The organism is Spongiibacter marinus, assembly GCF_016906995.1.
GTDB lineage: Bacteria > Pseudomonadota > Gammaproteobacteria > Pseudomonadales > Spongiibacteraceae > Spongiibacter > Spongiibacter marinus.
On record NZ_JAFBBD010000009.1, the window covers coordinates 114,510 to 159,512 of the forward strand.

General features: G+C 53.3%; 40 protein-coding genes (1 of these 40 cut by a window edge). 26 read left to right on the forward strand and 14 right to left on the reverse strand.

Translation table 11 applies throughout. The annotated features are described in order from the left end of the window. On the forward strand, positions 1 to 610 hold the 3' portion of the coding sequence (gene mutM / locus HNR64_RS14600; RefSeq protein ID WP_204997170.1) for a bifunctional DNA-formamidopyrimidine glycosylase/DNA-(apurinic or apyrimidinic site) lyase. Its footprint begins 206 nt before the window's first position; the window shows 610 of its 816 coding nt (coding positions 207-816); its start codon lies off the left edge, out of view; the stop codon is at positions 608 to 610. A 307-nt stretch (positions 611 to 917) separates the two neighbouring features. Here mutM and ggt read toward each other — a convergent pair whose 3' ends face one another. Further along, the gene (gene ggt / locus HNR64_RS14605) at positions 918 to 2,657 is read right to left on the reverse strand and encodes a gamma-glutamyltransferase (RefSeq protein ID WP_239547885.1); all 1,740 of its coding nucleotides are present in this window, start codon (positions 2,655 to 2,657) and stop codon (positions 918 to 920) included. Positions 2,658 to 2,905: 248 nt separating this feature from the next. Between ggt and HNR64_RS14610 the strand changes: the two genes are divergently transcribed. The 4 genes from HNR64_RS14610 to HNR64_RS14625 all read left to right on the forward strand — a co-directional run bounded on the left by HNR64_RS14610 (position 2,906) and on the right by HNR64_RS14625 (position 5,025). Beyond that, positions 2,906 to 3,196 (forward strand): GIY-YIG nuclease family protein, encoded by a 291-nt coding sequence (locus tag HNR64_RS14610; RefSeq protein ID WP_204997172.1) that lies wholly within the window; start codon positions 2,906 to 2,908, stop codon positions 3,194 to 3,196. 67 nt (positions 3,197 to 3,263) lie between these two features. Then, positions 3,264 to 3,746, forward strand: a complete 483-nt coding sequence (gene coaD, locus HNR64_RS14615) for a pantetheine-phosphate adenylyltransferase (RefSeq protein ID WP_027875205.1) — start codon at positions 3,264 to 3,266, stop codon at positions 3,744 to 3,746. Positions 3,747 to 3,756: 10 nt separating this feature from the next. Next, a complete protein-coding gene (locus tag HNR64_RS14620) occupies positions 3,757 to 4,002 on the forward strand; it encodes a YfhL family 4Fe-4S dicluster ferredoxin (RefSeq protein ID WP_027875204.1) in 246 nt (81 codons plus the stop codon). 567 nt (positions 4,003 to 4,569) lie between these two features. Then, positions 4,570 to 5,025: an REP-associated tyrosine transposase gene (locus HNR64_RS14625; protein WP_204997173.1), complete on the forward strand. Its 456-nt coding sequence runs from the start codon at positions 4,570 to 4,572 to the stop codon at positions 5,023 to 5,025. Positions 5,026 to 5,379: 354 nt separating this feature from the next. Here the strand turns inward: HNR64_RS14625 and HNR64_RS14630 are convergent, their stop codons facing one another. The 5 genes from HNR64_RS14630 to HNR64_RS14650 form a co-directional block, all read right to left on the reverse strand. Next, on the reverse strand, positions 5,380 to 5,652 hold the full coding sequence (locus HNR64_RS14630; RefSeq protein WP_204997174.1) for a Txe/YoeB family addiction module toxin: 273 nt from the start codon (positions 5,650 to 5,652) through the stop codon (positions 5,380 to 5,382). Beyond that, positions 5,633 to 5,905 (reverse strand): type II toxin-antitoxin system Phd/YefM family antitoxin, encoded by a 273-nt coding sequence (locus HNR64_RS14635; protein ID WP_204997175.1) that lies wholly within the window; start codon positions 5,903 to 5,905, stop codon positions 5,633 to 5,635. The genes HNR64_RS14630 and HNR64_RS14635 overlap by 20 nt, the downstream gene beginning before the upstream one ends. Positions 5,906 to 6,216: 311 nt before the next feature. Then, the gene (locus HNR64_RS14640; RefSeq protein ID WP_204997176.1) at positions 6,217 to 8,460 is read right to left on the reverse strand and encodes a polysaccharide biosynthesis tyrosine autokinase; all 2,244 of its coding nucleotides are present in this window, start codon (positions 8,458 to 8,460) and stop codon (positions 6,217 to 6,219) included. A gap of 90 nt (positions 8,461 to 8,550) precedes the next feature. Further along, positions 8,551 to 9,687 (reverse strand): polysaccharide export protein, encoded by a 1,137-nt coding sequence (locus tag HNR64_RS14645; protein ID WP_204997177.1) that lies wholly within the window; start codon positions 9,685 to 9,687, stop codon positions 8,551 to 8,553. A 90-nt stretch (positions 9,688 to 9,777) separates the two neighbouring features. After that, positions 9,778 to 11,265: a capsule assembly Wzi family protein gene (locus HNR64_RS14650; protein ID WP_204997178.1), complete on the reverse strand. Its 1,488-nt coding sequence runs from the start codon at positions 11,263 to 11,265 to the stop codon at positions 9,778 to 9,780. Between the two features lie 892 nt (positions 11,266 to 12,157). On the opposite strand from HNR64_RS14650, the gene HNR64_RS14655 reads away from it, so the two are divergent. The 15 genes from HNR64_RS14655 (at position 12,158) to HNR64_RS17495 (ending at position 29,006) form a co-directional block, all read left to right on the forward strand. Continuing rightward, complete coding sequence (locus tag HNR64_RS14655) at positions 12,158 to 13,609, forward strand: undecaprenyl-phosphate glucose phosphotransferase (protein ID WP_338061862.1); 1,452 nt, start codon at positions 12,158 to 12,160, stop codon at positions 13,607 to 13,609. Between the two features lie 66 nt (positions 13,610 to 13,675). Continuing rightward, positions 13,676 to 14,362, forward strand: a complete 687-nt coding sequence (locus HNR64_RS14660) for an acylneuraminate cytidylyltransferase family protein (protein WP_204997179.1) — start codon at positions 13,676 to 13,678, stop codon at positions 14,360 to 14,362. 4 nt (positions 14,363 to 14,366) lie between these two features. After that, on the forward strand, positions 14,367 to 16,622 hold the full coding sequence (locus HNR64_RS14665; RefSeq protein WP_204997180.1) for an N-acetylneuraminate synthase family protein: 2,256 nt from the start codon (positions 14,367 to 14,369) through the stop codon (positions 16,620 to 16,622). Between the two features lie 2 nt (positions 16,623 to 16,624). Continuing rightward, positions 16,625 to 17,842 carry a hypothetical protein gene (locus tag HNR64_RS14670; protein ID WP_204997181.1) on the forward strand — a complete coding sequence of 406 codons (1,218 nt, stop codon included), beginning with the start codon at positions 16,625 to 16,627 and terminating at the stop codon, positions 17,840 to 17,842. After that, positions 17,839 to 19,137 (forward strand): hypothetical protein, encoded by a 1,299-nt coding sequence (locus HNR64_RS14675; protein WP_204997182.1) that lies wholly within the window; start codon positions 17,839 to 17,841, stop codon positions 19,135 to 19,137. Before HNR64_RS14670 ends, HNR64_RS14675 begins: the two co-directional genes overlap by 4 nt. Before the next feature lie 16 nt (positions 19,138 to 19,153). After that, positions 19,154 to 20,239 carry an acyltransferase family protein gene (locus tag HNR64_RS14680; RefSeq protein ID WP_204997183.1) on the forward strand — a complete coding sequence of 362 codons (1,086 nt, stop codon included), beginning with the start codon at positions 19,154 to 19,156 and terminating at the stop codon, positions 20,237 to 20,239. Further along, complete coding sequence (locus HNR64_RS14685) at positions 20,236 to 21,138, forward strand: hypothetical protein (RefSeq protein WP_204997184.1); 903 nt, start codon at positions 20,236 to 20,238, stop codon at positions 21,136 to 21,138. Before HNR64_RS14680 ends, HNR64_RS14685 begins: the two co-directional genes overlap by 4 nt. Positions 21,139 to 21,237: 99 nt before the next feature. Then, positions 21,238 to 21,771: an acyltransferase gene (locus HNR64_RS14690; RefSeq protein ID WP_204997185.1), complete on the forward strand. Its 534-nt coding sequence runs from the start codon at positions 21,238 to 21,240 to the stop codon at positions 21,769 to 21,771. Continuing rightward, positions 21,755 to 22,261 (forward strand): serine O-acetyltransferase, encoded by a 507-nt coding sequence (locus HNR64_RS14695; RefSeq protein ID WP_204997186.1) that lies wholly within the window; start codon positions 21,755 to 21,757, stop codon positions 22,259 to 22,261. Before HNR64_RS14690 ends, HNR64_RS14695 begins: the two co-directional genes overlap by 17 nt. Beyond that, positions 22,258 to 23,382: a glycosyltransferase gene (locus HNR64_RS14700; protein WP_204997187.1), complete on the forward strand. Its 1,125-nt coding sequence runs from the start codon at positions 22,258 to 22,260 to the stop codon at positions 23,380 to 23,382. The genes HNR64_RS14695 and HNR64_RS14700 overlap by 4 nt, the downstream gene beginning before the upstream one ends. A gap of 111 nt (positions 23,383 to 23,493) precedes the next feature. Further along, positions 23,494 to 24,840 carry a UDP-glucose dehydrogenase family protein gene (locus HNR64_RS14705; protein ID WP_204997188.1) on the forward strand — a complete coding sequence of 449 codons (1,347 nt, stop codon included), beginning with the start codon at positions 23,494 to 23,496 and terminating at the stop codon, positions 24,838 to 24,840. A 274-nt stretch (positions 24,841 to 25,114) separates the two neighbouring features. Beyond that, on the forward strand, positions 25,115 to 26,527 hold the full coding sequence (locus HNR64_RS14710; protein WP_239547887.1) for a mannose-1-phosphate guanylyltransferase/mannose-6-phosphate isomerase: 1,413 nt from the start codon (positions 25,115 to 25,117) through the stop codon (positions 26,525 to 26,527). Positions 26,528 to 27,014: 487 nt separating this feature from the next. Then, on the forward strand, positions 27,015 to 28,028 hold the full coding sequence (galE, locus tag HNR64_RS14715) for a UDP-glucose 4-epimerase GalE (protein ID WP_204997189.1): 1,014 nt from the start codon (positions 27,015 to 27,017) through the stop codon (positions 28,026 to 28,028). 455 nt (positions 28,029 to 28,483) lie between these two features. Beyond that, positions 28,484 to 28,741 (forward strand): acyl-CoA synthetase family protein, encoded by a 258-nt coding sequence (locus HNR64_RS14720; protein ID WP_204997190.1) that lies wholly within the window; start codon positions 28,484 to 28,486, stop codon positions 28,739 to 28,741. Next, entirely contained in the window at positions 28,731 to 29,006 is a 276-nt protein-coding gene (locus tag HNR64_RS17495) for a type II toxin-antitoxin system RelE/ParE family toxin (RefSeq protein WP_204997191.1), read from the forward strand. The genes HNR64_RS14720 and HNR64_RS17495 overlap by 11 nt, the downstream gene beginning before the upstream one ends. A gap of 308 nt (positions 29,007 to 29,314) precedes the next feature. On the opposite strand, the gene ftsX is transcribed toward HNR64_RS17495, so the two are convergent. Genes ftsX through ftsY form a run of 3 tightly spaced genes read right to left on the reverse strand, consistent with a single transcriptional unit; the run spans position 29,315 to position 32,146 of the window. Beyond that, a complete protein-coding gene (gene ftsX / locus HNR64_RS14730) occupies positions 29,315 to 30,367 on the reverse strand; it encodes a permease-like cell division protein FtsX (protein WP_204997192.1) in 1,053 nt (350 codons plus the stop codon). Continuing rightward, positions 30,360 to 31,031, reverse strand: a complete 672-nt coding sequence (gene ftsE, locus HNR64_RS14735; protein ID WP_027875171.1) for a cell division ATP-binding protein FtsE — start codon at positions 31,029 to 31,031, stop codon at positions 30,360 to 30,362. Before ftsE ends, ftsX begins: the two co-directional genes overlap by 8 nt. Next, a complete protein-coding gene (gene ftsY / locus HNR64_RS14740) occupies positions 31,028 to 32,146 on the reverse strand; it encodes a signal recognition particle-docking protein FtsY (RefSeq protein WP_204997193.1) in 1,119 nt (372 codons plus the stop codon). The genes ftsE and ftsY overlap by 4 nt, the downstream gene beginning before the upstream one ends. Before the next feature lie 112 nt (positions 32,147 to 32,258). Here ftsY and rsmD point away from each other — a divergent pair, with 112 nt between their 5' ends. Continuing rightward, positions 32,259 to 32,858 (forward strand): 16S rRNA (guanine(966)-N(2))-methyltransferase RsmD, encoded by a 600-nt coding sequence (rsmD, locus tag HNR64_RS14745; protein WP_204997194.1) that lies wholly within the window; start codon positions 32,259 to 32,261, stop codon positions 32,856 to 32,858. Between the two features lie 248 nt (positions 32,859 to 33,106). Here the strand turns inward: rsmD and hslU are convergent, their stop codons facing one another. The 5 genes from hslU to HNR64_RS14770 form a co-directional block, all read right to left on the reverse strand. After that, positions 33,107 to 34,423 carry an ATP-dependent protease ATPase subunit HslU gene (hslU, locus tag HNR64_RS14750; protein ID WP_204997195.1) on the reverse strand — a complete coding sequence of 439 codons (1,317 nt, stop codon included), beginning with the start codon at positions 34,421 to 34,423 and terminating at the stop codon, positions 33,107 to 33,109. A gap of 45 nt (positions 34,424 to 34,468) precedes the next feature. After that, complete coding sequence (gene hslV, locus HNR64_RS14755) at positions 34,469 to 35,008, reverse strand: ATP-dependent protease subunit HslV (RefSeq protein WP_027875167.1); 540 nt, start codon at positions 35,006 to 35,008, stop codon at positions 34,469 to 34,471. A gap of 110 nt (positions 35,009 to 35,118) precedes the next feature. Then, the gene (locus tag HNR64_RS14760) at positions 35,119 to 35,727 is read right to left on the reverse strand and encodes an SPOR domain-containing protein (protein WP_204997196.1); all 609 of its coding nucleotides are present in this window, start codon (positions 35,725 to 35,727) and stop codon (positions 35,119 to 35,121) included. Positions 35,728 to 35,729: 2 nt separating this feature from the next. Beyond that, positions 35,730 to 37,487, reverse strand: a complete 1,758-nt coding sequence (gene argS / locus HNR64_RS14765) for an arginine--tRNA ligase (RefSeq protein WP_204997197.1) — start codon at positions 37,485 to 37,487, stop codon at positions 35,730 to 35,732. A 77-nt stretch (positions 37,488 to 37,564) separates the two neighbouring features. After that, a complete protein-coding gene (locus HNR64_RS14770; protein WP_204997198.1) occupies positions 37,565 to 39,739 on the reverse strand; it encodes a primosomal protein N' in 2,175 nt (724 codons plus the stop codon). Positions 39,740 to 39,986: 247 nt separating this feature from the next. Between HNR64_RS14770 and rpmE the strand changes: the two genes are divergently transcribed. From rpmE to HNR64_RS14795, 5 genes are all read left to right on the forward strand, one after another. Continuing rightward, a complete protein-coding gene (gene rpmE, locus HNR64_RS14775; RefSeq protein WP_204997209.1) occupies positions 39,987 to 40,205 on the forward strand; it encodes a 50S ribosomal protein L31 in 219 nt (72 codons plus the stop codon). A gap of 262 nt (positions 40,206 to 40,467) precedes the next feature. After that, a complete protein-coding gene (locus HNR64_RS14780; RefSeq protein WP_204997199.1) occupies positions 40,468 to 41,715 on the forward strand; it encodes a malic enzyme-like NAD(P)-binding protein in 1,248 nt (415 codons plus the stop codon). Positions 41,716 to 41,790: 75 nt separating this feature from the next. Beyond that, positions 41,791 to 42,219 (forward strand): hypothetical protein, encoded by a 429-nt coding sequence (locus HNR64_RS14785; RefSeq protein WP_204997200.1) that lies wholly within the window; start codon positions 41,791 to 41,793, stop codon positions 42,217 to 42,219. A gap of 129 nt (positions 42,220 to 42,348) precedes the next feature. Next, complete coding sequence (locus HNR64_RS14790) at positions 42,349 to 44,481, forward strand: TonB-dependent receptor (protein ID WP_204997201.1); 2,133 nt, start codon at positions 42,349 to 42,351, stop codon at positions 44,479 to 44,481. Between the two features lie 157 nt (positions 44,482 to 44,638). Then, positions 44,639 to 44,890, forward strand: coding sequence for a hypothetical protein (locus HNR64_RS14795; RefSeq protein WP_204997202.1), 252 nt, complete (start codon positions 44,639 to 44,641; stop codon positions 44,888 to 44,890). The last annotated feature ends 113 nt before the right edge of the window (positions 44,891 to 45,003 follow it).

Here is a 45,003-nt window from a genome sequence, read left to right on the forward strand (position 1 = left end):
CATGGTGCATTTGGGTATGTCTGGGCGTTTGTATTTTGTGCCAGCCGGAACGCCTGCAGCCAAGCACGATCACGTGGATTTCGCCCTCGACAGCGGCCAACTGCTTCGCTACACCGATCCCCGCCGCTTTGGCGCGGTGTTGTGGCTTGGCGGCGAAGCCTCAGAACACCATTTACTTTCGCACCTGGGCCCCGAGCCGCTGTCCGAGGATTTTAATGCCGGCTACCTAATTAGCCGAGCAAAGGGGCGTAAGGTTCCGGTGAAAACCCTGTTGATGGACGGCAGGGTGGTTGTCGGCGTGGGTAACATCTACGCCAATGAAGCACTGTTCATGGCAGGTATACGCCCGGACCGCGAGGCAGGCAGCATCAGCAAAGCGCGTTACCAGCGCCTGGTCATGTGCGTAAAGCAAGTGTTGGAGAAAGCCATTGCCCAAGGTGGCACCACCCTGAAAGACTTTGTAGGAGGGGATGGTCGCCCCGGCTACTTTAAACAAGAACTGCTAGTGTACGGCCGCGCGGGCTTACCCTGCCCAACCTGCGCGGGGGCGCTAAAAGAAATCCGCCAGGCCCAGCGCAGTACCGTTTTTTGCTCACGCTGCCAGCGCTAGCGACGTAGGAGCCCGCCTGAGGGCGACCAGAACGAACGCTAGGGATTGGGATCAATCGCGGTCAGGCCCGCTCCTACGTGCCTGACTACGTAGCGTGTTTTCGTAGGAGCGACTTACCCAAAGCACTCCCTGCGGTCGCGGGGCACGCTGTTATACAGGGTATGAGGCACGGATCAGGCTGTGCTGGAACAGGGCGGTGTTTTTCGTAGGAGCCCGCCCGAGGGCGACCAGAACGAACGCTAGGGATTGGAATAAATCGCGGTCAGGCCCGCTCCTACAAAACCTTCGGCTGGTTTATCGTGGCGACTTAAAACCCGGCAATACTGCCCTCGCGCCGGGGGTCGGCACCGCCCAGTAAGCCCTGCTCGGTAATGTGAATAACATGCAGACCGCTGGTTTGGTCGCGCAGTGTCACGGGGTGGCCTCTGCCGCGCATCCTTGCCACCGTGGCGGGGTCGGCTTTGCCGCTTTCCATCTCCACGCCACGCCCCATGGCAATGATATGACCTTCGGCGATGGCCTCGCCCACGGGCATATTGAGCGCAAGGATGCGGTACAGGCTGGCTGCAACATAGTCGATAATACGCGCTCCACCGGGGCTACCCAGCGCCAAAACAGGTTGCTGGTTTTTAAACACAATGGTGGGAGCCATAGACGAGCGTGGCCGTTTGCCAGCGGCAACACGGTTGGCAACCAGCGCCCCGTCATTGCTCAGCGGCGAGAATGAGAAGTCCGTGAGCTGATTGTTCAGCAGAAAACCCCCTACCATCACGCGGGAGCCGAAGGCAGTTTCAATGCTGCTGGTCATACTCACCACATTTCCCCAGCGGTCAACAATGCTGAAATGGGTGGTGGAGGGTAGTTCAGGCGACGAGGCCGAGCGGCGTTTGGGGGCTGCTGCCGGGTTGCCGGGCTTCACGTCTGTGAGGACGGCGGCGTTATCGATCAGCATTGCGCGCTGGCGAAGGTAGTCGCTGTCTACCATTGCTTGGCTGGGCACCTCGACAAAGGCTGGGTCGCCCACATAGTGGTTGCGGTCGGCGAAGGCCAAGCGCGAGGCCTCAATAAAACCGTGCTGCCAATCGGTGCGCAAGCCCATGCGTTGTTCGTATGCATCTAGCATTCCCAGAATGGCCAGTACCGTGGTTGCCCCTGACGACGGCGGCGGTGCGCCACATACCGAGTACTCCCGGAATGGTGCGCACAGTGCGTCGCGCTTGATCGCACGGTAATTCGCCATGTCTTGCAGAGTGAGCTCACCGGCACTATTTGGGTCATTGCGAACGGCATCGACAAGGGCCTGGGCGAGCTTTCCTCGATAAAAGTCCTCGCTGCCGTGTTTTTGTATGCGACCTAGTGTCGCAGCGTAAGCGGGGTTTTTCAGTACATGCCCCACAGGCTTAGGCTGCCAACCGCCGTCTGCACGCGTAAAAAAGTAGCGTTGAATATAGGGGTTTACGGCCACCTTCGGCATGCGCTCAAGCAAAATATGCAGGCGTTCTGATACTGCAAAACCCTGCTTGGCAAGGCGAATTGCTGGCTCAAACAGAGTCGCCCAAGGCAGTTTGCCATGAGCGCGATGGGCAGATTCCAGCATTGCCAATACGCCGGGCACGCCCACCGAGCGGCCGCCAATCACGGCGTCGAAAAAGCGCATGGGCGTGCCATCGGCCTGTAAAAAATACGTGTCGTTGGCGGTGGCTGGCGCGGTTTCCCGGCCGTCCCAACTCTCCAGCACCCCGCGCTGTGCCTGCCAATGAAGCATAAAGGCACCGCCGCCAATGCCAGACGACTGCGGTTCAACCAAACCGAGCACCAATTGCGCCGCAATGGCCGCGTCGACCGCGGAGCCACCTTTTTGCAGCACCCATTTCGCAGCGTCACTGGCATGAGGGTTCGCGGTAACCGCCATTGCGGTTTGGTATCGCGCCGACTTAACTTGGCCGAAGCCGCTCGCCGCTTCCGGAACAATAAGGGGGTCGCTGGCGTGGGCGAACGTGCCCAGGCATAACCAAAGCAATGTCAGCAAGGTTTTGTGCGCTTTCAACAAATTATCCTCCAGTACCGCGGTGGGAAATGCTCGCCGTGGGCCAGTGTAGCGCAAACCCGGTGATGCTCTCACAATTTTGTCAAGGGGTGACATAGCGCGCGAGCTTTGTTTATGATCAGTTTCACTTGCGATACCGAACCGTTATCGCGCGCCACGAATTGGTGTCGGTATCCAGGGAAGGAAACGAGATCGGTACAACCATAACAATAAGACGCAAACGATAGCGACCTAGGGAAGGAATTACGATGTTAGAACAGCTCCCCGCTGTGTATATTTTAGCGAACCGAGAAAGTGGCAGCCTGCACAGTGGTGTAGCCGCCAATTTACGACAACACCTCCATGACTATCGCCAGGCCTTGGGTGAGATTCGCAAAGAGGTATTCGAGCTCGTGTATTTTGAGCTTTTTGAAGACCTCGAACAGGCCTATATGCGGGAGAAACAAATCCAGGAATACTCCCACCGCCGCAAAACCGCCTTAATCGACAGTATTAACCCCAGGTGGGACGATCTCTACCAGACCGGGGAAGAAGCCTGAGCGCCGCGCTTGTTCGTATTCGGTGAATTCGATACCATCTGCCGCCTTAATTGCAATCCGGTGACTTATGAAACGCATCGTATACCCAGGTACTTTCGACCCGATCACCCGCGGTCATATCGATCTGGTAGAGCGCGCCAGCAAACTGTTCGACACCGTTGTGCTCGCTGTCGCGAACAGCGAGAAAAAGCAGCCGATGTTCGCCTTGCAAGAGCGCATGGAACTGTGTGCTGAGGCGCTTTCCCATTTGCCGAATATCGAAGTGTGCAGCTTCACCGGACTGACCGTGGAACTGGCGCAAGAGCAAAACTGCCACAGTATTTTGCGCGGCGTACGCACCGTGGCTGACTACGAGTACGAACTGCAGTTAGCCAACATGAACCGCGCGCTGGCACCGGATTTGGAAACCGTATTCCTGACCCCTGGTGAGTCCCTCTCTTACGTTTCCTCCTCACTGCTGCGCGAAATTGCCAGCATGGGCGGCGACGTTTCACGTTTCGTGCCCGACAACGTCATGGTGGCACTCAACGCCCGCTTCTCACGCAAGTAACGGCAATAGCATGGCACTGCTGATCACCGACGAATGCATCAACTGCGACGTATGCGAGCCAGAGTGCCCTAACGAAGCGATCTATATGGGCGAGGAAATCTACGAAATCGATCCCGCCCGCTGCACCGAATGCGTCGGCCACTTCGACGAACCCCAATGCCAGCAAGTCTGCCCCGTAGACTGCATCCCCCTCGATCCCAACCACATCGAAACCGAAGAACAACTCCTCGCTAAATACCATAAATTGACCGATTGAGCGGAACTGGTCGCGGTCAGGCCCGCTCCTACGGTTGGCGTACATTTTGGTGTAGGGCATCGTGTCCCTTGTAGGAGCCCGCCTGAGGGCGACCGGAACGAACGGTAGAGCGTGGAATCAATCGCGGTCAAGCCCGCTCCTGCGGTTGGCGTACATTTTGGTGTAGGGCAGTGTGGCCCTTGTAGGAGCCCGCCTGAGGGCGACCGGAACGAATGGTAGCGTGTGGAATCAATCGCGGTCAGGCCCGCTCCTACGGTTGGCGTGCATTTTGGTGTAGGGCAGTGTGTCCCTTGTAGGAGCCCGCCTGAGGGCGACCGGAACGAACGGTAGAGCGTGGAATCAATCGCGGTCAAGCCCGCTCCTACGGTTGGCGTACATTTTGGTGTAGGGCAGTGTGACCCTTGTAGGAGCCCGCCTGAGGGCGACCGGAACGAACGGTAGTGTGTGGAATCAATCTCGGTCAGGCCCAATAAAACTGCGAATTACAATGGTTTCATAGCGGCCCTAAAGGCAGGTTTTCAACAAAACTGCTAATTTATAAAAAATGCCTGACACAAGGACGTGTTGATGCCTATCAAATCACGACGTGGTTACGCCTTGAGAACTGGGCGACACTCCATGATTGGTCAAACTTATATGGTCACAACGGTGACGTGGCAGAGAAGCAAAATATTTAGCCGTTTTGAACTTGGCCGCTGCGTTACTCGATCAATCTACGCTTCACCGTACGCACATACTTTGGCCCATGTTGTAATGCCTGACCACTTTCACTGGCTTTTTGAGCTAAAAGATCGAAGCCTTTCAGAAGTCGTTCAGCGAGCTAAAACCGAATCTGCCAAACAGATAAATCACACTCTAAATCGCCCCTCAGCAAAAATCTGGCAACCCGGTTTCTATGATCACGCCTTGCGTCGTGACGAAGACCTGCGCGCAGCGGCGCGATATATCATTGCCAACCCACTTCGAGCAGGATTGGTTGAAGATATTGGTTCATATGCGCTGTGGGACGCGGTGTATTTATAGTTCAGTGGATGCGCGGTCAGGCCCGCTTCTACACGAACGCTCTAGGTGGGCTCATTGTAGGAGCCCGCCTGAGGGCGACTGGAGCGAATGGCACGGATGGCACGGATGGCACGGATGGCACGGATGGCACGGATGGCACGGATGGCACGGATGGGGGTTTGGTCGCGGTCAGGCCCGCTCCTACACGAACGGCCAAGGCAGGTTCATTGTAGGACAGCGTGGCCCGCGAGCAGAGCGAGTGCTGTGGCCAGCCCGCCTGAGGGCGACCAGAACGAACAGTAGGAGTCGATCGATCGCGCTCAGGTCCACTACCCACGACACTCCCAGCGGTCATGGCGCGCGCCGTGCTGCAGGTTATGGCTGGTCGTAGTGCCCTCCAATGGCGAAGATATAAATGGATTTATCGTCGAACCGATATATCACCCGGTCTTTCTGTGAAATCCGTTTTGACCAAAGGCCGGAAAGGTTATGTTTCAGTGGCTCGGGTTTCCCCAAGCCGGAAGAGGGGTCGTTGGATCGGAGCATTTCTCTGAGCAATTTACATAAGGCTTTGTGCAAGCGCTTATCTTTTTCGCGCACGGCCTCATAGGCTTCCCAGGTATTACCCTCAAATACCAGTGATCTCATTCATTTGCTCGTCAGTCGGTTTGTAGCCTTGGCTGCGGGTATGGGTGTCAAGGGAGTCGGCAATTTGCTGCATCAGGCCTTTGTTCTGGAGCACGTAAAGAGTTTCTTGCTCTCGCTCCCAGTCGTCGGCACTAATGACCACAAACGCCTCGCCAGCCCTTCTCGTAACCTTGAGGGGCTCATGCCGGCTAACTACTTCTTCTACAACACTTTTTAAGTTGTCTCTAAACTTGTTTACGCTAATAGTGTCCATGCGGGCGCCATCATGTACGGAAATGCCGTACAACTTTATACCATAAACCCTAATAAGGCCAAAGATTTTGGTCGCGGTCAGGCCCGCTCCTACGCACCTGCGTAGTCCTGCATGAACAAAGCGGTGGTTTTTGTAGGACAGCGTGGCCCTTGTAGGACAGCGTGGCCCGCGAGCAGAGCGAGTGCTGTGGCCAGCCCGCCTGAGGGCGACTGGAGCGAACGGCTCGGATGGATTTGGTCGCGGTCAGGCCCGCTCCTACGGTGATAATTCGCGGCTGAGGCCTACAAAACGCAGGCCGTGCCACGCCTATACTACTTATCCGACTTGTATTCGTAGTGGTAGTAACCATACCCGTAGCCGTAGCCATAACCCGACGCACGGCGCTCTACGGCGTTAAGGACAACGCCCTTCACGGTAATGCCGTTTTGTTCGAAGCGCTGTTTAGTTACTTCCAGCTCTTTAATCGGGTTCAGGCCAAAGCGGGCAACGATCATGGTCACGCCACACTGGCGGCCCACAATGGCGGCATCGGTAACGGCCATAATTGGCGGGGTATCGACAATAACCAGGTCAAACTGTTCTTTTACTTCATTCAGCAGGTCAGTCAGCTGCTGGCTCATCAATAATTCTGACGGGTTGGGAGGAATCACCCCACGAGGCATGACAAACAGCTCGCCAACGCGTGTCGGTTTTATCGCTTCTTGAACGCTAATGCGCTTGCCCAATACGTCGCTCACACCGTTATCCGGCTGCATGCCAAACATCTTGTGCATATAGCCTTTGCGAAGGTCCATATCGATCAGCAGTACGCGCTGCCCCGCCTGGGCAACTACCGCCGCAAGGTTACCCGAAACAAACGACTTACCCACATTGGGACTGGGGCCGGAGATCATCATCACATTGTTTTCAGCTTCCAGCATGGCAAAGTGCAGGCTGGTGCGCAGGTTGCGCAGGCTTTCAATAGCGATATCGGTCGGGTTTTTGTGGGCCAGCAAGTCGTGTGGGTGCTGGTTTTTGTGCTTTTTGCGAATGGCTTGGCGTCGTTTGCCCGCACCATCGAGCTTACGCTGCTCATCGGAAAGCGGAATACTCGTATATACCGGCAGGCCAATAGCCTCGATGTCATCGGGGTTTTCAACACCGCGATTCAGCGCTGAGCGCACCAATACCAAGGCTACCGAGAGAAATCCGCCCAGCAGCGTGGCAATCACTACAATCAGTGGCTTCTTGGGTTTAACGGGCTCTTCCACGTTAACAGCGGCGTCATCAACAATGCGCACATTGCCCACGGTACCCGCCCGCACAATATCCAGCTCCTGAATATTGTTAAGCAATTGGGTGTAAATTTCGGTGCCGACCTCCAGGTCGCGCTTCAGGCCCAGCAGCTCCTGTTGGGTGCCAGGCAAGTTCTTAATGCGCTCATCCAGCTCCTGCTTGCGTGTGCGCAGCTCGGCCATCTGCTCGCGCCACGCTTGGTAAGCGGGGTGGTCGCGAGTATACAGGCGGTCAAGTTCGGCCTGCTGTAATTGCAGCTCGGCAACACTGGTTTCCAACTCGACTACTTGCTCAAGCAGCGCTTCGGCCTCGGCAGTAATGTTTACTGAGCCAGCTTTTACTTGGTAGTCATTAAACTTGCGCTCGGCTTCTTCCAAGTCACGCTTAATGCCCGGTAATTGTTCACGGAGGAAGTCCAGGCTTTTTGATGCCTCGGCAGATTGGCGTTCCACATTCTGACGAAGATAGTTCTGCGCCACCACGTTCAATACATTTTCAGCGTGGCTAGGGGTGTCGTCTTCTAACGACAGGGCGATAATGCCTGAGTCTTTGCCGCGTTCAGAGGCGCCCAGCGTTTCTTGCAGCTCAATAATGGCGCTCAAGCGGCGCTGACGGACAATGCTAAATTCGGTGCCAGGGTTGGCGTTCAGCTCATTGACAAACAAGCTGTACCCCGGTGCGCTGGCGCGCTGGCCAACGCGGCCCTCTAAAATCAATTCATCGTCGGGGGAATACAGCGCGTAGTTGCCATCGCCCAGGCTGCGCAATACGTGCTCTTCGCCGTAAAACGCCGCAGGTACCGAAAATTCACTCACTCTCAGTACTTCGCCGCCCCAGGCATAGCTACTCATGCCCATCAGCGGGGCTGCTATCTCGCCGTCCAAACCGGCGAACCGGCGAGCAACCGCCGCGCCAATAACGGGGAAGTACTTCGGCTCGATAACTATGTCCAGGTTCAGTTTGTCTACCGCGCCGCCCAGCACGGTGCGGCTTTTAATCAACTCTATTTCGGTAACCGCTGCAGATTCGCCACCAAACATCTCGGTGATGTCGCTCATGCCGGGTAAGCCGGGCGACTTCTCTTCTACCTGCACAATGGCGTTGGCGCGGTAGATCGGCGTTGCCAGTAAGGCATAGGCCACGCCAAAAAACATGAAGATAGCGGTAATGCCGACAATCAGGTTTTTGTTGTCCCAAAGGGTGGCAAAAAGGGCGAGCAAATCAATTTCATCGTCTGCCTGGCTGGGTTTGGCAGCATTAACGGGTGCTTGTGTACTCATAGTCATTTCCAACGGGCGATATTACTCGCCTTGTTCTATTCAGTCCGGCCGCTAGGGCGCAATGTATGCGGTGCTATACCCGCGCCATCATTAGTTCTGGTTTTCGATATCACCCAGGGTGTCAGTGGCGATAATGCTCGGCAGCAACTGGCTCAAGAAGCGGTTCCAGCGGGTGATCGGCGCGGGTGACACATACACAATATCGCGTGGCGACAGCGTGAACTTATCAGCCAGCATAAAGCCAACCGCAGAGGCTGCGTTTAGGTGGTAGATGGTGGCGTTATAAACGGGCATACCGTCTTCGTCTCGGCTTACCCCGGTGTTGCGCAGCACGTATATGCCGCGGCCGTCGGCGCGGTTTTCATTAATGCCATTGGCGCTGGCCAGTGCCTCGGCCAGGCTGGTGCCTGTGCGGGACATAAGAATGCCCTGCGGCCGGTTAACTTCGCCGAGTACAAAGACTTTGTCGGCGTCATTGCGTGGCACGTGAATCAGGTCGCCGTGTTGCAGCAGCAGGTTTTCACTCCAGGCGCCGGTTTCATAGAGCGAGCGCAGCGAGATGCTCTGGGTTTCACCATTGCGCGTTAGTTGAATGTCGCCCCACGAGGCATTGTTGGCGAGGCCGCCCAACTGCTCAATGGCGTCGATCAGTGTGAGCGGAATTTTGGTGACTGGCACAACGCCGGGCTGACGAACCGCGCCGCTTACGTACACACGCTGGCTTCTGAAATCTGCCACGCGCACATCGACTTGTGGGCGCTTAATTACCGAGGCCAGCTTTTGCTCCAACTGCGCCTTAATTTCGGCAGTTGTCAGGCCATTCACTTGCAGCTCGCCGGCATAGGGGTAGAACACCGTACCGTCGGCCTTCACCTCGTTGCCACCCTCGGCTGCGGTGCGGAAGGAACCCGCGGGTATCGTTAGTTCGGGGTGTTCCCACACGGTAATGGTCAGCACATCGCCGGGGCCAACGCGGTATTGGTAGTCGTTAAGCTGCTGCTCCAAGTCACTGCTCAGCGTTGCTTGGCGAGCGGCGGGGGCGTTCATATTGGCGAGCAGGGTCGCGTTAATGGGAATGTAGCGAATCTCGGTTTCGGCGGGGGTGTAATCCTCTGGGGTATCGTCAAACCACACCGAGTTCATGCGGCTCATATTACTGCCCGGTACTACCGTGCATGCTGCGCAGCTCAGCACCAATGCGCTGGCAAGCAAATTTTTCACTTTCATTCCCTAACCCTTGCTTACACCGCTGGCCCTGTGGTGCCAGCTAGTCCATAAATAATGTTTTAATTTTCTGTACGAGTCGTATCGTCGGTATTACCAACGATAGCGCGCTTCTATGAAGGCGCTCTCAATGCCATGGTCGTAGTTATACAGTTGCAGGCCATCATCCACCTTGATGTAGCCCACTTCGGCGTTCAAGCCACCAAATTGCTGGCTGTAACTAATTTCCAAGGTATTGCCTTCACCCTGACTGCGGCCAGCAGCGCCCTGACCGCCGCCATCAATATTTAAGGCAACATCGGAGTAACGCAACGACCAACGGCTGCCGTCCGGCAGCATCCAGTCCAGGCCGAGAGTATCCAGCTCGCTGTCGTTGTCGATGCTGGCACCAATGGCGCGGCCCTTATAGCGGTAGCCATTCTTGTAAATGGCATGTTCATACACGTAGTTACTGCGCTCATCGCCGATTAGTGCGCCCGCTGTGGTTTGGGTGCGCTCTAAAAACCAGTGCAGGCGGTGCTTTTCAATTGCAAATAAGCCATTCAGGCCCACTACATGGGTTAAGCGAGAGGGTTGGTAGCCGCTTTCATCTTCGCCAATATGCTGGATGTAAGCGCCTTGATTGCCCCAAGGCGTCGCCCACAGCATCTTTACATCAAAGCCGGCCAGCTGGTTGCCCGGCTCATTTTCCTGGGTAAGTCCGCCGTCCCCGCGGTTGTCATTACCCAGCATAAGATCCTTAAAACTGGAAAAGTTCTCATCGCGGCCATCGCCACCCCACTGGGCGGTGCGGCTGGCAGCAATTTCCAGCCACTGTGCGGGCTTGACCCCTACGCGCATTCCTAACAATTTTGCGCCGGGTACCGCGCGTTCCCCTTCCAGCTGGCCGGCAAAGGCCTGCAGTTGCCAAGGGCCAAGCCAGCTCAATAGCGGCGTTTCAAATTCATGGGCGCGGTTGCGTTGCAGGCTAATGCCTGGAACCGGCCGCGCATTGTTGGAAAGCAACAAACTGCTTTGCCAGCCGGCGCCCCACCAACGGTCAATGGCGCCCAGCGTTACGCCCCAATTACCAAAGGCCCGTGCAAGATAGCTGCCATCTAACCGGCGGTGTTCGCGCGGTGCATCGGGAACGTCATAGCTAAGGCGCAATTCGCCTGCCCAACTGCTGCTCATAAATTCAGCGGAAACAGCGCCGTATTCGGGGGCATTGTTGTTATCGCCGAAGCCGGTTAAAAATCGGCGCTCCTGCTCGCTGTGGGCAAGTTCAATACTGGCGCTAAAGGGTTTGCGCTCCTGCTCAAAGCGGGCCAACAAAGCGTCCAGTGCTTGGCGTTCCAGTGCACTTATATTGCGGGCTTGGGCGCGTTTCAGGTCAGGTAAAATACTGCCCCACATCAGTGGCCATTGAGTGGTTGGTGCGGTAATAACGCCCGTGCTGGAAAGCAACTCAATATGGTGGCGCAAATCCAGCTCGTTTGGCCCAATCCAAGGCTTTGCGCTGGCAATAGAAGGCGCCACGGCACTAGCGGCCAGTAAACAGGCAGACAAAGAAAACGCTTTACACCGCTGGCCAATCAACATGCCTTGGAATTCCATCCTTTTAGTAATTACGCGAACACCCCACGCCGCTGCTCACAACGCCAATATTCCAAACAGGCGAATGCGCCGCAATCATACGCGTGACGTAACAAGAAGGACAAGGATCATGCCAACGAACTGTGACAATGTCACGACATTGCCAATATCGCCCCATAGCCACTTCGCGCGCCTATTGCCTCTCAATGTAGGAGCGGGCCTGACCGCGACCAAAGTATCCGTAGGAGCGGTTTCAACCGCGAACGGCTTCACATCGCCCAACCCACAGCACATTCACGCCCGCACCAAAACAGCCCGCCCAACAACCCGGCGCACCAATCCTGTGCTGTTTCGGTAGGGCGGCGCGCCCGTGACGTTGCAGGACAGCGTATCCCTTGGTGTTGTAGGAGCGGACCCGACCGCGACCCTTGCCAGCGCGCCTCCAATGTCGCTGCCCTATACGCCCCCGGAACCTCTCAATACTCCGCCCAAATTAACCAAACCGTAGCATTTCGCTGCCACACTACGCACCGTAACAAAACGAGCTCGGCAAACTGAGTGCTCAGCCAACATTGGCGCAAAACCTGCATCACAACGCGATGCAGATCGCAGGGTGGTGTGGCAAGCATAGCGGCTCTGCACTGCGCCGATCTTGTCACTATGTCATCTTGTTAGGGATTTGCGGTTGGCTTTTGCACTGATGTGGCGCAAAATAGCGCCCCCTTCCAATGTGTTCAAGTAAGAAAGCTGGTTATCAAGGTATAAGTAAACGCCCGATTATGGTGTGAGAAATATCCCCAGCTAATGGAGGTTGTGCACTTGGCAAAGGGCGCCAGCACGTTAAACACCGAGCATACATTTATGTTAGCGGCCAGCGATATCAAGCGAGGGAATTGCTGTGAATACTAACCCAGTACAAGCGTCCGGATCCGTCCGGCACGGAGGCTTCATTCGTCAGCACCATTCAATGCTGGTTGCCATGCATCAGCTGTTTGATGTGTTGCTGACATGGGGGCTTCTGGCGGCATTCGTTTACATTGCGGGTTATACGTGGGATGTACCCCAGCAAATGGCGGCTTTCCTCACGTCCATTTGTTTCCATATCCTGGCAAATAAAAACGGCCTCTACCTTTCGTGGCGTGGTCACTCCTTATTCGGCGAGGTGCGCGCTGTTTTCCTCACCTGGACGCTGGTTATTGGCGTTTTGCTGACCATCGTTTTCCTATTCGATATGACCGAGCGCTACAGTGGTGGCGTAATGGTGGCGTGGGCGATCGCGGTACCCGTATCCATCAGTTTTTATCGTGTTTCTGCGCGCATCATCATGCGCGAGTTCCGTAGAGCGGGGGTAAATACTCGCCGCATCGCCATAGTGGGGGCCAAAGAACCGGGCTTAAGTTTGGCTCGCAGTATTCTCGGTAGCCCGTGGATGGGCATAGATATCTCTGGCTTCTACGACAACCGCGTGAGTATTGGTAGCCACCCACTGCCAGAAGAAAAGGGTGGTGAAAAATTGCAGGTGATCGGTAATATCGATGCCTTAAAGCAAGAAGCGCGTGCAGGCAGTGTTGACGATATATACATTGCGCTGCCCATGCGTGAAGAAGAAACCATCAAAGAATTGGTCGAAGAGCTTTCCAATAGCTCATGCTGTGTGCACGTAGTGCCGGACTTATTCACTTTCAAAATGCTAAATGCCCGCAGCCGAGAGATCGGTGGCCTGCCTGTTGTAAGCGTTTACGACACCCCTTTCGACTCCTTTGACTCAGCGGTAAAGCGTATTGAGGATGTGGTGCTTAGCTCCATCATCTTATGCTTAATTGCAATCCCCATGCTCATTATTGCGGCAGCGGTTAAGTTCACATCACCTGGCCCAGTTATATTCAAGCAGCGCCGTTACGGCATCAATGGCGAGGAAATTGAGGTGTGGAAATTTCGTAGTATGAGCACTTGTGATAATGGCGATGTAGTGAAGCAAGCCACTAAGGGTGATTCGCGTATTACTAAAGTCGGGGCGTTCATTCGAAAAACATCACTAGATGAACTCCCCCAGTTTATCAATGTTCTTCAGGGCTCTATGAGTATTGTTGGCCCCCGTCCCCATGCTGTGGCTCACAACGAGCTATATCGCGACAAAATCGATGGCTATATGCAGCGCCACTTGGTTAAGCCAGGTATTACTGGCTGGGCGCAAATAAATGGTTGGCGTGGTGAGACGGACACGCTGGAGAAAATGGAAAAGAGGGTCGAATGTGACTTGGAGTACATCGCAAAATGGTCAGTATGGCTTGATATTAAAATAGTCGCTTATACTTTGTTTAAAGGGTTTGTTAATCCTTTGGCATATTGATTTATGCATATATTGTGGCTGGCGGTGCCGCATCGCAGAAGTCATGTGAATTAAGAAAGAGAGTTTATGGATAACTTGGTAATAATTCCCGCTCGAGGTGGCTCAAAAGGTATTCCGGGGAAAAACGTCAAAGAAATAGCAGGCCTGCCGTTGATTGCTTGGAGTATTAAACAAGCGCAAGCTTCGCAGCTAGTTTCGAGGGTGTTGGTAAGTACGGACTGCCCAGAAATTGCGGAAATATCTTTAAGTCACGGCGCGGAAGTTCCATTTATGCGCCCGAAAGAAATTGCATCAGATGTTGCGACTACAGAGTCAGCATTGTTGCATGCGCTCGAATGGTTAGATAAAAACGAGTCTTATGTGCCAAATAATGTGGTTTTGCTCCAGGCAACATCCCCCATTCGAGGGGAGGGGGTTATCGATAGTGCCATTCAAAAGTTTTATCAAGATGATGCCGACTCGTTACTAAGCGTTTGCGAATTCTGGCACTTTCTTTGGGAAGGGGCTTCGAAGCCACTAGCATTGTATGACTATATGAATAGGCCTAGAAGACAGGATATTGATCCAGGGTCCATAAAATACAAAGAAAACGGCTCCATATATATCACCAAATCAGAATCTTTAATTTCCTCTGGAAATCGACTGGCTGGGGAAATATCAATGTATGTTATGGACGAGAGTGAAAGCTTCGAAATAGATACTCCTCTTGACTGGTTGGTGGTTGAGTCAATTATGAAAGCAAAAGGTTTCTAGTCAAATGTTGATTAAGCGGAAAATATCAGACTACTTAGTTTTTGAGAATGAAAGCATTCTCAAGGCATTAGAGAAAATTAATCGGAACAAAAACAGAATTGTCTTTATTGTTAGCGAGAGCGGGACACTTGAGGGTGCCCTGTCAGACGGCGATTTTCGTCGCTGGCTTACCTCCTCTGACGCTTATGATCTGAATGAGCCTGTTTCAGTTGCCATGAATCGCAGAGTTGTTTCAATGCCTATCGACTCGGCAAGAGACAAAATAGAGTCACTATTTGATAAATCTGTTGATCTAATACCTTTGGTCGACGCAAGCAGTCGGTTGGTTGCTGTTGCAGTAGAAAAAGAAAAAGGAATATCCATTGGAAAGCATACAATTTCCGAAAACTCTCCAGCATATCTGATAGCTGAAATTGGTAATAACCACAATGGTGATATTGCGCTAGCAAAAAAAATGGTCGATCTAGCTGTAGGCGCTGGAGCTGACTGCGTTAAGTTTCAAATGAGGGATATGGCGTCACTATATAAAAGTGGCTCCGATAAAGATGATTCAGCCGATCTCGGTGCTCAATATACAATGGACTTGCTCAGCAAGTTCCAATTAAAGACTGATGAGCTTATTGAGGTCTTTGATTATTGCAAAGATAAAGGGCTGACCCCCCTTTGCACGCCTTGGGACATTAAAAGTCTCGAGGTCCTGGAAAATTATGGAATGGAGGCTTACAAAGTGGCCTCCGCCGACTTCACGAATTTGCAGTTGTTGGAAGCACTTGCTGCGACGGGTAAGCCTCTTATCTGTTCAACCGGGATGTGTACGGAGGCGGAGATCAGACAGTCTAGTGACTTTTTGAAAAGTAAAGGCGCCCAATCCGTTGTGCTTCATTGTAATTCGACATACCCAACGCCATTTAAAGACGTGAATCTGGCTTATCTCAAACGGTTGGAAGAGGTAACGGGTTGCTTAGTCGGTTACTCTGGACATGAGAGAGGTATTTCCGTGCCTGTTGCTGCGGTAACAATGGGTGCAAAGGTGGTTGAAAAGCATTTTACTGTCGATAAGGGAATGGAGGGAAATGACCATAAAGTCTCCCTTTTACCCGAAGAATTCAAAGAAATGGTAAAACAGATTCGAGAAGTGGAGGAGGCGCTCGGAGCTGGTGGTGAGCGTGTGATTACTCAAGGAGAAATGATTAATAGAGAGACGCTCGCGAAAAGTCTTGTGATTAATTGTGATCTTCGTGAGGGCGAAGTCATCACTCGCGATATGATTGATGTCAAGAGTCCGGGCCAGGGTTTACAGCCTCTATACTTGGATAGATTGGTTGGCAGGAAGGCTAACCGGGCTTTTAAGCAAGGTGATTTCTTTTATGAATCCGATTTAAAAGATCAAAAAATAATGGCGAGGGACTATAACTTCAATAGGCCATTTGGGATTCCGGTTCGCTATCACGACTACGAAAAATTGGCCTCCCAGACAAATTTGGATTTTGTAGAATTCCACCTAAGTTATCAGGATATGGAGCTTGATCCAGCCGATTTTTTCTCGGCGCCTCAGTCCATTGGGTTTGCCGTGCATAGCCCTGAGCTGTTTTCTGGGGACCATATTTTGGATCTTGCAAGCGACTCCGTTCAGCATAGGGATCGTTCCATCAAAGAGCTGCAAAGGGTTTGCGATGTAACAAGGGGCTTAAAGAAGTTCTTCCCAATAACAGAAAGACCAGTGATCGTAGTAAATGCTGGTGGGTTTAGATCGACGGGCTTTGTGGAAAAAAGCGAAAGGCCTGCAATGTATGAAGAAATCGCCAAATCTCTGGCTGAAATAGATCAGTCAGGAGTGGAGATCATTATACAAACCATGCCTCCGTACCCGTGGCACTTCGGCGGGCAAAGCTACCATAATTTGTTTGTTGACCCGAAAGAGATTGACGATTTCTATAATGAGCACGGCTATCGAATCTGTTACGACGTCTCTCATTCAATGATGGCCTGCAATTACTATAATTGGAAGTTGGCGGAATTCACAAAAACTGTAGGTCATTGCATTGCTCATATGCATATTGTTGATGCATTGGGGGTGGATGGTGAAGGAGTGCAAATAGGTGAAGGTGATGTAGATTTTAAAGAATTGGCTGCTGACCTGAAGGAATACGCCCCCAATGTTCAATTTATCCCTGAAGTGTGGCAGGGGCATAAAAACGAGGGCGAGGGTTTTTGGCTTGCATTGGAGTTTCTTGAGGCATATTTCTTAAAGAGCGCATAGAGGTGTTCGCATCGTTCAAGGGAATTTTTTCTTCTCTATTAAGGGCGGGGCTTGTCTACGCATCGGCGACACTGCTTTATTCAGCTGCAAGACAACTGCTATTCTTGCCAATAACTTATAAATTAGACCCAGATCTTTTTGATAAGCTATCGTACGCCATAATAGTGTGCGATTTTGTAGTGTTTCCTATTGCGGGTAGCGTGGGGGACTATTATCAAAGACGGCACGCTGCCGTCGATAAAGATGGGAGTGAGTTACGCGCTGTTTCCTCGTTGGTTCTGGTCGTAATTATTTTTCTTCCCGTCTTTTTTCTGCTCGGTTTCCAGCTTTCTTTGTCGCTTCTAATGAGTTTGTTTGTGGGGTTGTACGCGCTCAACAATATCTTGCAAAGAAAAATTTACAATGAAATGAAGTTTTCGGAAGCGTATTTTTACAATTTTATAAGAATTATTCCTTTTGTTTTGTTTTTGCTAGCAGCCTGGGTGGGTAAGGTGTATGAATTTTCTGGCTGGCTTTCCTCCGAATTTTTTCTTTTTATATTATTAGCTGTTACAGAGTTCTTGTACTACCTTAGGGTTAAGTCTAAGTCGGTTGAGCCATTGTTCTCAAAATTTTTCTTTATAGGTCCGAAATTTATAAAAGAAGGTGGTGTTCCGATACTTTTCGCAACTTGTGTTGGTTCTCTGGCTTATAGGGGGGAGCTCGTGGCGGCAGGCTTCTTGTGGGATGGCTTTCTTCAGCAGCTGATAATGGCATTGACGTTGGCAAACATAATTCTTTCGCCCATTTCTCTCTTTTGTTCGGCACCGCTTATGAGCTTTATAATAAAAAATGAGGTCGAATTGTCGTCGAAATTAAAGCTACTGCTGGCCGCATTTTCGCTCTTGCTATCGTTACTTTCATTTCTAGTTGCTTATAGTGCCCTTCCTTTTTTTGTGGATGTAATTTACGGGGAAATCTTGATTCATGATGTAAGGTTGGCGGTCGCCTTCACTGTGGCAAGTTTGGTGTCATTTTTCTTTCTGAAGACATTCGTTACAAAATTCTCTAGTTTAAAAATAATTTATTTTTCAAACTTAATAATTGTGCTTTCGGCAATTTTTGTTTACGCGTTTGCTGGATTGATCGAATTCATATTTGTGTGGGCTGTTTTTTCGCTCGCTAGAATGCTGTCGCCGATATTTGCATTAATCGTTAGCGGGTCAAGGGTAATAAAATGAAAAGCTTGGCTTTGCTAACCCCATTTCTCTACCTGATAACTGTTTTGTCGAAAATATTACTCCTTCAAAATCCTGTGTCATATGTGTTATTGACGTTGATTTTGGGTGCGCCGTTGCTGGCGGCCTCAATCGCCAAAAGACGGTTTTTGATTGCTTTTTTCACCATTCTTCATTGGGAAGTTCTGCTCGTAATATGGGTTAAATATTTGCTGTTTGGATCAGTTCCGGATTCGTGGAGGGCCATTTTTTACAGTGAAAAGGTAGTGGGTGATGCGGCATTGATAACAGCTATATTTCTAGATCTTGTGTACGTTGTTTTTTCCTTGGTTCTTATCGCGAAGGATGAGGGCCATGTCAGAAGAAAGCGTATTCTTCTTGAAAAAATAAGAGATACAGATACCTTTAAAGTAGAACTGATTTCGGTGGGGGGGATTATATTCTGTTTGGTTTATGCTTTGACGGATTTAAAGTTTGTTTTGTACGGCAAAATCGGGTACACGCAAATGGTTTCTGGGTTTCCGTTCTTAGAACTTTATCAACTTATAGGATATATCTCCATTTTCAATTTTTCGGCGATTTATGCCCGAAGGTCGGGAAAAGTCTTTTTGCTTTTATATGGCCTGATGTTGCTCGCTTTGCTTTTTTCAGGATTTAGAGGAGTTTTTGTTGGTTTAGCTATATTTTCATTCTGTGTTTATTACACGTATGCGAAGCCAAACGTGACTAGATTAGTATTGATCGGCGTTGTCGCAATTTTTGTCCTAAATATAGTCGCTGTAACTCGTGTGGGGTTCGATAGTGCTGGGGGGGGCGTCCTCTCGCGGTTTGGTAGCCACGAAGAAAACGAATTTTTTACTCTTGTCGCTACGATGGAAAAAAAGGCGGAAGTAGAAAAGAATACATACTTAATGTCTTTGTGTAGGCAGGTACCCTTTTCGGCTCTATTTCTTGGTGGAGAAGCTTGCGATAGGTCGTCAGTTTATATGGGGGGGTACATTCTGCCAGTTTCTATTCTGGAAAGTGGCATTAATATGGGGGCCTTTTCTTTGGCTGAGGCGGTCTTTAATTACGGAATCGACGGGGGGGTTTTGTTCTTATGTGGCGTGGCCTTGCTGGTGGTATTTTTTGAAGTTAAAAGCAAAAATAATGAAGTCTGGATGTCGATAGCTTACTTGCTTGCGGCGCAAAGCTACACTTTTGCTTATTATGGGTCGTCTAATTTCTTTGCGATGATTGTTCCTGCCATACTGATGTTTTTTTTATACTCTTTCTTTCGGCGAATCAAGCAGAGTTAATCTACTGGAGAGTGGGATGTCAAAGAAACAAGTAAGATTGGAGTATCTCGACGGCCTCAGAGGAGCAGCCGCGATATTAGTATCTGTGGTGCATTATCTGATGGTTGTCAAAAGTGAAGGGATGGTCGCTGCTTGGGAGGCTCCTTTTGTAACGCTGTTCACTGAGTATTTCGACTTAGGTAAAATCGGGGTGGTTATTTTTTTTGCTATAAGTGGATTTATTATCCCTAGCTCTTTTAAGTCTGGGGTTTCTAAAAAGGCTTCTGTAAAGAAGTTTTTTATTTCTAGAGTTTTTCGCTTATATCCTGTGTATTGGTTCTCTATACCATTGGGGTTGTGGGCATTCTGGATTATTCAGGAAAAGGATTTTTCGGTAAGTATTGTATTTGCAAATTTTACTATGTTGCAGCAGTTCGTGGGAGTGAAAAATATTATTGGCGTGTATTGGACTCTCCAGGTTGAGATAATATTTTATGTTCTTTGTGTGATGCTGTTTTTATTAGGTAAGCTAAATGATAGGTGTTTTTCCTTTTATTGTAGTATCGCGGCATTGGTGGTGGCCATTTTGATGTCTTATTTGCGGGGCGCTTTGGAGGTAAAGCTTCCGGTGGCGGTACCTTTGGCTCTTTCTGTTATGTTCTTTGGTGGGTTGTGGCGAGAATTAACCTTAAATAAAGATTCCGAGGCTGGGCAATTCTGTATTATATATCTGATTTTTTTCTTCGTATCAATGCCCATAATTTCGGTTTTTGCGTACAATTTAGACATGGGGTGGGGGGAGACCTGGTATAGATATTTAATAAGTTATTATTCGGCGATTACGCTGTTTTGCTTGATGACTAGTAAATATAAGTTGGTAGGTCCCGTTTTCTCATATCTGGGTAGGGTTAGTTATTCGTACTACTTACTACACCCGGTTTGTATAGTTTTTGTGGTGGATGTCGCGCTTCCCTTTTTTGGCTGCTTTCCGGAAAGTGGTTTATTTGTTGTGTTGGGTACCATTATTTTGGCTATGATGCTGTCTAGTTTGACGTATAGCTTTATAGAGAAGCCTTCGATTAAAGTTGGGAGAGTTATTGCTGAAAGGAGGCTTGGGGTATGAAGGTGCTTGCTTTCTGTAGAAGTCCGTATCATGTAAAATTGTTGCAATCCAATTTTTTTTCTAACGAAGAGATTTTAATAGCGTTCCTTTCTCAGAAGAGGGTGGGTGGGATCGAGTGGCGGAATGTGATTTTAGGTTCTGAGACGAGCCGGCTGTTGCCTTCTTCATTTCGAAAGAATATCAAATATTATGAAGAGGTTAAAAAGCTTATCGGCGAAGAAAATCCTGATAAGATTATTATTTTTAATACCTACACTCCTTTGGCTAAGTATTTGCTAAAGGGTTGGAAGGGGCGAATTGAGCTCTGGGAGGATGGAATGAATCATTACATCTGCGAGCATAACGGTTTGGTTTATTATTTTAAGGCAATTATAAAGTTATTTTTGGGGTATAGCTGGGTCGAATTTTGGCGGGTGTATAGCTCGACAGATGTTTTTGTCCGGGATAGATTTGATCGCGGGAATTTGAATTTTGATGTTAAATCTGTTTTTTCTGAAAACGCAAGAGCTGTGTATGTGGGGCAGCCAATAGTAGAGGACGGGTTTGTGAGTGGCCAGTCATTCATATCAGGCATGAAAAAAATGGTCGATGAATTTGGGTTGGGGGAAATGGTTTATATTCCCCACCCAAGAGAGCGCAATACATTAGTATTGTTAGAAGAAGATGCTCGCTTGCGATCTATTATTGAAATCGTTGATATAGATGGGTTGGGTTTTGATAGCGCTGAGGCCTATCTTGTGGAGTGCCGAGCGTCAATGCTTTTTTCGGCATTTTCCACGGTGAACATGAACGTTGAGATGCCGGTCGGAAGGAATTTTTTTGTACCTTCTATTTTCAATTTGAAGAGAATAAAGCGATCGCTTGGTCGGCTGCCATTTTTGAATGTCGAGGTATGCTAAGTAGCTCTGTTTAACGGTTGGTTGAAATGAGCTTTTAGTTCTTTAATGTATCCTAGTTTTTACGAGTAGAGTTGTATCTTTTTTCGTAATAGGTTGGTCATGGCTAGATTTTTATTGAAATTATTATATCGTTTTTTTTCTGCCTTATTTTCACAAATTTGGTTCTTGGTCGCCTATTTTCAGTGTGAAAGCATTGGGGTGGGGGCGAAATTCAATTCGATGTGTCGCTTTCCTCGTAGAACGAGGATTGGGGTGGATTGTCATTTCAATGGCGTGGATGCACGGGGTAAGGGTGCGTTAATAGTAGGGGATAATTTTCATTCCGGAAGGGATTTGCTGATATATACATCGAATCATGATTTTATGACTGACAAAACTTTGCCATACTCGTCAGGCTTTATTAGCAAGGATGTTGTGATTGGAGATAATGTGTGGATCGGTAGCAGGGTGATTTTATTGCCAGGCGTAATGATTGGGGATGGCGCAATAATTGGTGCTGGTTCGGTCGTATCTAAAGGTGTGGATTCCATGGCTATCGTAGCAGGTAATCCTGCTAAAAAGTTGGGGGAGAGAGACAAAATTCTCTATGCGCGAGCATTAGCAAACATGAGGAGGAATGATGGGGCTTCTTAAGGACATTGCTGCAGACATAAAGGCTGTTCCGGGGAATCCTTTTTTGGTTGCCTTTTCTAATCGTGGGTTTCATTCGCTTCTTGTGTATAGACTATCTAACTTACTCTTTCGTTTAAGGTTGTCTTTTCTTTCGTTAATATTGACGCGGCTGGTGCAAATTGTCTATGGCATAGATATTTCGTATAAGGCAACCATAGCTGGCGGGGTTTGTATTGTACATGGTGTCGGCTTGGTTGTTGGTAACGGCGTAAAAATAGGGGCAGGTGTAAAGATTTATCACGGTGTAACACTAGGAATTCTTGATGCTTGCGGCGTAGGAGACGGTTTTCCTGATATAAGAACCGGCGTTATGCTAGGTGCAGGCAGTTGTGTGCTCGGTCCAGTTGTGGTTGGTGCTAATTCGATAGTTGGTGCAAATTCCGTTGTTCTAAAAGATGTCCCGGCAGAAATGGTTGCGGTAGGTGTTCCGGCGACGGCGAGGGTAAAATGAAGGTAGCTATTGTCCACGATTGGTTGACTGATTTAGGGGGGGCAGAAAAGGTTCTTTCGGTTTTATTCAAAATTTATCCTCAAGCTGATATCTTTACCTTGGTTGATGCACTCACCGAAGGTCAGAGAACGTATATTTTTGGTGAGAGAATGCCGAAGATAAATCAAAGTTTTTTGGGAAAAAGTAAGTTTTTTAGAAAGCGATTCAGGAAATTTTTAGCTTTATTTCCATTTTTTATCGAGCAATTCGATCTGTCCGATTATGATCTTGTTATCTCTAGTTCATACTGCGTTGCTAAGGGAGTGTTGACAGGGCCTGACCAGGTCCATATTTCATACTGCCATAGCCCCGCTAGATATGCCTGGGATTTGCAAGGACAATATTTAAAGGAAAGTGGTCTTGATTCAGGTCTGGGTGGTTTTTTTGCGCGGCTTGTTTTGTATTTTTTTCGCCGTTGGGATGTGGGTTCAAATAATGGCGTCGATTTGTTTTTGGCAAATAGCAAGTATATTAAAAGGCGTATTAAGAAAGTTTACGGTCGTGATGCCGATGTAATTTATCCGCCAGTATCGCTGGGTTCGGAAGGGGCTTTTCTTGATCGTGATGATTTTTATTTTACAGCATCTCGGATGGTCCCGTATAAAAAGGTAAAGCTAATCGTCGAGGCATTTGCAGCCGCAGAAGGGCGTCGCCTCATTGTCGCCGGCGACGGGCCTGAGTATAAAAATATTGAACGTTTTTTGAATAGTAGAAATGTTGAAAATGTTTCTTTGGTTGGGCGAGTAAGTGATGAGGAATTGGTCACGCTTATGGGTTCTTGTAAGGCTTTTGTGTACGCTGCGGAAGAGGACTTTGGGATTGTTCCTGTTGAAGCGCAGCTTTTGGGAACGCCGGTCGTATGTTTTTCTAAAGGTGGTGGAGGAGAAACTGTTGTAAATGGTGTGACAGGTGTTCATTTCGACGATCAGTCGGTGGTCTCCATTTTGTCAGCTTTGAACGATTTTGAGGCCGGCTCATTTTCTCATGACGAAATACGTAGAAAGGCGCTGTCATTTTCCGAGGTTAGATTTGTTGATGAGTTTAAGTGTGCGGTTAGCAAGGCTATTTCTTTGCGTACTTGAGGGGCATTAATTTATTTTCCCTCTGGCATGATTTTTCGTCTTCAGTAATTAGCTTTTTAGGGTGTAACCGGGGCGTCGTTCCGCTCTCTTGCCCGTGTTATAGGTCTTTTTATGAATGTCACCGTATTTGGTATTGGTTACGTCGGCCTGGTTCAGGCAGCTGTATTGGCAGAAGTCGGCCACTCGGTTGTCTGCGTGGATGTGAATACCGAGCGGGTGGAAAACCTGAAGAAAGGCATTATCCCGATTTATGAGCCAGGGTTAACGCCGTTGGTGCAGGCCAATGTTGAGGCGGGCCGTTTGCAGTTCACGACTGATGCTGAGCTGGGTGTTAAACATGGCCGTATTCAGTTTATTGCGGTGGGTACGCCGCCTGATGAAGATGGCTCTGCAGATCTCCAGTATGTATTGGCTGTTGCTAAGACGATTGCTACCCACATGGAAGAGCACCGTATTATCGTGGATAAGTCTACAGTACCTGTCGGTACGGCAGACAAGGTCAGTGGGTGTGTTGCCTCGGTGCTGGCAGAGCGTGGCGTTGCTATTCCTTTTGACGTGGTGTCTAACCCAGAGTTTTTGAAAGAGGGTGCAGCGGTAGCCGATTGCCAAAAGCCGGACCGTATTATCGTTGGCACTGATAGTGCCGCAGTGGAAGAGAAAATGCGTGAGTTGTATGCGCCGTTTAATCGCAATCATGAGCGCTTGATTGTGATGGATGTGCGGTCGGCGGAGCTTACTAAGTACGCGGCTAACTGTATGTTGGCAACCAAAATCAGTTTTATGAACGAGATTGCGAACCTTGCCGAGCGCCTGGGCGCTGACGTGGAGAAGGTTCGCCAGGGCATTGGCTCTGACCCGCGTATCGGATATTCCTTCATTTATCCTGGCTGCGGCTATGGGGGGTCGTGCTTCCCTAAGGATGTTCAGGCGTTGGTACGCACCGCAGAAAAGGTGGGTTACACGCCGGAGCTACTACGCTCGGTTGAGGCGGTGAATAAGCGTCAGAAGTGTAAGTTGTTTGAGAACTTATCTCAGCACTTTAACGGCGATTTACAAGGTAAGAAAATTGCCCTGTGGGGGCTTTCTTTCAAGCCGAATACAGACGATATGCGCGACGCGCCGAGCCGTGTGTTAATGGAAGCGGTATGGGCAGCGGGCGGGAGTGTTCAGGCCTACGACCCGGAAGCGATGAATGAAACGCAGCGTATTTACGGGCACCGAGCAGATTTGACCTTGATGGGTACCAAGGAGGCGGCTCTAAATGGCGCAGATGCCTTGGTGGTGTGTACGGAGTGGAACGTGTTTAAGGCGCCGGACTTTGAGCTAGTGAAGTCGTCGTTGACCCACCCCGTTATTGTGGATGGCCGCAACCAATATGAGCCAGAACTTGTTGAGGGCTATGGCTTGGCGTATTACGGCATTGGTCGTGGGCGCAGTGTTAGGGTTGTTGAGGGGTAGGTATCGCGGTCAGGCCCGCTCCTACTGTGAGCCTAGGTTGCACAGGGCTGGTTTTTGTAGGAGCGACTTCAGTCGCGAAGGTTCGGAGCGCTGAGCTTTGGTAGATGGTGCTTATAGCGTTTGACCCTGTCGAGGCCTTTAATCGCGGTTAACAGTGTGCCCCGCGACCGCAGGGAGCGCTGTGGGTAAACCGCCCCTACCGCTCGAAGCAGACGTTGTTAGCTAGCGTTAAAATTTTGAAATTACATTCTTATACAGGACGAGAGGAAGCTCGATGTACGCAGTAGTTATGGCTGGTGGTAGCGGTAGCCGTTTATGGCCAGCAAGTAGAAAGTTATATCCGAAGCAGTTTCTTTCGATTGCTGGCGAGCAAACCATGTTGCAGGAAACGCTGGCTCGGTTAGACGGTGTAGAGGTTTCCGGTAGCACGGTTATCTGTAATGAGGAGCACCGTTTTATTGTTGCTCAGCAAGCCCAGGATGCGGGACGTGCATTGTCGTCGATTATATTGGAGCCGGTAGGGCGTAACACTGCCCCGGCCATCGCCTTGGCGGCGTTTGATCTGCTTGCGCGCAACGAGGGGCAATCACCATTAATGTTGGTGATGGCGGCAGACCATTTGATTCAAAATGTGCCCGCGTTTCATCAGGCAGTAGCCGAGGCGGCAAAGCAGGCTGAGGGTGGTGCTTTAGTTACGTTTGGTATTGTGCCTGAAAGTGCGCATACCGGTTACGGTTATATTCGCCGTGGCGATGAGCAGGGTGGTGCCTATTCGGTAGCGCAGTTTGTAGAAAAGCCGGATGCAGAGACTGCGCAATCCTACCTGGATGATGGCGCATACTACTGGAATAGCGGCATGTTTATGTTTGCCGCGGATACCTATTTAGCAGAGCTAAAGGCCCATCGGCCCGATATTTATGCCGCCTGTGAGGCCGCATTTGCCGAGCGTAGCCAAGATGCTGATTTTCTGCGTGTGGGTAAGGATGCCTTTACTGCCTGCCCCGATGATTCTGTTGACTACGCGGTAATGGAAAAAACGACTAAGGCCGTTGTCGTGCCGCTGTCGGCGGGTTGGAGCGATGTGGGTGCGTGGTCGTCGCTGTGGGAAGTGAGCGAGGGTAACGGCGACGATAACGTCGTGCATGGCGATGTGCTGACCCACAATACCAACGGTAGCTATATTCGTGCGGAGAGCCGTCTGGTAGCCACTGTCGGCTTGAAGGATGTGGTTGTGGTGGAAAGCAATGACGCAGTCCTGGTGGCAGATAAACACCAAGTACAGGATGTGAAAAAAATTGTTGAGCAATTAAAGGCGGAGGGGCGCAACGAGATTTTGCATCACCGCCATGTTCATCGGCCCTGGGGTGTTTACGATTCCATTGATAATGGCGAGCGCTATCAAGTTAAGCGTATTACCGTGAATCCTGGTGCGAAGTTATCGGTGCAAATGCACCACCACCGCGCTGAGCATTGGATTGTGGTGTCGGGTACTGCAAAAGTGACCAATGGCGATAAAGAAATCATGTTGACGGAAAATCAGTCGACCTATATTCCTGTTGGTGTTGTTCATGCATTGGAAAATCCCGGTGTGATCCCGCTGGAGCTGATTGAAGTGCAGTCGGGCTCTTATCTGGGTGAAGATGATATTGTGCGTTTTGAAGACCGCTATGGTCGTGCGCCAAAATAGTAGCACTTAAAGCCCTTCAAGAAGCCCGAGCTGCATGTGTAGTTTGGGCTTTTTTGTGTTTGGTGCGGATGATTTTGTAGGAGCGACTTACCCAAAGTAGGAGCCCGCCTGAGGGCGACCCGAGCGAGCGGTAGGGTTGAGGATTGGTCGCGGTCAGGCCCGCTACCCAAAACATTCCCTGCGGTCATGGGGCACGCTGTCCTACGAGAGGTGGGGCACGAGGTGTTTTTGTAGGAGCCCGCCTGAGGGCGACCCGAGCGAACGGTAGGGGTTGAGGATTGGTCGCGGTCAGGCCCGCTCCTACGAGAGGTGGGGCACGAGGTGTTTTTGTAGGAGCCCGCCTGAGGGCGACCCGAGCGAACGGTAGGGGTTGTGGATCGGTCGCGGTCGGGCCCGCTCCTACAAGAGGTGGGGCACGCTGTCCTACAGGTCGCGGGGCGTGCGATGTTTGGCCGATGGTAATTATAGAAATACGGAGTTTTAAGGTATGGCGACGATTTTGGTAACGGGCGGTGCGGGCTATATCGGCAGCCATACTGTTGTTGAGTTGTTGGAGCAAGGCCACGGCGTGGTTGTGCTGGATAACTTGGTAAACAGTAATGCCGAGGTGTTGAATCGCATCGAGAAGATCACCGGGAAATCACCGGTCTTTGTTCAGGGCGACGTGCGTGACGCGGGCGCGCTGTCGGCGTTGTTTGCAGAGCATGCGATCGACGCGGTGATTCATTTCGCGGGGTTAAAAGCAGTGGGCGAGAGTGTTGATCAGCCGCTGAAGTACTACGACAACAACGTGAATGGCACCTTGGTATTGTGTCAGGCCATGGCAAATGCCGGGGTGTTCAAGTTAGTGTTCAGTTCATCCGCTACGGTGTATGGCCCCGACGCGCCGGTGCCGTACGTGGAAACCATGCCGCTGGGGCAGCCCTCTAGCCCATACGGCGCGTCCAAAGCGATGGTGGAGCGTGTGTTAGCTGACCTGTGCATAGCTGATGCGCGTTGGTCAGTGGCAGCGCTGCGTTACTTCAACCCCATTGGTGCCCATAAGTCGGGGTTAATTGGTGAGGACCCGCTGGGCATTCCCAATAATTTGATGCCATTTATCGCTCGTGTTGCCGTAGGTAAATTGCCCGAGCTGGCAATTTTTGGTGATGATTACGACACTCCGGATGGGACCTGTATTCGCGACTATTTGCATGTAGTGGATTTGGCCGACGGCCATTGCCGCGCCTTGCAGGCATTGGAAAAAACGGGTTTACATGCGATCAACCTGGGTACGGGCAACGGGGTATCGGTGCTGGAGATGGTGAATGCATTTACTGCGGTGACTGGTCAGAGCGTGCCTTACAAATTTGCGCCGCGCCGCAGTGGTGACCTGCCCGCTTTCTGGGCAAATGCCGATAAAGCCAAAAGCCTATTGGGATGGTCAGCTGAGAGTAGCCTGGAGAAGATGATGGAAGACACCTGGCGCTGGCAGAGCAATAACCCAGACGGATATCGGTAGGTAGAGTGGGTTAGGGGATGGTCGCGGTCAGGCCCGCTCTTACAAGAGGCAGCGCGCGTTGCAATACAGATGGCACGAGGTGTTTCTGTAGGACATTGTGGCCCCTTGTAGGAGTCCGCCTGAGGGCGACCCGAGCGAACGGTAGAGGTTGTGGACCGGTCGCGGTCAGGCCCGCTACCCAAAACATTCCCTGCGGTCATGGGGCACGCTGTCCTACGGGTCACGGAGTCGTGTTTTGTAGGAGCCCGCCTGAGGGCGACCTGAGCGAACGGTAGGGGTTGTGGACCGGTCGCGGTCAGGCCCGCTCCTACATATCATGGGGCAGGCTGTCAGTCGCGAGGGAGTTGTAGCCTACCGAAAGGTAATGTGGACGATGCTGGTTGATTTTTGTTCGGTGTGGTACTCTTCGTGGGTCTATTAATAGTGCTATTAATAGTACTTTTCACGGAGTGACTATGAATACGTTGACGGCCAACGAGCTAAAAACCAAGGGTGTATCTGCTGTCGAATCTCGATTGAAAGATAGTGAAGAGTTAGTGATTTCGGTGCGTGGACGTAACCGTTATGTGGTTATGGATATAGAAAAGTACGCCAAACTGCGTGAATACGAGCTGGCGGCCGCGTTAGAGGAAGCAAGGTCGGATATTCGCGAGGGGCGCTATCAGGCTGAAAGTGTCGATGAGCATGTTAAGCGTTTGACCAGTGAGCTATAGGTTACTTTACCCCGATAGCTACCTTAGGCGTGCAAAGAAATTCTTTAAACGGCACCCTGAGGTGCTGGGGCAGTACCAAAAAACGCTGCAGTTGCTGGAGGTCAATCCGTATCATCCCTCGCTTCGCTTGCATGGTTTAAAGGGGCGTTTACAGGGTTTGTCCTCGGTGTCGATCAATATGCAATATCGAATCATTTTGGAATTTGAGATTCGCGGTGAGGATATTGTGCTGGTTGATATTGGCGATCACGACGGAGTTTATTAGACCTCGGGTTTTGTAGGGGCGGAGTGGTCATAGCACTAGGTTGTGATGAACCTCCTGATCGCGGTTAAAACCGCTCCTACGAGAGATGCACGTTTTGTTTTTGTAGGACAGCGTGGCCCGCGAGTGGAGCGAGTGCTGTGGCCAGCCCGCCTGAGGGCGACCTGATCGAGCGGTGGGGGGATTGGTCGCGGTCAGGCCCGCTCCTACATATCCTGGGGCAGACTGTCCTATATACATCTCATGCAGCCACAATGAAAGCTTCCTTTCATAAAATCAGCGGCACTTTTTAATCACTTACTTGTAATCATTTATTTGGGTTCGATGGCGCGGAGTTCTCGGCCAACGACGAGGAGTGCGCCGAGCAGACCAAGGCCGGCAGCGCTGGCCCACATTATCAGGCTATCGAGCACACCGAGGCCGAGCAGGCTGAAGCTGCTGTTGTAGAGCCCGGCGAGTTCTTTGACCGGGCCGCTTAGCCAGAGCAGGCTGGAGGCGAGTAGCAACCAGGCGAGCAGTCCGCCGAACAGTCCGTACCAGAAGCCCATATACAGGAAGGGGCGGCGGACGAAGGCGTTAGTGCCGCCGACTAGTTTCACAACCAGAATTTCGTCGCGGCGGTTTTCGATGGCCAGTTTGATGGTATTGCCCACGATAAGCAGCACGCCTGCCGCGAGCATGGCGGCGAGGGCCAGGGTGAGGCGGCGGCTGATATCGGTAATGCGGTTCAGGCGTTGCAGCCACTCCATGTCCAGCTTGACCAGGTCGGCCTGCGGCAGTGCGTTTAGCTGGTCGTGCAGGGCTTCTATTTTTTCAGGGCTGCTGTTGTCTGCGGTGGGGCTCAGTACCAGAACGCCAGGCAGGGGGTTGCTGTCCAGCTGGTCGAGCACGTCGCCAAAGCCGCTGCGGCGACGGAATTCCTCCAATGCCTCACTGGGTGAGATGTATTCGGTGCTGGCAATGTCTTTGCGGTCGGCGAGTTGCTGACGCAGTTTTTGCGCGTCTTGATCGCTGACGCTGAATTTTAAAAACACCGACAATCGCGCGGCGCCATCCCAGCCTTGGCTGACGGCTTCAACGTTGTTCAGGCCGACATATAAACCGGCGGGCAGCACCATGGCGATGGCGATCACCAGTGTGGTCATTAATGTGGCGAGGGGGCGTTTTAATAGGCGCCGCAGGCTTTCGCCGGCCACCTGGCGGTGGTGGCTGCGGTAACTTTGCCACTGGTCACTGAAGCGGGTGCGGTGGGTTTTGGCACCGCTCAATTCGCGCCGTGAAGGCTTGGCCGGGGTTTGCAGTTGGCCGAGGCGGCGCTTGGGCAGTTTGCTGGCGCCACTGCCCTTTTGTTTTGATTTACTCATGGCTGCCCCCGGCGCTAACCAGTTGGCCTTGGCGCAGGCTGAGCAATTTGTAGGGCATACGCGCAATGAGCGAGAGGTCGTGAGTGGCGATGAGCACGGTCACGCCCACCTGATTGAATTGTTCAAACAGGTGCATGATTTCTGCGGACAGTTGCGGGTCCAGGTTGCCGGTGGGTTCGTCGGCCAGCAGCAGTTTGGGTTTGTTCACCACGGCGCGGGCGATGCCTACGCGTTGCTGTTCGCCACCAGACAGGGTGATGGGGTTCTGCCGTTCTTTGTCGAGCAGGCCAACTTTGTCGAGGGCTGCGCGCACCCGTCGGCCGATATCGCGATGGCCGTAGCCGGCAATGACCAGTGGCAGGGCGACGTTGTCAAAGACGCTGCGATCAAACAGCAGCTGGTGGTTTTGAAACACCACGCCCACCTTGCGGCGCAATTCAGGGATGTGGCGCGCCGGTAGCTTGGACACATTGCGCCCGTCGACCAGCACCTGGCCACTGTTGGCGCGCTCCATCACCATAATGAGTTTGAGCAGGGTACTTTTACCGGCGCCGCTGTGGCCGGTTAAAAAACGCATATCGCCATGGGGCATGTGGAAGCTGAGGTTGTTCAGCGCCTGATGCCCGCCGGGGTAGCGTTTGCAGACCTGCTCGAATTGGATCATTGCTTGCGTTGCCAGCCAAACAGGGCGCCGACAAATTCATCGGCGCGGAATGGGCGCAGGTCGAGAATGCCTTCGCCAACACCAATAAAGCGAATGGGCAGGCCGAGCTGCTTGGATATGGCGAATACAATACCGCCTTTTGCGGTGCCATCAAGCTTGGTGAGTGTTAAGCCGGTCACACCTACCGCTTCTTGGAAGTGTTTGGCTTGCGACAGGGCGTTTTGGCCGGTGCCGGCATCGAGTACCAGCATCACTTCGTGGGGGGCGTCGGGGTCGAGTTTCTTGAGTACCCGCACCACCTTTTTCAGCTCTTCCATAAGGTTGTCTTTGTTGTGCAGGCGACCCGCGGTGTCGGCGATCAGCACATCGACATCGCGCGATTTAGCCGCTTGCAGGGCATCGAAGAGTACCGAGGCACTGTCGGCGCCGGTGTGCTGGGCGATTACCGGCACATTATTGCGCTCGCCCCACACTTGCAGTTGTTCAACGGCGGCGGCGCGGAAGGTATCGCCAGCGGCGAGCATGACCGAGCGGCCACCGGCCTGGAATTGCTTGGCTAATTTGCCAATGGTGGTGGTCTTGCCCACGCCGTTTACGCCTACCATCAAAATGACATAGGGGCCGGTTTTGTCGGAAATAACCAGCTCTTGTTCGGCGGGCTCCAGTAGCACCCGCAGCTCTTCTTGCAGGGCAACATACAGGGCTTCGGGGTTATCCAGCTCCTTGCGCGACATACGGCGGGTAAGGTTGTCGATAATCTCGGTGGTGGCATCCACGCCAACGTCGGCCATCAGTAGATGGGTTTCAATTTCGTCGAGAAGCTCGTCGTCGATCTCTTTGCGGCCAAGGAAGAGATTGGCCATGCCCTCGCCGAGTTGGGCGCCGGTTTTGCTCAGGCCTTCCTTGAATTTAACCAGCAGCGATGCCTGCTCTTCGGGCGACAGTTCAATGTGTTGCCAGGGCGCGATTTCTTCGTCGGCGATAAAACCTTCTGCCGCCGCGAGGTCTTCCTCAGAGCCGACAAAGGACTCTTTAAAGCGGGTGAAAAAGCTTTTCTTCTTGGGCTCTTGGGCGTTTTCCGCTTCAGTAACGGCTGACTTCTCGGTATCGGTCATGGGGCTCTGGTTGCAGGGTCTGGTTTACAGGGAAAAGAAAAGCCGTATCCTACCACTTCTCGGCCGTCACTGAGTAATGTCGTGGCGCGGTTTTACACTTCAGGATCCTCTTATGGCCCCTCGTTCCAAACGTGATTGCTCGGCACAGGTGACGCCACGCCAAGGTGCTGCGGGTGTGGTGCGCATTATTGGCGGTCAGTGGCGCAGTCGGAAGCTGCACTTTACCAGCGCTGAGGGCCTGCGCCCGAGCAGTGACCGCATTCGTGAAACGGTGTTTAACTGGCTGGCTCCCTACGTTGCCGGCGCGCGTTGCCTGGACTTGTTTGCCGGCTCGGGTGCGTTGGGTTTGGAGGCCCTGTCGCGGGGGGCTGCGCACTGCCACTTTGTAGAGAAAGACCGTGCCACCGCGCAGCAAATTCGCCAACATTTACAGACGCTGGCTTGCCGCGATGCCGACGTGGCCGCTACCAGCGCTGAACAGTTTTTAACCGGCGCTGAGCGCGGTTGGCATATCGTGTTTCTCGACCCCCCTTTTAATAAAGACTTGCTGATGCCAGCAATCGATGCGCTGGAAGACCGCCTGGACGAGGGTGCTTTGGTCTATGTGGAAACCGCCAAAGGCGAGCCCGTGACGGTGCCGTCAAGCTGGCGGGTGGTAAAGCATAAAACCGCGGGCCAGGTTGAATATCGCTTGTATGAGGTGGAGGCGTAGCGGGGTTTTTCGTGTTAGTGATAGGCATCGCGCGAGGTCTGTCGCGGTCAGGCCCGCTCCTACGCACCTGCGTAGTTCTGCATGAACAACGCGGTGGTTTTTGTAGGAGCTCGCCTGCGGGCGACCGGAACGAACGGTAGAGCGTGGAATCGGTCGCGGTCAGGCCCGCTCCTACGCACCTGCGTAGTCCTGCATGAACAACGCGGTGGTTTTTGTAGGAGCCCGCCATATGGCGGGCTCCGTTTGGCTTACAGAATAAACTGGCTTAGGTCTTCGTCTTTGGCCAGTTCGCCAAGTTGTTGATTGACGTAGTCGGCGTCGATGTTCAGCGGCTCCGCCCGGTCGCCGGCGCTAAACGAAACGTCTTCCAGTAAGCGTTCCATCACGGTGTGCAGACGACGCGCGCCAATGTTCTCAGTGCGCTCATTCACTTCCCATGCGGTTTCGGCGATGCGGCGGATGCCGTCTTGGCTGAAGCTCACATGCAGGCCCTCGGTGGCGAGCAGGGCTTGGTATTGCTCAGTCAGAGAGGCGCGGGGTTCGGTGAGGATACGCTCAAAGTCGTCGGGGGTGAGGGCTTCGAGTTCCACGCGAATAGGCAGACGACCCTGCAATTCGGGAATGAGGTCTGAGGGCTTGCTCAGGTGGAAGGCGCCGGAGGCGACGAACAGGATGTGGTCGCTGCGGATCATGCCGTGTTTGGTGCTGACGGTGCAGCCCTCGATCAGTGGCAGCAGGTCGCGCTGCACACCTTCGCGGCTCACATCGGCGCCGCCGGACTCCTGGCGTTTGGCAACTTTGTCGATTTCGTCGATAAAGACAATGCCGTTTTGCTCCGCTGCTTCGATCGCGCGGGTCTTCAGCTCTTCTTCGTTAATGAGCTTGGCGGCTTCTTCGTCTTGAATTTGTTTATAGGCGGCCTTCACGGTGAGGCGGCGGGTCTTTTTGCGGTCGCCGCCCATTTTGGAAAACATGCCCTGCAGTTGGCTGGTCATTTCTTCCATGCCGGGGGGCGCCATAATCTCCACACCGACCGGCGCGCTGCTGACTTCGACATCGATTTCTTTGTCGTCGAGTTCGCCTTCGCGCAACTTTTTACGGAAGATTTGCCGGGTGCTGCTGTTGCGCTCTTCCTCACTTTCGCCGCGCGCGGGTGGCAGCAGGGCGTCTAGGATGCGCTCTTCAGTGGCGTCCTGAGCGCGGTGGGCCACTTGCTCCATGGCCTGTTCGCGGTGCAACTTCAGAGAGACGTCGACCAGGTCGCGAATAATGGACTCAACGTCGCGGCCGACATAACCCACTTCGGTAAACTTGGTGGCCTCCACCTTGATAAACGGGGCATTGGCCAGTTTGGCCAGGCGGCGGGCAATTTCGGTTTTACCGACGCCGGTTGGGCCGATCATTAGAATATTCTTTGGCGTGATTTCAGCGCGGAGGTCTTCCGCCAATTGCATGCGGCGCCAGCGGTTGCGCAGCGCGATGGCAACGGCGCGCTTGGCATCGTGTTGGCCGACAATGTGTTTGTCCAGCTCGTGGACGATTTCACGGGGTGTCATTTGTGACATGGTGGCTCCAGTCGCCCGCATCGGCGAGCGTGTCAGGTGTTCGGATCAGTAATCGAGGACTTCGATGCGGCGGTTGTGGTTGGTGTAGATGCAGATATCGCCGGCGATGTTCAGACCTTTTTCTACAATGTCTTGGGCGCCGAGTTCGGTATTGTCCATCAGTGCGCGGGCGGCGGCGGTGGCGAAGGAGCCGCCACTGCCAATGGCGATCATATTGTCTTCCGGCTCAATCACGTCGCCGTTACCACTAATCACCAGGGTGGTTTCTTTGTCGGCCACAATCAGCAGGGCTTCGAGTTGGCGCAACGAGCGCTCGCTGCGCCAGGCTTTGGCCAGCTCCACAGCCGCCTTAACGAGTTTGCCCTGGTGCTTTTCGAGCTGGGCTTCAAATAATTCGAACAGGGTGAAGGCATCGGCGGTGCCGCCAGCGAATCCCGCCAGCACTTGGTCTTTGTACAGGCGCCGCACCTTGCGGGCATTGCCCTTCATTACGGTGTTGCCCATGGTAACTTGGCCGTCGCCGCCAACAACCACTTGATTGCCTCGGCGAACAGAAAGAATAGTGGTGCCGCGAAACTGTTCCACGCGGGACTCCTTTTAGATATGTGAACAGGCGCGCCGCCCCATGTGGAGCGGCTCGAGAAAATAGTTATGGGGGCGACGCTGCAATTTTCAAGGCAGCGCGGGGGATCGTTTTACGGGGTGGTCTTCTGGCGAATGACCAAGGTGTCGATGGCTTCGCCGATCAGTTTGGCGCGGGCACTGGCGAGGGTGTTGTGGGTCTGGAACGGGCCGACGTAAACCCGGTGCCAGAGGTCGCCATTGGCCTGTACGGACTCCACCTTGGCGTCGAGCCCCAGCAGCAAAATTTGCGCGCGACGACGGTCGGCGTCGTCATTGCTGCGAAAAGAGCCCGCCTGAAGAATGTAGCGCTCGCCAGTCTGAAAGGTTTTCTCGTTGGGGCGCGGCGGTTTTTCGTTCGCGGTGGTGACTTTGCTCTCGCGCTTTGGTGCAGGGGTTTCGTCAGGCACGATCACCTCGCGCTCGGGCAGCACCGTGAAGAAGTCGAACTTGGTGGTGTTTTCCGGCGTGCTGGTTTCTGCTTGTTTGCTCGCTTTTGGCTTGGCCGCCTGAGCGGTGGCCGCTGCACCGGCAGTATCGCGCTCGCCAATGGCATTGAAAACCAGCACCGTGCTGAGAATACCGGCGATAAAGCCGGTGCCCAGCAAAATGGAGGCAGGCATGCCCTTGTTGGCCGCCTTGCTGCGGGTGGCCCCGCGTGTTGGGCGCTTCTTCGCAGCCATGCTTACATTTCCTCGGGGGCAGAAACCCCAAGTAGGCCCAAGCCGTTGCGCAGTACTTGTTGTACAGCGACTGACAGCGCCAACCGCGCATCGCGCAGGGCGGTGTCTTCGCCGAGCATTTTGTGGGCGTTGTAGTAGCTGTGGAAGTCACCGGCCAATTCGCGCAAGTAATGGGCGAGGCTGTGCGGCTCGAATTGTTCCGCGGCGCTGGACAGCACCTCGGGGTAGCGTGCCAGCTTCACCAGCAGGGCTTTTTCCACGTCTTTGTCGAGCAGCGATAGCTGGGCAAGGCCCGCTTCCTGCGTCCACTGCTGGCCCTCTTGCTCCAGCTTGCGCAGGATGCTGGCCACGCGAGCGTGGGCGTATTGAATGTAGTAAACCGGGTTGTCTTTGCTTTCTGACTTGGCCAGCTCCAGGTCGAAGTCGGTGGCCTGATCGGCTTTGCGCATAATGTAAAAGAAGCGCGCGGCGTCATTGCCGACATCTTCACGCAACTCACGCAGGGTCACGAAAGAGCCGGAGCGGGTAGACATTTGCACCTGCTGGTCGCCGCGAAACAGCGAGACAAACTGCACCAGTCTTACCACCAATCGCTCTGGATCGATATCCAATGCTTGCAGCGCTGCCTTCACGCGGGCGATATAGCCGTGGTGGTCGGCGCCCCAAATGTTGATCACGCGATCAAAGCCGCGCTCAAACTTGTTCAGGTGGTAGGCGATATCGGAGGCGAAGTAGGTGGTCTGGCCGTTGTCGCGTTTTACCACGCGGTCTTTGTCGTCACCAAAGCGGGTGGACAAAAACCACAGGGCGCCGTCGCGCTCTTCGATGTAGCCGTTGTCTTGCAGGCGGGCGATGGCGCGGCTGACTTGGTCGGGGTCGGCAGTCAGGCTGCGCTCGGAAAACCACTCCTGATAGTGCACGCCGAATTCGCCGAGGTCTTCGCGAATATCGCCCAATATGGCGTCCAGGCCTTTGTCGAAGACTACGCGGTAGTCGTCGCCGAGCAGGGCTTTGGCGCGATTGATCAGGTCGTCAATATGCTTTTCTTTATCGCCGCCTGCGGGTTCATCGGCGCAAACGCCGTCGAAAACGTCCGCTGCGCTGCGCATTAACTGGTCGCCGTGGCTGGCGTGCAGCTCGCGGCCGTAGTCGGCAATGTAATCACCTTGGTAGCCATTGCTGGGGAAGGTGAGGGTTTCACCGCAGGCTTGCAGGTAGCGCAGCCATACGCTTGTACCGAGGATGTCCATCTGGCGGCCGGCATCGTTCACGTAGTATTCGCGCTGCACGTCGTAGCCTGCAGCAGCGAGCATGTCGGCAACACTTGCACCATAGGCGGCGCCGCGACCGTGGCCAACGTGCAGTGGCCCGGTGGGGTTGGCGGACACGAATTCTACCTGGATGCGCTGGTTTTTCGCGCCGCCGCGACCGAATTGCTCGCCCTTGGCAAAGATGTCTTTGATCACGCGGAAGTTGGTGGCTTCATTCATAAAGAAGTTGATAAAGCCGGGGCCGGCGATTTCCACTTTTACCACGTCGTCGCTGGCGGGCAGGGCGTCGACAATTTGCTGGGCAATGGCGCGGGGATTACTGCGCAGTGGTTTGGCCAGCATCATTGCCACGTTGCAGGCGAGGTCGCCGTGGGCCTTGTCTTTGCAGCGCTCGAGTTGAATTGACGGCTGAAGATCTTCGGGCCATTCGGCAGTGCTGCGCAGGGTTGTTAGCGCCTGATCAATCAACGTGGCGACGATATCTTTCATGTCGAATTCGAACTCTCTTGAATATGGGGAATTTGGGGGCCGCGTATTATCGCTGTTTCAGGCGTCGGCCGCCACCATCAGAACATCTCGATGGGGTCGACGTCGACCGACCAGCGCAATTGGCCGCGCTTACTGAGGGATTCTGCCACATTACAGGCCACTGCCAACTGCTGATGCAAGGTGCGGCGCTCGCTGGCTTGCAGAATAAGTGAGGCGCGGAAGCGGCCCGCGCGGCGGGCCATGGGCGCGGGCAGGGGCCCGAGAAGTTGCCAGCCGGGTGCGGGCGGCTGCAGGGAGTTGCGCAGCTGCTGCAAAAACTGCTCGGCATCGTGCAGCTGCGGTGCATCGCAGCGAATCACCGCACTGAAGGTGTAAGGTGGCAGGTCGAGCAGGCGCCGCTCTGCCAACTGTGCGGCGGCAAAGTCGCGATAGCCGTGTTGGCTCAGGCTCTGTAAGGCGGGATGAGCGGGGCAGTGAGTTTGCAGCAATACTTCGCCGGGCCGGTTTGCACGTCCGGCACGTCCGGCGACCTGCAGCAGAAGTTGGGCGCTGTTTTCGGTGGCGCGGTAGTCAGCGCTGAACAGACCGGCGTCCATATCGACGATGCCGACCAGTGTCACGGCGGGGAAGTGGTGGCCCTTGGCGAGCATTTGGGTACCGACCAAAATGCAGGGTTCACCCTTATTCACCTCTTTAACGAGTTCGGCCATGCTGTCGCGCCCGGCGGTGGTGTCGCGGTCGATCCTCAACACCGGGGCGTCAAAGTGTTGGTTTAGAAACATTTCCAGGCGCTCGGTGCCGGGGCCGTCGTAGATCCACTGGCTGTTGCCACAGTCCGGGCAACTGGCTGGCATGGCGCGAACGGCTTCGCAGTGGTGGCAGCGCAATTGGCGGCGTTTGTAGTGAACGGTCATGCGCGCGTCGCAGGCGTGGCAGTCGGCAATCCAGCCGCAGCAATGGCATTGCAGGGTGGGGGCGAAACCGCGGCGGTTGAGAAACAGCAGGCCTTGGTTGCCGGCGCGCAAATTGTTGGCGACGGCGCTGAGCAAGGCATCGCTCAAACCGTGCTGTAAGGCTTGCTGGCGAATATCGAGCAGCCGTATTGGTGCCTCGCAGGCGTTGCCGGCGCGCTGGCGTAAGCGCAACACCCGATAGCGACCCAGGTCGGCGTTGTGCAGGCTGTCGAAGCTGGGGGTGGCGCTACCGAGGATAACCGGACACTGGCTATCGGCTGCGCGCTTTACGGCAATGTCGCGGGCAGAGTAGCGCCAGCCGTCTTGCTGTTTGTAGGAGCTGTCGTGCTCTTCGTCGACGATGACCAAGCCCAGGCGCGGCAGGTCGGCAAATACCGCTGAGCGTGTACCCAGAATAATGTCGGCGCGGCCCTCGCGGGCGGCTTGCCAGTTGTGCCAGCGTTGCCGCTCGCTTAAACCGGAGTGCAGGCTGCGTACGCGACCGGGGAAGCGCTGTTCGAAGCGGCGCAGCGTCTGCGGGGTGAGGCCAATTTCGGGCACCAGTACCAAGGCCTGTTTGCCATTGGCCAGCGCGTGGGCAATGGCTCGCAGATACACCTCGGTTTTGCCGCTGCCGGTGATGCCGTCGAGTAAAAAGCGGGCGAATTGGCCGTCGCTATCAATAATTTGTTGCAGGGCGTCGGCTTGCTCGCTGTTGAGTGTGGGCCCCTGCTCGGCGGGGGCGGGCGTGCTGGACGGTTCGACTTCTTCAATCAGGGCATGCTGCTGCAAGGCACGCACAATGCTGGCGCTAAAGCCCAGGGCAGTGATGTCTGCGCGCGTTAACGGGCCGTTTTCCAACAGGGCGTTGAACAGCGCGCACTGCTGGTGAGCACGCGGAGAGAGTTTGGCGATATCGGCATTTGGGCGGAGCTGCCATGCTGCGGTGTCTTCTGCCGTAGGCGTTGCGCTGCGCCGCAGCGCCAGAGGCAGCATTTGATGCAGGCAGTCGCCAATGGGGTGGTGGTAGTAGTGTGCGGCCCATTTCCCCAAGTCCAGCAGCGCCGTGGATAAGCTGGCTTGCTCGTCCAGCACTTCAATGACGGCTTTTAGTTTGCTGGCATCGACGTCGGTGTTGTCGGTGGGGCCGAGGACAACGGCAATCACATCGCGCCGCCCAAAGGGCACTTTCACCCGAGTGCCGGGCTGTATGTCGCGCTGCAACGACGCCGGCCACAGGTAGTCGAAGCGGCGTCTAAGAGGGCAGGGAATGGCGATGGATGCGAGAGTGTCGGCCATGGCATGGGCTTGTGCAAAACCGCCAGTGTATAAGAATCTGCAGTGGGTTGAGAGCATAATTCTAATCGGTGCCGGGCAGTGCTTGCTTATATGCCCAGTTCTGCTAATATGCGCGGCCTGTTTTTCGGTGGTTTTTTGTTCAGTTGGTCGGCGCAAATCCCTGCTCTTCCCAGCTTCCACTGAGCGCATCAGCCCAGCGCGGTGCCCGGCAAGAGATCGGGTGGCGGCGTCCAAAGAGGATCTAATGATGAAAGCGGATATCCATCCAAAGTACGAAGATGTTAACGTTACCTGCAGCTGCGGTAACCAGTTTCAAACCCGCTCAACCCTGGCGGAAGACCTGCACGTAGACGTATGTTCTGCCTGTCACCCTTTCTACACTGGTAAGCAGAAAATGCTGGATACCGGTGGTCGTGTTGATCGCTTCCGCAAGCGTTTCGGCAGCCGCGGTGGTGTTAAAAGCTAAGTTGCTTACATTTGCGCCACAACCTCTGGCGTTGATGATCGCAAAAATGCCCGGGCGCCAGCGCTTGGGCATTTTTTTTAGTGAGTCGCAAGGCGGTACTACGCCTGCAGGCTTGCTTTGAAACCCGCTGATAGCGGGGCACTGGGCCACGGCGTGGCTTGTGAGTGGGGGCAGTTTTCTATATGCTTTCACGCCTTTATGAACGCACCTGACCACCTTTACGCGTTCGCCCTTCTGGAATGCACAAACCGAGAGCATGACAATGTCCAAAGATGTTAAGCAGGCGGCTCTGGATTACCACTCGATCCCCTCGCCAGGCAAAATTGGTATCAGCCTGACCAAGCCCGCCGAAACACAATACGATCTTTCGCTGGCCTACAGCCCGGGCGTGGCTGAGCCGGTGCGCGAGATCGCCAAGGACCCGCTCAACGCATACAAGTACACCAGTAAGGGCAACCTGGTCGCGGTTATCTCCAATGGCAGTGCAATTCTCGGTTTGGGTGATTTGGGCCCTGCCGCCAGCAAGCCGGTAATGGAAGGCAAGGCGCTGCTGTTTAAGCGTTTTGCCGACATCGATTCCATTGATATCGAGGTGGACGCAGAAGACTCTCAAGCCTTCATTGATACCGTGCGCCGTATTGCCGATACCTTTGGCGGCATCAATCTGGAAGATATTAAAGCGCCTGAGTGCTTTGAGATTGAGCGGATTCTGATTGAGCAATGCAATATTCCGGTTTTCCACGACGATCAGCACGGCACCGCCATTGTGACGGCTGCGGGAATGCTGAACGCTCTGGAGATTCAAGGTAAATCCATCGAGAGTGCGCGCATCGTTTGCCTGGGCGCGGGCTCGGCGGCCATTGCCTGCATGCGCTTGCTGATCAGCCTGGGTGCGAAATACGAAAACCTGTTTATGATCGACCGCCGCGGCGTTATCACGCCGGGCCGTGAGGGCTTAAACGAATATAAAGAAGAGTTTGCCAACGGCGCCGGTCCCAAGACCCTGGTAGAGGCGATCGACGGTGCCGATGTGTTTGTCGGTCTGTCTGGCGCCAACCTGCTGAGCGAAGACATGCTGCGCAGTATGGCTGCCAAGCCGATCGTATTCGCTTGCTCAAACCCTGACCCAGAGATTTCACCAGAGCTGGCGATGAGCGTGCGCGACGACTTGATTATGGCGACTGGGCGCTCTGATTATCCCAATCAGGTTAATAACGTTTTGGGTTTCCCATTTATCTTCCGCGGTGCGTTGGATGTGCGTGCCACGGAAATTAATGAAGCGATGAAAGTGGCCGCGGTTCACGCCATTCGCGAGCTCGCCAAAGAAGACGTACCGCAAGTGGTGGTCGATGCTTGCCAGTGTGGTGAGCTGAGCTTTGGCCCGAATTATATTATTCCCAAGCCGGTGGATCGGCGCTTGCTGGGTTCGGTAGCCGCAGCGGTGGCCCGCGCGGCCGTCGACAGTGGTGTTGCTCTGCTGCCCTATCCCGAGCACTACCCGCTGAGCTAATCAGCTGATATTAGAGTCGCGCCCAGCGCGGCTTTTTTATATCTGCGCAGAGCAGGCATCTGTTTCGAGGTGACCATGACACAGGCAGTAACATTGGCGCTGGCGGCGTCGGGTTTGTTCTTGTTGGCTGGCCTGGTCGGCGGAGTACTTAAATACCACGGCATTATGACCCGGCCGGGGCATCGTGCTCATCCCTATATCGATATCGCTCACCGTGCTGCGCTAATGTACAGCTTCACTGCCTTGGTGATGGCGGCGTTGCTCAAATACAGCCCCTATTCCGCGACGGTACAGTTGTGGATTACCGCGGTACCGCTGTTCTTTTTCGCCACCGCCATTGCCCGGTATTTTCAGCTGGGCATTCAAGGCCGGGAGAAGAATCAATTTAAGCAGCGCAACTTCATTACCACCTGGGGCATGGCGCTGCTGATAGTGGGTGAAGTCGGCGGTGTTGCCGCGATTGTCTGGGGGTTTTTCCGCAGCCAGGTTCTGGGCGGCGTCTAACAGCCCACGTCTTAACCGGCGAGGCCCTGGCAGATGACCTGCTTGTCTCACATCGTGCTCAGCACGCTTGTTCCTGTGCAATAGTTATATGATAATGCTTATCATTAACCATCTGCTGTGGAATCTCTAATGTCACCTTTCTTCTCTGCCCGCGCCGCTATGCTGCAGGGTGTCGCGCTTGTTATTGCCAGCTCCGCCGTTATGGCACAGGGGACAGAGTCAGCTGCCAGCCCACCAAAACTTGAGGAGATCCTGGTTACGGGTGACCCAATGCAGCGCAGCAGCCTGGATACTGTTGGCAGTGTCAGTATTGTTTCTGCCGACACCATTGAAGCCATGAATGTGCGCGATCTCTACGATTTGCTGCTGCGAAGCCCAAATTTGAATGCCGCAAGAGAGGACAAATTCTCTGTCCGCGGTATCTCCAATGAGGGCATTGGCCCGGGTGGTACAGGGCGGCCGACAGTAAGTGTCTTTATTGATGGCGCTCGCCAGCCCGGTCGGGGAGTGGGAAATACCTGGGACGTGAAGCAGGTGGAATTTTATCGCGGCCCCCAATCCACAGCTTTCGGCCCTGGTTCGTTGGCGGGGGCGGTCGTGATCCAGAGTGAGTCGCCATCCAGTGAGGCCTATTCGGGCAAGCTTAAGGTAGGGGCAGCGAATTACGGTGGTCGCGAAGCCGGTGTCGCGGTGGGCGGCCCAATAGTGGGTGACCTGGCATTTCGCTACGCGGCTGAAACCAATCAAACCGACGGCGAGGTGACCAATATCACCTTAGGCGATGACAAGTGGCAGGCGCGTAAACGCTATATGCAGCGCTTCAAACTGGGCTGGGCGGGCAGCGATTGGTATTCCTTCGAGTTCACCCTGCAGGATAGTAAGTTACGCGAAGGCAACGAATACCAGTCGCCGGACTTGGCGCGCAAAGGGCAGGCCAGCGATGACGTTGATGGCTTCTATGATGACAATAGCACGCTGGCCGTGCTCACCCAGCACGTGGATATTAATGCGGCGCTTCGCCTCAGCCTGATTGTGAGCGGCAGCAACAACGATAATATTCGCAAGGGCGACTATGATATTTCGGCTGAGGATGGTGGCTATTTCATCAATTCCGTCGAGGCTGAAAACCGAGCGGCTGAGCTGCGTTTGCGATACCAGGGTGACACCCTGAAGGGCGTTGTTGGCGCCTATCTCGCCAAAGATGAATTACAGGGAAACTCGGCAAGTGTCGACCTGCCCTATGAGCTCGGTGCGGGAATCCGGGCGCGGGCTGATGCAGACTTGATCGCTGAGCGGGAGGCTGACACCCAGGCCATTTATGCCGAGGCTGATTGGGACTTTGCCTACGACTGGACGCTAACGCTGGGCATGCGCTACGAAGAGAATGACGCGGACAGTCGTAGTGCCTTTATTGTTAAGGGGGCTCGCCCCGTCGACCCGATTACTGGCACCACGCTGCCCGGTGACCTCAGCCCGCTTTTAAAGCCGTTGTTGGACAGTGATGCACAGGCGCCAAGCAGCGATTCCGTTTTTTTGCCAAAGGTGGCGCTGAGCTACGATCTGAATGACGCCGTGACCGCCTTTGTTGCTGCCAGCCAGGGGTATCGCGCTGGTTCGGTAGACTTTGTCAGCGATGGCGAGTCGCCCAGTTATGGCCCCGAGTACACCAATAATTATGACCTTGGTGTGAAGTGGCGGGGCGCGCGGTGGCAGGCGCAGCTGACGGCCTTTCGTATCGACTATCGCGATATGCAGATTGGTGTGCGTATTGATGCGGCGAATTTCCGTACTGACAATGCCGGTGAGGCGCAGTCTGAAGGCGTTGAGCTGGAATTCAGTGGTGAGCTGGGGCGTGGTTTCAGTCTGTTCGGCGGCGCGGGTTATGTGAGCACGGCGTTCACCGAATACGAAGATGATGGTGTCGATTTTGCGGGGAATCGCTTTCCCAATGCGCCATTGCGAAATGCCAATATCGGGCTTGCCTGGCAACAAAATGGCTACTTCGCCAATATCAATTGGGCCTATGCCGCTGACAGCTACACCGACCGTGAAAACACTGCCGGCTTGAAGGCCGATTCGCGGCGGCTCTTGGGAGCCCGGCTAGGCTATCGCGGAGAGCGCTATGGCATAGAGCTCTTCGGTGAGAATTTGACCGATGAGTTTTATATTACCGACCGCTTTAATAGTCCGTCGTTAGGCATTGATGCTCTGTATGTCGGCGACCCGCGTGAATATGGTGTTCGCTTGAGCTATCAATTTTAGGGCCTTCGAGGCCCGCAGACGAAAAGCGAAATAGAGCTAAGTACAACTCGCGAGAGGGTAAGTGCGGGTTTTTCTCTATATTGAGTAGAAAGCCCCTTCCCTGCTTACTGATTGTGGGCGGGAATGATGTGTATCCCAATCTAGAGCGGTTATTGTGATGAGTGCTGAACGACGTCAAACCCAAGCTCCCATTCCCGATAATCTCGAAGAGCTACTTTCTGAGTTGCAACTGCTGACCATTCGCCGGGTTGAGGATTTTGGCGGTCGTCTGTGGTTTGTGCGCAGGCCGCTTTTTCAGGACGTTGTGCCGGTTGTGAATTGCTCGCTAAATCACGGTGCTGAGACAGCGGTTGTTGAGTTGGATGGGTCTCTGACCACTCAGCATGGACTGATCATTCGAGAAGATTAAGCGCGACGGCAAAAAAAAGGTTCATCGTAAATCAGGGTGGAACGCCGCCCTGATCTTCATGAAGAAATAGTCGTTATCCCGATACCCGTATGCCATTCGCTTGATCACCTTTA

Excerpts from the sequence above, each read along its gene's own strand:
- coaD (WP_027875205.1), top strand. The coding sequence starts at position 3,264 with ATGAAACGCATCGTATACCCAGGTACTTTCGACCCGATCACCCGCGGT.
- HNR64_RS14625 (WP_204997173.1), top strand. The coding sequence starts at position 4,570 with ATGCCTATCAAATCACGACGTGGTTACGCCTTGAGAACTGGGCGACAC.
- HNR64_RS14660 (WP_204997179.1), top strand. The coding sequence starts at position 13,676 with ATGGATAACTTGGTAATAATTCCCGCTCGAGGTGGCTCAAAAGGTATT.
- HNR64_RS14640 (WP_204997176.1), bottom strand. The coding sequence starts at position 8,460 with ATGAGTACACAAGCACCCGTTAATGCTGCCAAACCCAGCCAGGCAGAC.
- galE (WP_204997189.1), top strand. The coding sequence starts at position 27,015 with ATGGCGACGATTTTGGTAACGGGCGGTGCGGGCTATATCGGCAGCCAT.
- HNR64_RS14710 (WP_239547887.1), top strand. The coding sequence starts at position 25,115 with ATGTACGCAGTAGTTATGGCTGGTGGTAGCGGTAGCCGTTTATGGCCA.
- ftsY (WP_204997193.1), bottom strand. The coding sequence starts at position 32,146 with ATGACCGATACCGAGAAGTCAGCCGTTACTGAAGCGGAAAACGCCCAA.
- ftsE (WP_027875171.1), bottom strand. The coding sequence starts at position 31,031 with ATGATCCAATTCGAGCAGGTCTGCAAACGCTACCCCGGCGGGCATCAG.
- HNR64_RS14665 (WP_204997180.1), top strand. The coding sequence starts at position 14,367 with ATGTTGATTAAGCGGAAAATATCAGACTACTTAGTTTTTGAGAATGAA.
- hslU (WP_204997195.1), bottom strand. The coding sequence starts at position 34,423 with ATGTCACAAATGACACCCCGTGAAATCGTCCACGAGCTGGACAAACAC.
- HNR64_RS14770 (WP_204997198.1), bottom strand. The coding sequence starts at position 39,739 with ATGGCCGACACTCTCGCATCCATCGCCATTCCCTGCCCTCTTAGACGC.
- HNR64_RS14705 (WP_204997188.1), top strand. The coding sequence starts at position 23,494 with ATGAATGTCACCGTATTTGGTATTGGTTACGTCGGCCTGGTTCAGGCA.
- HNR64_RS14780 (WP_204997199.1), top strand. The coding sequence starts at position 40,468 with ATGTCCAAAGATGTTAAGCAGGCGGCTCTGGATTACCACTCGATCCCC.
- HNR64_RS14790 (WP_204997201.1), top strand. The coding sequence starts at position 42,349 with ATGTCACCTTTCTTCTCTGCCCGCGCCGCTATGCTGCAGGGTGTCGCG.
- HNR64_RS14695 (WP_204997186.1), top strand. The coding sequence starts at position 21,755 with ATGATGGGGCTTCTTAAGGACATTGCTGCAGACATAAAGGCTGTTCCG.
- argS (WP_204997197.1), bottom strand. The coding sequence starts at position 37,487 with ATGAAAGATATCGTCGCCACGTTGATTGATCAGGCGCTAACAACCCTG.
- HNR64_RS14700 (WP_204997187.1), top strand. The coding sequence starts at position 22,258 with ATGAAGGTAGCTATTGTCCACGATTGGTTGACTGATTTAGGGGGGGCA.
- HNR64_RS14680 (WP_204997183.1), top strand. The coding sequence starts at position 19,154 with ATGTCAAAGAAACAAGTAAGATTGGAGTATCTCGACGGCCTCAGAGGA.
- HNR64_RS14630 (WP_204997174.1), bottom strand. The coding sequence starts at position 5,652 with ATGAGATCACTGGTATTTGAGGGTAATACCTGGGAAGCCTATGAGGCC.
- HNR64_RS14635 (WP_204997175.1), bottom strand. The coding sequence starts at position 5,905 with ATGGACACTATTAGCGTAAACAAGTTTAGAGACAACTTAAAAAGTGTT.
- rsmD (WP_204997194.1), top strand. The coding sequence starts at position 32,259 with ATGGCCCCTCGTTCCAAACGTGATTGCTCGGCACAGGTGACGCCACGC.
- ftsX (WP_204997192.1), bottom strand. The coding sequence starts at position 30,367 with ATGAGTAAATCAAAACAAAAGGGCAGTGGCGCCAGCAAACTGCCCAAG.
- HNR64_RS14675 (WP_204997182.1), top strand. The coding sequence starts at position 17,839 with ATGAAAAGCTTGGCTTTGCTAACCCCATTTCTCTACCTGATAACTGTT.
- HNR64_RS14690 (WP_204997185.1), top strand. The coding sequence starts at position 21,238 with ATGGCTAGATTTTTATTGAAATTATTATATCGTTTTTTTTCTGCCTTA.
- rpmE (WP_204997209.1), top strand. The coding sequence starts at position 39,987 with ATGAAAGCGGATATCCATCCAAAGTACGAAGATGTTAACGTTACCTGC.
- HNR64_RS14760 (WP_204997196.1), bottom strand. The coding sequence starts at position 35,727 with ATGGCTGCGAAGAAGCGCCCAACACGCGGGGCCACCCGCAGCAAGGCG.
- HNR64_RS14645 (WP_204997177.1), bottom strand. The coding sequence starts at position 9,687 with ATGAAAGTGAAAAATTTGCTTGCCAGCGCATTGGTGCTGAGCTGCGCA.
- HNR64_RS14650 (WP_204997178.1), bottom strand. The coding sequence starts at position 11,265 with ATGTTGATTGGCCAGCGGTGTAAAGCGTTTTCTTTGTCTGCCTGTTTA.
- HNR64_RS14720 (WP_204997190.1), top strand. The coding sequence starts at position 28,484 with ATGAATACGTTGACGGCCAACGAGCTAAAAACCAAGGGTGTATCTGCT.
- HNR64_RS14795 (WP_204997202.1), top strand. The coding sequence starts at position 44,639 with ATGAGTGCTGAACGACGTCAAACCCAAGCTCCCATTCCCGATAATCTC.
- HNR64_RS14620 (WP_027875204.1), top strand. The coding sequence starts at position 3,757 with ATGGCACTGCTGATCACCGACGAATGCATCAACTGCGACGTATGCGAG.
- HNR64_RS14785 (WP_204997200.1), top strand. The coding sequence starts at position 41,791 with ATGACACAGGCAGTAACATTGGCGCTGGCGGCGTCGGGTTTGTTCTTG.
- HNR64_RS14685 (WP_204997184.1), top strand. The coding sequence starts at position 20,236 with ATGAAGGTGCTTGCTTTCTGTAGAAGTCCGTATCATGTAAAATTGTTG.
- HNR64_RS14610 (WP_204997172.1), top strand. The coding sequence starts at position 2,906 with ATGTTAGAACAGCTCCCCGCTGTGTATATTTTAGCGAACCGAGAAAGT.